36 protein-coding genes (1 of these 36 running past the window's edge) are annotated in these 57,671 nt (G+C 71.3%); 7 read left to right on the forward strand and 29 right to left on the reverse strand.

Features of this window, described 5'->3' with window-relative positions:
• Window positions 1-183 precede the first annotated feature (183 nt).
• Together VET29_RS04730 and VET29_RS04735 are read left to right on the forward strand one after the other, a co-directional pair.
• A complete protein-coding gene (locus VET29_RS04730; protein WP_324915085.1) occupies window positions 184-4,563 on the forward strand; it encodes a hypothetical protein in 4,380 nt (1,459 codons plus the stop codon).
• Window positions 4,564-4,577: 14 nt separating this feature from the next.
• Window positions 4,578-5,963 (forward strand): hypothetical protein, encoded by a 1,386-nt coding sequence (locus VET29_RS04735; protein ID WP_324915087.1) that lies wholly within the window; start codon window positions 4,578-4,580, stop codon window positions 5,961-5,963.
• A 90-nt stretch (window positions 5,964-6,053) separates the two neighbouring features.
• On the opposite strand, the gene VET29_RS04740 is transcribed toward VET29_RS04735, so the two are convergent.
• Both VET29_RS04740 and VET29_RS04745 read right to left on the reverse strand, forming a co-directional pair.
• Window positions 6,054-6,440, reverse strand: coding sequence for a hypothetical protein (locus tag VET29_RS04740; RefSeq protein ID WP_324915089.1), 387 nt, complete (start codon window positions 6,438-6,440; stop codon window positions 6,054-6,056).
• Between the two features lie 633 nt (window positions 6,441-7,073).
• Window positions 7,074-8,624 (reverse strand): PucR family transcriptional regulator, encoded by a 1,551-nt coding sequence (locus VET29_RS04745; protein WP_324915091.1) that lies wholly within the window; start codon window positions 8,622-8,624, stop codon window positions 7,074-7,076.
• A gap of 174 nt (window positions 8,625-8,798) precedes the next feature.
• On the opposite strand from VET29_RS04745, the gene VET29_RS04750 reads away from it, so the two are divergent.
• Entirely contained in the window at window positions 8,799-10,058 is a 1,260-nt protein-coding gene (locus VET29_RS04750; protein ID WP_324915092.1) for an FAD-dependent oxidoreductase, read from the forward strand.
• 193 nt (window positions 10,059-10,251) lie between these two features.
• Window positions 10,252-10,770: a GreA/GreB family elongation factor gene (locus tag VET29_RS04755; RefSeq protein WP_324915094.1), complete on the forward strand. Its 519-nt coding sequence runs from the start codon at window positions 10,252-10,254 to the stop codon at window positions 10,768-10,770.
• Here the strand turns inward: VET29_RS04755 and VET29_RS04760 are convergent.
• The 16 genes from VET29_RS04760 to VET29_RS04835 all read right to left on the reverse strand — a co-directional run bounded on the left by VET29_RS04760 (window position 10,764) and on the right by VET29_RS04835 (window position 29,188).
• Window positions 10,764-14,078, reverse strand: coding sequence for a polymorphic toxin type 4 domain-containing protein (locus tag VET29_RS04760; RefSeq protein WP_324915096.1), 3,315 nt, complete (start codon window positions 14,076-14,078; stop codon window positions 10,764-10,766). The genes VET29_RS04755 and VET29_RS04760 overlap by 7 nt on opposite strands.
• Window positions 14,079-14,091: 13 nt before the next feature.
• Window positions 14,092-16,074, reverse strand: coding sequence for a hypothetical protein (locus tag VET29_RS04765; protein ID WP_324915098.1), 1,983 nt, complete (start codon window positions 16,072-16,074; stop codon window positions 14,092-14,094).
• A 21-nt stretch (window positions 16,075-16,095) separates the two neighbouring features.
• Entirely contained in the window at window positions 16,096-17,412 is a 1,317-nt protein-coding gene (locus VET29_RS04770; protein ID WP_324915101.1) for a hypothetical protein, read from the reverse strand.
• Window positions 17,413-17,430: 18 nt separating this feature from the next.
• Window positions 17,431-18,102: a hypothetical protein gene (locus VET29_RS04775; RefSeq protein WP_324915104.1), complete on the reverse strand. Its 672-nt coding sequence runs from the start codon at window positions 18,100-18,102 to the stop codon at window positions 17,431-17,433.
• Window positions 18,103-18,119: 17 nt separating this feature from the next.
• Window positions 18,120-18,722, reverse strand: coding sequence for a hypothetical protein (locus VET29_RS04780; RefSeq protein WP_324915106.1), 603 nt, complete (start codon window positions 18,720-18,722; stop codon window positions 18,120-18,122).
• Window positions 18,715-21,837, reverse strand: a complete 3,123-nt coding sequence (locus tag VET29_RS04785; protein WP_324915109.1) for a LamG domain-containing protein — start codon at window positions 21,835-21,837, stop codon at window positions 18,715-18,717. Before VET29_RS04785 ends, VET29_RS04780 begins: the two co-directional genes overlap by 8 nt.
• On the reverse strand, window positions 21,834-23,138 hold the full coding sequence (locus VET29_RS04790; RefSeq protein WP_324915111.1) for a baseplate J/gp47 family protein: 1,305 nt from the start codon (window positions 23,136-23,138) through the stop codon (window positions 21,834-21,836). The genes VET29_RS04785 and VET29_RS04790 overlap by 4 nt, the downstream gene beginning before the upstream one ends.
• Complete coding sequence (locus VET29_RS04795) at window positions 23,135-23,569, reverse strand: hypothetical protein (RefSeq protein ID WP_324915113.1); 435 nt, start codon at window positions 23,567-23,569, stop codon at window positions 23,135-23,137. The genes VET29_RS04790 and VET29_RS04795 overlap by 4 nt, the downstream gene beginning before the upstream one ends.
• 141 nt (window positions 23,570-23,710) lie before the next feature.
• The gene (locus tag VET29_RS04800) at window positions 23,711-24,025 is read right to left on the reverse strand and encodes a hypothetical protein (RefSeq protein ID WP_324915115.1); all 315 of its coding nucleotides are present in this window, start codon (window positions 24,023-24,025) and stop codon (window positions 23,711-23,713) included.
• Window positions 24,025-25,644 carry a hypothetical protein gene (locus VET29_RS04805; RefSeq protein ID WP_324915116.1) on the reverse strand — a complete coding sequence of 540 codons (1,620 nt, stop codon included), beginning with the start codon at window positions 25,642-25,644 and terminating at the stop codon, window positions 24,025-24,027. Before VET29_RS04805 ends, VET29_RS04800 begins: the two co-directional genes overlap by 1 nt.
• 16 nt (window positions 25,645-25,660) lie before the next feature.
• On the reverse strand, window positions 25,661-26,017 hold the full coding sequence (locus VET29_RS04810) for a hypothetical protein (protein WP_324915118.1): 357 nt from the start codon (window positions 26,015-26,017) through the stop codon (window positions 25,661-25,663).
• Entirely contained in the window at window positions 26,014-26,517 is a 504-nt protein-coding gene (locus VET29_RS04815; RefSeq protein ID WP_324915120.1) for a phage baseplate protein, read from the reverse strand. The genes VET29_RS04810 and VET29_RS04815 overlap by 4 nt, the downstream gene beginning before the upstream one ends.
• A 13-nt stretch (window positions 26,518-26,530) precedes the next feature.
• On the reverse strand, window positions 26,531-26,845 hold the full coding sequence (locus tag VET29_RS04820; protein ID WP_324915122.1) for a hypothetical protein: 315 nt from the start codon (window positions 26,843-26,845) through the stop codon (window positions 26,531-26,533).
• 3 nt (window positions 26,846-26,848) lie between these two features.
• Window positions 26,849-27,241, reverse strand: coding sequence for a hypothetical protein (locus VET29_RS04825; RefSeq protein ID WP_324915124.1), 393 nt, complete (start codon window positions 27,239-27,241; stop codon window positions 26,849-26,851).
• Window positions 27,242-27,252: 11 nt separating this feature from the next.
• A complete protein-coding gene (locus VET29_RS04830) occupies window positions 27,253-28,353 on the reverse strand; it encodes a hypothetical protein (protein ID WP_324915125.1) in 1,101 nt (366 codons plus the stop codon).
• A 13-nt stretch (window positions 28,354-28,366) separates the two neighbouring features.
• Window positions 28,367-29,188, reverse strand: a complete 822-nt coding sequence (locus tag VET29_RS04835; protein WP_324915128.1) for a hypothetical protein — start codon at window positions 29,186-29,188, stop codon at window positions 28,367-28,369.
• A 465-nt stretch (window positions 29,189-29,653) separates the two neighbouring features.
• Here VET29_RS04835 and VET29_RS04840 point away from each other — a divergent pair, with 465 nt between their 5' ends.
• The 3 genes from VET29_RS04840 (at window position 29,654) to VET29_RS04850 (ending at window position 32,776) form a co-directional block, all read left to right on the forward strand.
• Complete coding sequence (locus VET29_RS04840) at window positions 29,654-29,908, forward strand: hypothetical protein (protein WP_324915130.1); 255 nt, start codon at window positions 29,654-29,656, stop codon at window positions 29,906-29,908.
• Window positions 29,909-30,222: 314 nt separating this feature from the next.
• Window positions 30,223-31,380, forward strand: a complete 1,158-nt coding sequence (locus VET29_RS04845) for a cytochrome P450 (protein WP_324915132.1) — start codon at window positions 30,223-30,225, stop codon at window positions 31,378-31,380.
• A 367-nt stretch (window positions 31,381-31,747) separates the two neighbouring features.
• Complete coding sequence (locus VET29_RS04850; protein WP_414636447.1) at window positions 31,748-32,776, forward strand: cytochrome P450; 1,029 nt, start codon at window positions 31,748-31,750, stop codon at window positions 32,774-32,776.
• Window positions 32,777-32,823: 47 nt separating this feature from the next.
• On the opposite strand, the gene VET29_RS04855 is transcribed toward VET29_RS04850, so the two are convergent.
• From VET29_RS04855 to VET29_RS04905, 11 genes are all read right to left on the reverse strand, one after another.
• A complete protein-coding gene (locus VET29_RS04855) occupies window positions 32,824-33,552 on the reverse strand; it encodes a hypothetical protein (RefSeq protein WP_324915136.1) in 729 nt (242 codons plus the stop codon).
• 96 nt (window positions 33,553-33,648) lie between these two features.
• Entirely contained in the window at window positions 33,649-34,596 is a 948-nt protein-coding gene (locus VET29_RS04860) for a PDR/VanB family oxidoreductase (RefSeq protein ID WP_324915137.1), read from the reverse strand.
• Window positions 34,593-35,351, reverse strand: coding sequence for a helix-turn-helix domain-containing protein (locus VET29_RS04865; RefSeq protein WP_324915140.1), 759 nt, complete (start codon window positions 35,349-35,351; stop codon window positions 34,593-34,595). The genes VET29_RS04860 and VET29_RS04865 overlap by 4 nt, the downstream gene beginning before the upstream one ends.
• A 47-nt stretch (window positions 35,352-35,398) precedes the next feature.
• Complete coding sequence (locus VET29_RS04870) at window positions 35,399-36,724, reverse strand: PepSY domain-containing protein (protein ID WP_324915143.1); 1,326 nt, start codon at window positions 36,722-36,724, stop codon at window positions 35,399-35,401.
• On the reverse strand, window positions 36,699-37,148 hold the full coding sequence (locus tag VET29_RS04875; RefSeq protein ID WP_324915146.1) for a hypothetical protein: 450 nt from the start codon (window positions 37,146-37,148) through the stop codon (window positions 36,699-36,701). Before VET29_RS04875 ends, VET29_RS04870 begins: the two co-directional genes overlap by 26 nt.
• 253 nt (window positions 37,149-37,401) lie before the next feature.
• A complete protein-coding gene (locus tag VET29_RS04880; RefSeq protein ID WP_324915148.1) occupies window positions 37,402-38,433 on the reverse strand; it encodes a ferritin-like protein in 1,032 nt (343 codons plus the stop codon).
• A complete protein-coding gene (locus VET29_RS04885; protein WP_324915150.1) occupies window positions 38,430-40,247 on the reverse strand; it encodes a hypothetical protein in 1,818 nt (605 codons plus the stop codon). Before VET29_RS04885 ends, VET29_RS04880 begins: the two co-directional genes overlap by 4 nt.
• A 181-nt stretch (window positions 40,248-40,428) precedes the next feature.
• Complete coding sequence (locus VET29_RS04890; protein ID WP_324915152.1) at window positions 40,429-41,697, reverse strand: MFS transporter; 1,269 nt, start codon at window positions 41,695-41,697, stop codon at window positions 40,429-40,431.
• A gap of 5 nt (window positions 41,698-41,702) precedes the next feature.
• On the reverse strand, window positions 41,703-43,010 hold the full coding sequence (locus VET29_RS04895; protein ID WP_324915154.1) for a serine hydrolase domain-containing protein: 1,308 nt from the start codon (window positions 43,008-43,010) through the stop codon (window positions 41,703-41,705).
• Window positions 43,007-55,327 carry a non-ribosomal peptide synthetase gene (locus VET29_RS04900; protein ID WP_324915156.1) on the reverse strand — a complete coding sequence of 4,107 codons (12,321 nt, stop codon included), beginning with the start codon at window positions 55,325-55,327 and terminating at the stop codon, window positions 43,007-43,009. The genes VET29_RS04895 and VET29_RS04900 overlap by 4 nt, the downstream gene beginning before the upstream one ends.
• Window positions 55,328-55,377: 50 nt before the next feature.
• Window positions 55,378-57,671 carry the 3' portion of a non-ribosomal peptide synthetase gene (locus tag VET29_RS04905; protein ID WP_324915158.1) on the reverse strand. Its footprint extends 7,120 nt past the window's final position, so the window shows 2,294 of its 9,414 coding nt (coding positions 7,121-9,414); its start codon lies beyond the right edge, outside the window — the gene reads right to left on this strand; its stop codon occupies window positions 55,378-55,380.

Here is a 57,671-nt window from a genome sequence, read left to right on the forward strand (position 1 = left end):
GACGAGGTCGAACCCGCGTCGGAACCGCCGGCACCAGAGCGCACGGAGCCCGTCGCGCCGACGGTGGGGATCAACCCTCCGGCACCGGTCCCCACCGAGCCGGAACCCGCGAGCCCCGAAACCGAGGACACCGAGGCCCCCAGCGACCCCGAACACATCGGCGACGTGGCGGAATGTCAGCCGGTGAGCGAGCCGGAGCCGGTGGCCGCCGACGAGCTGAAGTTCGCCTTCCCCTGGGAACAGGGCACCCCGCCGCTCGCGGCCGAGCTGGTCGCCGGTGGACGGCTCGCCGAGGCGTACTGGGTCACCGCACTGTCCGGCGAGCCGGACCGCAGGGCCGCCGCGTTGCGGTTCGCGGTGGCGGCCTTCGGCACCCGCGACGTCGGTGAGGCCACCACCATCCAGGCTGCACTGGACCTCGACAGCCAGTCGTTGCATGGCGACAACGACACAGCCACGGTCGTGGCGGTCGCGCTGCTGCGGGTCGCGCTCGTGGCCGGCTGGGCGCACCCCCTGCTCAACCAGATGCCCGCCGACCTGACCCGCGACGAGCGCTGGGACGCGTTGCTGGCGGTCTGCGTGCGCGCGGCCGAGTCCGGCCACCGCGTGGACCGGTCGGTGGCTCCCGGGGTGGCGGGCGACGACACCGGTCCCACGGCACCGGCCGAACTCAGCAGGCGTGCGACGGCGCTGCTGAACGACCTGCCCCGCAGGAAGAACACCTTCGAGCGCGCGAGCCGGGTGCTGCGCCGACTGTCCAGGAACGGCCAGCCACTCGACACCGCGTTGCGTGCCGTGGTCACCTGGGCGGAGACGGACGACGCCGAGGCGCTCACGACCGTCGTCGAGCAGCTGAACGAACCCGGCTGCGACGACGCCATGATCGAGGCGGCCGACGCCGCGATCCGCACGCCGAAACAGGCGAAGGACGACATCGTCGCCACCGCGCTGCGGTGGCTCCAACGGGCGATCGACGAGGTCAGGGTCATCGTCCGGGAGGCGGACGCGGTGCACCGCGGTCTCGGCGCCGCGGCCGTGACCAGCGAGGCGATCGCGCACCAGCTGGCCAGGGCGGTCGAGGACACGGCCGGGGTCGAGGTCCCGGCGGGGATGACCGGAGCGGCGGTGACGCTGCTGCAGGCGTGGTTGCGCGACCCGGCAGGCGGCCGCCGGCCCGCGCTCGACGTGGCCGAGGACGGTGAGCCGAGCGCGGACGTGTTGCTGTCGCTGGCCGACCTCCCCCGCGACGCGGCGGGCAGGCCCGATCGGGACCACCCGAGAGTTTCCGGCGTCCTCGCCTCGCTGGCGAAGCCGGTCGACCTCGTCGCGGCGGTCCGGGCCTACTGCGAGCGGGGCGACCTGTTCCGTGCCGGCCGCGTGGTCGAGCTCGCCGACGACGGCCTGTGGCCAGGTGCCGGGCGCACCTCTGAGCTGCGTGACATCGTCACCGAGGCGACGGTGCGATGGGCAGGCACCCACCGCACCGAGTTGCAGCGGACCGGCGACCTCTTCGCGCGCATCCGCGGCCAGAACCTCCTCGACCAGCAGTCCGAGTCGGACTTCGCGCAGCGCCTCGAAGGCCTGTCCTCGGTCCCCCACGGCCGGTTTGACCAGGCGATCACGCTCCTCGCCGAGCTGACGACCGAGCTGCGGGCGAGCCAGGACCAGCACGTCAACTCCCTGCGTGCCCGCCTCCACGAGCTGGCCCCGGAACGCGGCTCCGACCACGACCGGATCGCGACGCTGCTCGACGAGGGCGACGCCGTCACGGCGGCCGAGTTCCTGTCGTTCCTCCGCGCCGACCAGCCGCTGCCGCAACACACGCCGTCGGTCACCCGGGACGTCGCCGCCTTCGCCCAGCTCTTGTCGGCCGGTGAGCGGCACGGCCTCACCAAGGCCCCGGCCACGGCACGACAGTGGGCGGACCTGGCCGCGGAGCTCGCGGACGACGCACGCGAGCTGGCACAGTCGGCGTCGCAGGGCGTCGAGGACTGGGACTCACTCGCCGACCCGAGGCGGCACCACGGCGAGCGGATGGCGAACGCCGTCCGCACAGTCCTCACCACACTCGGCCTCCAGAGCAGTGGCAAGGCAAGGGAGCTCGACCCGGGGGCGCGCCGGGGTTTCCGGAGGTTCCGCGTGCAGGGCCGGCCCGCCGACGGTTCCTACGTGTCGCTGCTGGGTTCTGCGACGACGGACTACATGGTCACGCTCATCACCGGGGAGCTGCGTGGCCGGTCGGTGCTCGACGTGCTCGGCCACGAGGACGTCGGTCGAGCCAACCTTGTCCTGTACCTGCACCCGCTGGACCTGGCCGCCCGGCGGGCGCTGGCGGCCGACGCGCCGAACAGCCCAGTCCAAGCCGTGGTCATCGACACCGCCGTGCTCGGCTGGGTGGCGGCGACCCGGCCGGGTTCCTGGCGCGCCACCCAGCGGGTCACGCTGCCGTGGACCGCGATGAACCCGTACACGCCGTTCGTGGCGGGGCTCGTGCCGCCCGAGGTCTTCGTCGGCCGCGAGGAGGAGCTGGCGGCCGTCACGAACCCGTCGGGTGGCCTGTTCCTGTACGGGGGACGCCAGCTCGGCAAGTCCGCGCTGCTGCGCAGGGTGGAGGCGACGTTCGACGACGAGCTGCGGCACGCGGTGTACCTGGACCTCAAGGGCCGGGGCATCGGAGAGGCAGAACCCGCGAGCCGTATCTGGCGGGAGCTGGCGCGAGAGCTGACACAGCGGGGCATCCTCCCCTTCAGGGGAGCCACCGACGCGCCGGACGTCGTCGTCAGCCGGATCCGGGACTGGCTGAACGTCAACGAGGGGCGCAGGTTGCTCCTGCTCGCCGACGAGGCGGACGCGTTCCTGACCGCCGACTCGCGTGCCATGCCCGGCAGCGGCGGCGCCGGGCACTTCCCCAACGTGCTGCGGCTCAAGGAGCTGATGGAGTCGACGGGACGGCGTTTCAAGGTCGTGTTCGCCGGCCTGCACCAGGTGCAGCGGTTCGGCGACATGTCGAACGTGCCGCTGGTACACGGCGGCCCGGACATCCCCATCGGGCCGCTCGACCAGCGCAACGCCCGCAAGCTGGTCGAGGAACCGATGGCCGCGCTCGGGTACGTGTTCGAGAAGCCGGAGCTGGTGTGGCGCCTTCTCTCGGCCACGAACTACCAGGCCGGGCTGATCCAGATCTTCTGCGACGAGCTCGTCACCACGCTGCACAAGCGCACCGCGCCGACCATCGCGATCCCCGTGCCCATCACCGACGAGGATGTCGAGAACGTCCGCGCGAGCGACCGGGTCCGCAGCCGGATCGCCGAGCGGATGCGGATCACGATCAACCTGGAGGACCGCTACCGGGTCCTCACGCTCGTGATCGCCTGGCTGAGCCTGAGCGACTCGTTCGGCACCAGCTACGAGCCCAAGGAGCTGCTCGAGTACGCCAAGGGCTACTGGCGCGAGGGTTTCATCGACCTCGGCGTCACCGAGGTGAGCATCTACCTCGCGGAGATGGTGGGACTGGGCCTGTTGATGCGGCTGCCCGGCGAGAACCGGTACGTCGTGCGCAGCCCGAACGTGGTCAACATGCTCGGCAGCATGGAGGCCCTGGAGCGAGAGCTCGAGGAGACCGACTTCGTGCTCCCGTACGAGTACAACCCACGCGAGGCCCGCAGGCTGCTGTACGTCGATGAGGACGGCAGGCAGTCCCGCAGCCCGCTGACCGACGGCCAACTCGCGGACCTGATGAAGGCGACCGAGGTCTCCATCGTCACCGGTACCGTCGCGCTCGGGGTCGACCGCGCCGCCCAGGCGATCACGGAGTACGCCAGGACACGGGACAACAACGTCGACGTCTGCGTGTCGGCGGCCGACGTGGCCAAGTCGGTCGCCAACTCACACCGTCGCGCGCGGCCGACGGTGCTCGTCGCCAACCTCCTCGACCGGACGGACGTCGAGATCGAGGACATGGTCGGCAGGCTCCACAAGATCGACAAACTCGACCACAAGCAGGTCACCAGAATGGTGATCGTCGACCCGGCCCACCTCGACCATTTCCGTGCCCTGTCGAAGGGCTGCGGCGAGCCGGTGCGGCCCAACCGGTGGACGACGAACGCGATCCGCAGCTGGCCGGAGAGCCCGTTCGACTCCGTCGAGAGCAGGCGCATGCTGATCGACGGGACCGGCGGGTGGCCGGAGCTCGTAGAGATGGCAATCCAGCAGGTCACCCACGGCTCGACCCAGGCCCAGGCACTGGACCGGGTGCTCGCGATCTGCACCGACCCGGACGCGGCCGCGGCGATGCTGGCGTCCGCCGGGCTCGGCGAGGACCTGGTCCGGCGGCTCGAACCATGGGTGGAGTTCATGCCCCCGGCCGACCTGATGCCGCTGATTCCGGCCGACGTCGCCGAGATCCTGGGCACGGACCTCACCACCACCAACGAGCTGCTGGCCGAGCTGGCGGCGCTCGACGTGCTCGACGTGTCCGAGGGCGCGACATCGGAGAAGGAAGGCGGTGTGGCGCTGAACAAGGTGATCCACCGGTGCGTCGCGACCGTCCTCGACGCGCGATGAGGTTCGCACCGTCGATGGTGTCGCTCCCCGGGGCGCAGCACCGGATCGCGGCCATCGTGGCAGACCTGAAGGCGGGCAGGAACTGTGTTGTCGTCCTGCCGGACGTGCTGGTCGACAGCGAGGTGGCCGACGACATCGTCTATGAGATCGCCGCCAGGGTCGACACACTGCGGGTGCCGCTGCCCGATGTCGACGAGACCGACGAGCCGCCCCGACGGCCGAGGGCCACCGTGCCGAGCCGGTCCACCGGGCCGCGACCGTCGTGGGCGGTGAACCGGTTCGGGGCGCTGGGTTCCGGCTCGGTCGTCACGGCGACCGCGACGACGGGCCAGTACCGCAGGGCCACCGCCACGCTCGCGGAGCGGATGGCCACGCTGCTCAAGAACCCGCCCGCCGGCTCGGACCCCCTCGCCGACGTGGTGGCGGCCGAGGAGTTGCGTGGCAAGGTGCTGACCGTGCGGGCCTGGGAGGAGCGGGATCCCGAGGCGGTCGGCGCGCTGGCGGTCCGGTTCGCCGCGATGACGAAGGACTCGCGGGTCCCGCCGGAGGAACGCGTGCGGCTGTTGATCATCACCAGGGACAGGAATATCCCTGAGGCCGCGCTGGAGCGCCTCGACCCGGTCACCTCGGGCGTGCGCTGGTGGTGGGGCGTCCTGGGCCGCCTCGACACGACGGTCGTGGTGGCGACGGCCGAGGCCGCGGCGGGACGCGGCGAACCCGTCGGGCTGCGCTCGACGCTCGTCGCCGACTACCTGTTCCGCGACCTCGTCACCGAGGTCGCCGGCCCGGACCTGGCGCTGGCCACCTACCTGACCTACTTCTGGGACAGGACGATGTCCGCGCTGCCCGGGCTCGTCGCGGAGTACGCGTCCTCGGACAGGTCCGACATTCCGGTGCCTGCCACGCCGAGGCACGGCCGTCCGACCAGGCCGCCGGTGGCACTGCGCGACGCGTGGAACCAAGGTCTCGCCGACCTGTGGGACGGGGAGATCCGCGTGAGCCCGCCGGCCGAGGACCCCTCAGCGGTCATCGAACGGCTCGACCAGCACCTGTGGCGCGGGCAGAACCGCGCCCTCACCCCGGTGATCGACCAGCTGCGGGCGGCCATGGAGGACCGGGTCCGCTCGACCGTCGGCGCGGCGGGTGTCGACGCCCTCCTCGCCGGGGATGGCGAGAGTGACCGTCCCGCCGCCTACCGGGTCACCCGTCCAGTGCTGGAGGTCGGGCGGATGGCGGCGGCGGTGAAGGCCGGCGAGCTCCGGGTGACCGAGGGCGAGCGGAAGCTCATCTACTGTCTCCGGGACGTCCGCAACTCCCTCGCGCACCTGGTCGTGCTCGACGACAGCACGTTGAGCAGGCTCGCGCAAGCCATCGCGAACAGTCCGGGCCGGGGGCGGTGACTTCGAGCGGCACACGTATGGCTGCGCGCCGCGCAGGAGTCGCAGCGCGGCCTGTGCGTAGGAAGAGGTCAAGAGACGGCTCGGCCGACCTCAACTGGTCCAGCGACGGCCCCGTGAGTCGATCAACACCACGTCCGGTGGAATGTCGAAGGCGACGAGTGACCCCAGGATCGCCGGCTTCACTCCGGACAACGTGATGTCCACGTTGTTTCCGATGGCGTGTCGCAGCAGGGTGACGAGGAGGATCAGTTGTGCGCCCGGCACGGTGGGCGCACCCGACAGGTCGATCGTGATCCTGTCCGTCTCGTCGGGACTCGGTGTCCGACGGCGGTCCTCGAACTCGGCGCGGACCTTGGCCACGATGGGTGAGAGGTAGCGCCCCAGCTCCGCGGCGACGTCCGGGGTGAGCCGCAGCCGGTAGGGCTCCCCCACCTCGGTGCGTTCTTGTACTACGGGTGCGGCACGGGTGGTGGTCATCGGTACTCCAGTCTCGCGACGTTGTCGCGCTGTCTGCCCGGGCTCGGCACCCGAGCGTCACCAGTTCTGCGGCGGATCACTTGCCGGGAAGGACTGCATTCCCCATTCGTCCGTCATATCCATGATCTGGTCGTCCTCCCGGCGAGAGCGGACATCGTCAACGGAAGGGGACGGGACGATCATCGATTCAGTCATGGTCTTCTCTTCTCCGTCGGCAGGCGTTCTGGTGAACGATCAGGTCAGCGTGAAACCGGGGTGCCCGCGAATATGGAGCTGCCGACCGGGACGGACGCGCCCGTCGAAATCCGCGTCGTCGACCAGTTCTGAACGACGCGAAATGTCGTCTTTTCCTGTTCTCCGCGCATGTTTCCACACCTCCCACGAAGTCGCGAAAGCAGAACGCCGGCCGGAATGTTCTTTTGCGCGGCGGACTACCTCGGAGCGCGCCGTGGGTCCAACGGTCGCGAAGCGTCCCGTGTCGTCTGTCCCGATGCCGGCAGATGTGCGGGCCGCTGTGACAGAGAAAACGTCACCGGGCTCCTGACATCCATTATGCCCCCAGGAACTCGCCGGTCGTTGTCGAGTTTCGATAATCTCGGCACGACTGTTTGTTCCAGTCCGACAGGGACGGTGTCAGTGTTCGTCCGGCCGCGACGGTGACGGTGCGTCGTGCAGGGCGGCCAGCTCGATGGTCATGGCGACGCGTTTGTCGCCGTCGTCGAGGCCGAGTGCGGTGAGCTCGTTCATCTTGCGGAGCCGGTAGCGGATGGTGTTCTCGTGGACGCCGAGCAGCTGCCCCGCTTCGGCGGGGTCGCCCTGGGCCTGGAGCCATGCACGCAGTGTCGCGACGTACTGGGTGCCGTGCTCGACGTCGTGCCGGCGCAGTCGCACGACCGGGCCGCGGGCCGGGGCGCGTCCCGAGCGCGCGGCGGTGCGGAGGCGTTGCAGCAGGATGTCGTCCCACGAGTCCTCGTACGCGGGCGGGGCGCTGTCGCGGTGCCGGGTCTCATGAAGCGCCAGGCACTCGTCGGCTTCCTGCCGTGCCGCCGGCAGATCCTCGGACGCCGCCAGGGCGCTGATGCCCGCCGACAGCGTCAGGTGGGCCGGTAGCGCGGCCCGCAACGCGACGATCCAGGCGCGGGCCGTGGCCACGTCGTTCGCCGGCAGCACGGTGTAGAGGGTGTTTCCCGCCAGTGCGCTACGCCCGGGCCGGGACCAGCCGAAGCCGACGGTGGCCCGGTCGAAGGCCAGCAACAGCGCCGCGTGCGGTTCCTCCTCCGCGATGTGGGGCCGGCCGGCGATGACGCGGAGCCGGCCATGCGGCAGCCCCAGCTTGCTCACCACGGTGGCCGCGTCCGCGGTGCCCTCCAGCAGCCGCATGACCAGGTCGGTCTCGACCTGGCGTTCGAGGTCGGCGCTGGCGCGGGACCGCAGCAGGTGCAGTGCCACCGTGCGCGCGCCGTCGCCCAGCGCGCGCAGCGGTGCCCCGTCGAGGGGCTCGCGGCACGCCACCCACACGGACCCGAGCAGCTCCCGCCCGGCACGCGCGGCCACCACCATCCGGCCGGTGAGCCCGTGCTCGGGGGCATCGGCCACGAACAGCGGCTCATCCGACGACTCGAGGTGCGTGACCACGCCCCGCTCCGCGAACAACGCCCGCAACGACGCCGGGGCCCGCCGGCCCAGGATCGTCTCGACCCGCGCCTGGTCGGCGTGCTGCTGCAGGCTGGAGTAGGCCATCACGCGGGCGAGCCGGTCCTCGATGGTCACCGCACCACCGACCGCCTCGGCGAGGCTGTCGGCCAGCGCGAACAGGTCGGTCGGGCCGCGGCCGGACTCGGTCTCGCGCCCTTCGAGCACCAGCCCGTACACGACCGCGGCCACCTCGCTCCACGCGACGGCCCGGTCGACGACGATCACCGCGACCGGCCCCACGACGTCGCTCCCCGGTTCGTCCTCCCCGTGGACGAGGACCACCGCGGCGCGCGCGGCGACCGCCCACGCCACCGCCTCCTCGACCGACTCGGCTCCGACCGCGAGCAACACGTCGCCCACCACGGTCCGCCCGCCCGCCTGCTCGGGCAGCACCACGCCGCGGAGTTCGGTCGACCGGGGGACCGGGCAGCGGACCAGTCGCAGCCCGTAGCCGCCGAGCACGTTGACCAACCGGTCCAACCTGACCATGCCCACTCCCACCGCCAGAACCCTGACCACCCCACCCTAGCGCCGGTCACTGTCGGATCCCGACATTGTCCGCACTCGGTTTTGTCCGCACGCGACAACGATCGAGGGTCGGGCACACTCCATCCTGGGGTCGAGACCAACAGTCGAGAACGAGCACGGATGTGGAGGTGCGGCATGGCCGGCTTCGAGCGCCTGGACGGCGGGCCCCGGTCCGCGGTCGTGATCGGCGCCGGGATCGTCGGGTTGTCGACCGCGTGGTTCCTGCAGGAACGCGGCGTGGCGGTGACGGTGGTCGACCGCGCCGGCGTCGCCGCGGGCGCCTCGTGGGGCAACGCCGGCTGGATCGCGCCGGGACTGGCGATCCCGCTCAACGAACCCGCCGTCCTGCGCTACGGGCTGCGTTCGCTGTTCAACCCCGCCGCGCCGCTGCACGTGCCCGCCTCCGCCGACCCGGGCCTGTGGTCGTTCCTCGCCCGGTTCGCCGCGAACTGCCGGTGGTCGAGCTGGACCCGCGCGGTGCGAGCGAACCTGCCGCTCAACGACGACTGCCTCGACGCGTTCGACGTGCTCACCAGGAGCGGCGTGACCGTTCCCACCGTCGCGGCCCCCATCACCGCGGGCTTCGCCTCCCCTCGACAGGCGCGGGGCCTCCTCCGTGAGCTGCGCAGGCTCGCCGCCGCCGGGCAGGCCGTCGAGCACACCGAGCTGACCGGCGCCGAGCTGCGCGAGCTGGTGCCGCTGGCGTCCTCCGCCGTCACCGCCGGGGTGCGGATCGACGGGCAACGCCACGTCGACCCGGGCGGTTTCGTCCAGGCGCTGGGCCGCGCGGTCGTCGCCCGCGGCGCGACCATCCAGACCTTCGACGTCGTCGACATCGACAGTGACACCGACGGGGTGCTGGTGCGCCGCGCCGTGGGCAAGGGACTCCGCGCCGACGTCGCGGTCCTGGCCACCGGCGCCTGGCTGTCCGACCTGGCCGGGAGATGGGGCGTCCGCGTGCCGGTGCGTGCCGGCCGCGGCTACTCGTTCACCGTGCCCGTCGACCGGCCGGTGCCCGGACCGATCTACCTGCCGGCGATCCGCGTCGCGTGCACCCCGTACCAGGACGGACTGCGCGTCGCGGGCACCATGGAGTTCCGCGATCCCGACGCCCCCGCCGTCCCGGCCCGGCTCGCCGCCATCATCGCCTCCGCCCGGCCCTACCTCGACGGCGTGCGCTGGGAGGAACGTCGGGACCTCTGGGTCGGCCCGCGGCCGGTCACCCCCGACGGCCGTCCGCTCGTCGGCGCGCTGCGCGCACCCAACACCTACGTCGCGGGCGGGCACGGCATGTGGGGCCTCGCCCACGGCCCGGTCACCGGCCGGCTGCTGGCCGAACAGATCACCACCGGCAAACAGCCCGACGCCCTCCGCGCACTCGACCCAATCCGCTGATCGCGCGCGCCACGGCGCGTCGAGAAGCTGAGCAAACCGCCACGCCATTTCCCATAGCCGTGCGAGCCGGCGTCCACCAAAACCCGACCCGCACGGACCCCGCACCGTCAGGGCGGCCCCCAGCTCCTGGCCGCCCTGACGGCAGCCATCACGTCACGCACACTCGATCCTCTGAGGACGGTGAACACGAACCATGACCAGCACCCAACGCGTCTGGCTGACACCCGAAGCGCACGACCGGCTCCAGGCCGAACTGGCCGCCCTGCTCGCCCCCCGCGCGAGCACCACGCCGGTCGACCCGGCGAGCACCGACGCCGTCGTCGCAGACCAGCGCGGACGGGCCGCCCGCGTACGCGAGCTCCGGGAACTGCTGGCCAAGGCCGCGGTCGGCGATGACCCGCCCAACGACGGGGTCGCGGAACCCGGCATGGTCCTCACCGTCCGCTACGACGACACCGGCGAGGAGGAGACGTTCCTGCTCGGTCTGCGCGACGTCGAACAGTCCGACCTCGACGAGACCCTCGGGAACGACCACGACGACCCCGAGGTCTACTCCCCCACCTCACCGCTGGGCATGGCCGTGACCGGCGCCCGGCCTGGCGACCACCGCTCCTACCGGGTGCCCAACGGCACCACCGTGCGCGTCACCCTCCTCGACACCGTCCCGTACGGCCACCACCGGACCCAGCGCGCGGACCGCGACAGTCAGTAGGCGTGCCGTGCGGGTCTCGTCAGTTGGGGTGGGATCGGGAAGCGGGTGGCCACGGACCGGGCGGTGGCGGTCGGGGCGAAGCGCAGGGACGTCGCGGTGACGACCGGATGCTCGGCCGAGCGGCTGACGGCGATGGAGTACGACGCGATCTCCTCGACACCGCCGGTTCTGTTGACCAGCACCAGGGTGTAGTCGATGGTGGCGAGCCGCAGGGTGCCCGGATGGGGTCTGGTCGTGGCGAGGACCCGGAACGTCTCGTCCGTGCGGGCACCGGACACCACACCGCGCAGGAACGTCTCGATGCCGTCGTTCTGCAGCGTCTGGTTCACGAACTCCGGCGCGTAGAGGATCCCGTACGGGCTCTCGAAACCGGTCCCCTGGCCGGCCGTGTGCGCACGTTGGTACTTCGGGCCCGCCGGTAGGTTGCCGTGCTCGCCCGCCGAGTACATGGCGCGTTCGGTGTCCGCGCGACCAAGTGACCTGCCCAGCGTCGCCTCGTGTTCGAGCGGGCCGCCCGGGGTGGCTCGCCAGACCCGGGAACCGTCGGGGAACTCCAGCACCACCGGCGGATCCGGCACGGTCGGGGCCACCCTGCGGTAGAAGTTCGGCGCGCTCGCGTCCAAGGACACCTCGACGATCCGCGCGTCCCGGGGCGCCGTGCTGATCGCGTCGATCTGCCGCAGCCGCGACAGGCGCGCGGCCAACCGTTCCATGCGTGCCGGGTCGAGCCGTCCTGTCGCGGCGAGCGCCTGTTCCAGTGTGGACAGTTCACCCTCCAGCACCGGGCGAGCGGCGAGCACCGAGCGGAACGTCGCGCGGGTGTTGCCCGCCGCCACGGCACGCAGCTCCTGCTCGACGTCGGCCAGCCGCCACGTCGGGTTGGCGCCCCAGGACTCGACGACCGCGCCCAGTTGCTCGTCGGTGAGCCCGAGTTCGCCGGCGAGCGTGCGCAGCCTGCTGTTGGCGGCGCCCGCCTCCTCGAACGCCGCCCGCAACCGGATCAGCTGCTCGGCGTCCAACTCGCCCTCGGCGATGAGGCGGGCCGCCCGCAGCCGCGTCACGAACCGCTCCAGCGACACGATGCCCTGCCGTGCCGCGTAGTACATCGCTCTGACCATCGCGCCAAGGGCCTCGACGCCCCCGATGGCCATGTTCAGCCTGCCGGCCGCCCTGGCGAGGGCCTGGAACGCCCTGTTCAGGCCGAGCGCGCCGCGGGCCTCGGTCAGGATGCCGGCGGCCAGTCGCTGCTCGATCCCGGCGGCGCGAAGCCCGGCACCCAGCTCGGCCAGGTCGCCGGTGGCCTTGAACGTCGTCAGCGCCGCCTCGGCGGGACGGACCGCCGCGGCCAACCCGGCCAGGTCGATGCCGGCGCCGACGGCGGCCACCACCACCCAGCCGAACCACGGGTCCTCGTCCAGCAGCCCGGCCTCGTGGGCGGCGTGCTCGCGGGTGTAGTCCCGGTACGCCTCGATCGCCTGCCACGCACCGAGTCCGAACACCGCCAGCGCGCCGAGTGCCGCCGGCGTGCCGGTACCGGCCGTGGCCACGCTGATCGCGATGGCGACCACGGCCAGCAGGATCCCGGTCACGATCTTGCGGGCCCGCAACGAGTCCAGCTTGTCGGTGATGATCTCGTGGTAGATCGTGCCCGGCTGGATGTCCTGCTGTTTCAACGACGCGGCCAGCAGCGGCGGCAGTGCGTAGACGAACGTCTGGTCGCCGTCGAGGCGGGCGCGGGTGGCGGCGATGCCGTCCCGGTGCGCCTTCACGTAGTCCTGGACCACGCGCAGCACCTCGGCCACGGTCGTGGCCCTGGCCAACGCGGCCCGGTCGAAGCCCTCCTCGGCGACCAACGGGCCGGTGGCCACCGCGGTGACCAGCTTGTCGGCGGCCGCCTTCGCCTGGCTGGCCTCGCCTTCCAGTCGCACCTTCCGCAGGTACTCCTCGCGGAGGTAGCGGTGCAGCTCCGGATCGGGGCCGATGCCGCGCGCGGCATCGGCCTTGTCCTCGGCCTCGGCGTACAGCGTCCGCGCCTGCGTGCCCCCCAGCGCCGCGAGGAGCCGGTCGGCGAAGCCGGGTGCCTGGAACCGTTGCTGTTCCACGACGAGCAGGCTGTCGTAGCGCGCGAGCAGGTCCAGTCCGATGAGGACGGTCCGGTGCTCGAACGCCGACAGGTACGCGGCGATGAGCGCCTCGAACGCGGCCGGTGACGCGAGGCGTTGCGCCGCCAGCTCGGCGTGGAACTCGATGTCGACCCGGTCCTTCGCCGGATCGTGCACGCCGAACCGGGCGGCGGCCGGCGACCTGGGTGCCTGCCACGCCTTGTACAGCGCATAGAGCCGGTCCATCCCGTACAGCGCGGTCCGCGCGTGCTCGACGGTGGCGCCGGCCGCCGCGGACCGCGCGACCTCGGCCAGGTGGCGGTTCACGGAGGCCTCGAACTCGGCCCAGTCGGTGGTCCGCGTGGTGACCTTCGCCTTGTAGCCGGCCAGTTCGGCGTCGGAGAGCAGGGCGAGCTTGCTGGCCAGCCGGAGGATGACGGCGTAGTCGGCGGGCCCGGCCACGCGCGTCTCCCCGGCGGTGAACAGGAAGTCCCGGATCCGGGCCGGCAACGCGTCGATCTCGCGCCGTTCCCGCAGCAGATCGTCCCGGACGGCGAGCCAGTACGCGGCCAGCTCGCGGTCCTCCGCCGAGTCGTCGAGCCTGCCGGTCCTGCCGGTGGCGGCCCGGAACCGGCGGTCCGCCTCGGCGTTCAGCGCGTCGCGCCGCACGGCGTCCAGTGCCGCCACGGCCTGGTCGTCGGCCGCCCGCCTGCCCGCGTCGGCGAGGTGCAGGCTGTGGTCGGTGACGGTCAGGACCTTGTACCCGCGTGCGACGTCGGCGGCGGTGACCTCGGGCGGGGTGCCGGTCCACCGCCAGTGTTCCGTGCCGAGCAACCGGTCGGCCTGCGCGGCGCCGGCCGCGTTCCGGTACTGCCGGACGAACTCCCGCAGCAGCTCGTCGCTGTCCAGCCTGCGGTCCAGCCGCACCCGGAACGGGAACGACGGCCGCAGCGGCACCTTCACCGGACGTCCGCCGCTGTCGTAGCTCGGCGTCGCGTACGAGTCGCCGGCCATTCGCCGCTGGGCGAACACCTCCCGGGCCGGCGGCCGGTCCTGCGTGGCGACGGTCGCGTGGTCGGCGGACGCGGCCGCGTGGACCGCGCGGGCCACGGCGTCCAGCACGACGGCGGTGAGCCGCTGCCGCTCGGCAGGCGCCAGGTCGTCGTCGACGGTGACCGCCGAGGGCAGGTGGTAGCACGCTCGCACAGCTCTGGACCCCTCAGTTCGTCTTCTTCGGCAGCACGCCGGGCGGAAGAATGCGTCTGACGCCTTCCTGCAGCTCGAAATGCATCGGGTCGGCGCCGCCGAACTGCCAGGTCGCCCCCGGCAAGAACCCGCTGTGCGCCATCTCCGCGAAGAAGTCGAGGTCGAACGCGCCCTTCGGGTTGAAGAAGCCCACCTCCAGCAGGCGCAGCAGCGGCGGGTTGTCGGCGGGTGCGACGGAGCCAAGGTTGCCGGTCGTCAACGCCTCGAACGTCGCGAGGCCCGCGGGGGTCGACAGGTCCGGGCTCGCCAGTTCGGCCCGCAGTTGGCCGACCTTGGCGATCCACTCCCAGGCAGTGCGCAGGGCGGGAGTGTCGGACCTGGCGAGCTCCGCCTTCAACCCGTCGCGGTTGGCGACATCCTTGTCCAGCAGCCGCTTGGCGTACGTCTCGTCGCGCAGGGCGTCCTCGGCCGCCTGCCGTGCGGCGGCCAGCTCCCGGACGGCCGCCGCCGGTGTCGGCGCCCAGTCGCGCCCGGTCGGCCGCACCTTCGCGATCGCGGCGTCCCGGCGGCGCACCGCGGCGGCGGTCGCGGTCCTCGCGCGTTGCTCTTCCTGTTGTGCCAGGCGGACGTTCTTCTCGGCGTGCACCAGGTCGAGCCGGATCACGTCGGGAGCACGCAGCCTGTCCATGCCGTCGTGCTTGGCGAGTGACTTGGCGACCTCCGCGTCGAGGGCGCTGATCCACTCGGTGACGAGCGGCGGGATCTCACGCAGCACACCGATCCGCCGCGCACGGAGGTCCGCGGCCGTCTTCGGGTCGATCGGACGTTTCTGGGCGGCGATGTCCCGCAGTACGGTGAAATACCGCTGCCGCACGTCCAGGAGCTTCGTGCGGTGGTCGGCCGAGAGCGTGCCGATGAAGCCGAGCGAACCGGCCGCCATCGCGCGGAACCGCTGTTCGAAGACCGCGAAGATCCGCTTGGCGACGGGATCCTGGTCCTCCACGGCGGACGTGTGGTCGTCGGCCGCCGTCCGTTTGCCCATCGCCTCGACGATCGCCGGCCAGCCGGGGCCCATGTCCATGTGGGCGCCGGACGGGTCGATGGCCGCCGCGATCTGGTACGGGTCGAAACGGCTCGCGTCCGTCCGCAGGTAGCCGATCTTGGGGTTCGTCGCGGCGGCGATGTCGATCGCGAAGCCGAGCGCGTGGACCATGTAGGTGGGGGTCTGGATGTCGCCTTCCTCGAAGTGGCGCAGCTGGAAGCCGCCGTAGATCGTGGGGAACGGGTGGTGGTGGTTCGCGAGGACGGTCAGCACCCGTTCCAGCCGCACGGCGGCGTCGTGGTGCAGCACGATGTCGACCTCGCCGCTCGTCGCGGTGCCTTGCCGGTGCACCCGGTCGAAGTTCCTGAAGTGGTCGAGAAGTGCCTGCCACGACGGGAAGTACAGGCGCATGCGGACGAAGAACTGCAGGCGGTGGTCACCGCGCTCGTCCGCCGTCTCCTTCTTGTGCTGGCGGTCGACCTCCTGCTGCACCCACGGTGACAGCGTCGTGAACATGGCCTCGACCGCCGCCATGGACCCGAAGATCTCGAGTGCCATCGACGCCACGGCGGCCTCGTTCTGCACGGCCGCCCGCGTCGGATCGACCAGCTTCCCGCCGGAGGAATGCGCGGCCATCGCCGTGGCCTCGTTGGCGTCCAGGTCCGGCAGCGGCGGTGGTGCGGCGGGTGCGGTCGGCAGCACGACCGGGCTGCCGGCGGCCTGGTAGGACGGGACGGCGTACCCGCCGGGGAACACCCGCCCCGCGTCGTACTGTTCCCGCACCTCCGTCTGTTCCCGCACCTCCGTGGCCGTCGCGCCGGTATAGCCGTGCCGGTCGACCAGCACCCGTTCGGCCTCGGCGAGCCGGGCGGCCACCGCGCGGGTCAACGCCGTGCCGATCATGGCCAACTGCTCGTCGGTCGGCACGCCGACGATCCGCAGGGTGATCGGCACATGGCAGTTGATCCGCATGGGTCAGGCCGAGGTGAAGGCGAACTGGATGGTGGCGACGCTGACCGCGCCGGGCGTCTGGATGAGTTCGGCCGCACCCAGGACGTAGTAGCGGAACGCACCGGTGTCGACCAACGCGAAGCGGTCGAGGACGGGCACCGTGACGTCGTACGGGTTCGTGGTGCCCGACCCCGCGAGGGTGATCCGGGTCAGCTCGTCGGTCTTGGTCGCGTCCGTCAGCGAGGCCCTCGACAGGATCAGGGTGAACCGGACCGGCGACCCGGGATACAGGCCCAGAGCACGGAACGAGCCGAGCCTGACCTGGTCGGGGAGCGTCAGGTCCATGACCGCCGTGCCGCCGCCGGTGCCGCCCGCCGGGTGCACCGCGCCCGCGTTGTCGTAGGTCCAGTCGCCGCCACTGCCCTGGGACACCGTCACGAAGTCGAGGCCGGGGGTGATCACCTGCTGACCGGAGCCGGTGCCCGGCGAGTTGAGCGCGGTGTTGATCTGACCGACCACTGTGGACATCTGGTGCAGGTCGCTGTCGATCGCGTCGTACCGCACGTTGAACCCGTTGGGGCCGCCCGCCTCGATGCGGTCGACGTTGTTGATCCAGTTGGTGTGGCGGAACGTCGGCGTGAAGCCGATCTCGACCGGCGTGCCGGTCGGTGGCGGCGGTGGTGGCGGGGTCGTGGGGTCGTTGAGCCGCACGGTCATGGTCGCCGACGCCCTGCCCTCGTTGCCGAGCCCGTCGAGGGCGATCACCTCGATGGTGTGCTGGCCCACCCCGAAGTCGAGGTTGACCTTCGTCCACTCGGTCGTCGTCGCCCCGGCCGAGATCCCGTCCATGTTCAGGCGCGGGCCACCGTCGAGCGTGTACTGCACGCTGGTGACGCCGGAGCTGTCGAGCGCCCGGCCGGACAGCACCGGGAGCCGGAACGGCAGCTGCTCGACGGTCCGGTCATCGAGGAACGGGTCGATGATGACCTGCGGCGGCGTCTGTTCCGCCACCAGGTGCAGCGTGTCGATCACCTCGTAGCCGCTGGGCTGGTCACCGCTGCTGCTCGTCGCGAGCACGTCCGCGGTGAAGGTGATGTCGACGGGGTTGCCGTGCTGGATGGTGGACGGCACGGTCCCGGTGGCCGACCAGGTGCCGTCCTGGTTGACCGTCGCCTTGACCTGCTGGGGTCCCGGCGCGAACCGGACCAGGATCTGCAGCAGCTGGAACTGGTCGTGGCCCTGGTTGTCCACCTGGCCGTCGTTCTCCGTGAACCCGGTGACGGTCAGGGTCCTGCCGACGCCGGTGCCGGGGGCGGGCGTCGAGAAGCCCACATTGATCATGACTGTCTCCTGGTCGGGTCAGACGGGGAGGAACGCGAGCTGGATCGTCTCGACCGTCATCGACGTCGAGGGGAAGATGTCGGCGGGCGTCTGGAACGTGCCGGTGACGAAGTAGCGATACGTGCTCGGATCGATCAGGGCGGGCTGGCCGGTGGCCTGCGACAGGATGTCGAAGTTGCGGAATCCACTGCCGGTGTCGGCCTTGACGATCATGTCGACGGCCGCTGGGCCGGCCGTGAGCCGGATCAGGGTGCGCCACAAGGTGACCGTGCCGCTGGCCTGCAGGGTGTCGTCCGGGATGAGGTTGCCGAGGACACGCATGGTGTTCAGCCGGACCCCGCTGGGCAGGGTCAGGTTCATGAGGCCGAAGAAGGAGAGGTTGGCGGCGTTGCCCAGGGTGTCCGCGATGGCCGTGCCGTCCGGCAGGGTGGTCCACGGGCTGCCCTCGGACGGGACGCCGCGGAACACCGGGGTGAAGCTCATCAGCTGGGGTGGCGGATCCGGCGGCGCCTGGAAGTCCTCGAGGGCCGTGTCGATCTGCGTGACCACTGTGGACAGTTGGCGCAGGTCGGCGCCGATGGCGTTGAAGCGGGTGTTGAAGCCGTTGGGGCCGTCGGCCTCGACCCGGTCGATCTTGTCCACCCAGTTGGTGTGGTGGAACGTCGGGGTGTAGCTCACGTGTGCTGCCACGGGACTCCTCCTTCGGCTCAGTCGACGACGTAGGTGATCTGGACGGCGGCGAGCCGCACCACGGCGGTCGCCGGGGTGGTCGGCACCGTCGCCTTGACGAAGTAGCGGGTGGTGGCCGTCGTGGTCCTGGCCACGTCCGGATCGAGCTGCACGGCCCGGTCGAACGGGTCCGTGTCACCGGTGACCGAGACGAGTTGCTGCGGCGTGGCGCTGCCGAGGGCCACACTGGACAGGGCGACCGTCACCGCCGCGCCCGATGCCTCCCCGATGGCGCGGAAGGTCGTCAGCGTGACGTTGTTCGGCAGCGACAGGTTCAGCAGTCCGGTGGCACTGGACCCCGGGGTCACCGACGCCGCGCCGCTGCTGCCGATCACCCACGGGGTGACCCCCTCCACCTTCGCCAGCACGGGTGGGAGGGTGAGCCGCCGCTGCTTGCTGCCGGTGGGGCCCGCGCTCAGCACCTCGTCGACCTCGGCGACCACCGCGGACAGCTGTTGCAGGTCCGCCTCGATCGCGTTGAACCGGGCGTTGAAGCCATTCGGCTCGGCGGCACGAACCCGGTCGACGTCGTCCACCCAGTCGGTGTGGTGGAAGGTTTGCGTGAAGCTGACGTCAGCCATTGGCGGGCCCTCTCGCCTGGCGCGGCAGTGGGCCGCGGACACGGAACTTGGGATAGGTGTAGTCGGGGTTGGCCTGCGACAGGTTCCCTTGCAGCTCAACGACATGCGCGCGGATCGCGGCGGTGTTGACCTCGACGCCGACCGGGTGCAGCACGTTGAGGATGTTCATGATCAGGTCGTGCTGGTCCTTGGTGATCACGATCGCAGGGGTGTCGAGATCGGCCCTCGGCCGCACCTGGAACGTGTACGGCGTCGGCTCGCCGCCGACGAGGTAGCTCGCCTGCACCCAGGCCGTCCCGGCCGAGTCGGCATGCAGCGTGACGGCCGGCTGGGTGCTGGACCCGAGCGTGATCGCGGCGTTGTCGAAGGTTCCCGACGACCAGCCCAGCCGCGGCCCCTCCCCCGGCACCTGACCGGTCAGTCCGGCCGCCGCCAGTTCGGTGGGCGTGGGGGTCGCGGTGATCGACAGGTCGGCGCCCTCGTCGACCTCGATGACCGCGCCCTGGTCGAGCAGGCCGGGTCCGCGGACCTGGACGAGCTGACCGGGTGCCTGGCTGACGACCAGGCCTTCGCCTGCGTGTGCGAGGTGGCCGAAGCCGACCGCGAACGCGACGCGTGCCAGTGCGCCGGGCGCCAGCACGCTGTGGCGCAGGACGAGCCTGCGGCCCGTGGCGGCGGCGGGCGGCGCGTCGTCACCGTCGTCGAACGCGGCCACCACGGTGACCCGGCCGCCGGTTCCCTGGCGGGCCAGCTCGGCGAGCATCGCGTCGAGCAGTTCGGCGACCGCGGGCTGCATCCGGTGCGCGTCCTCGCTGCCGTAGTCGACCCGGGCATCGTCGTGGTGTGCGAGGAATGCCGGATGGAAGAAGGTGTCTGATATGTCCACAATGGACGATGGGGCAGCAGTCGTGCCGTCCGCGGTGATCGTCTGTCCGTCCGGTAGGTCGGTCAGGCCGATGCGCAGCACGCGGGTCGCCGACACGGTGTGCCGGCCCCGGGTCACGTCGACCTTGACGATCAGCCGGCCGGCCGCGGTGGCCGCCAGCTCCGCCGTCCGGTGCTGCGAGCCCGGGTTGCCGGCGGGCGTCAGTGTGCCCCGCCCGCCACCGCCGGCCGGCACGACGAGCCACCGCAGGAACGCTTCCGGGGGTGGCGCGGGCCGCGGCGACAGTGTGACGGTCGTGCCCACGTCGAGATCGATCGGGCCGTCGAGCACCGTGTCGAGGTCGATCGCGAAGTAGTCCGCCAGGGCGGTGGCCGCGTAGACCCGCCCGGCCGCGGCCCGGTAGCTCACGAAGTCGAACCCGGCCCGGTGGGCGAGCGCGGCGAGCCTGCCCAGCGGTACCGAGCTGTGGCCGAGCAGCACCGCCCGGCCGGTGGCCCGCAGGTCGTTCGCGCGGGGGTCGTACGCGGCGTCGACCAGCAGCCGGCCTGGTGGGTCCGTCTCGGCACCGGCCAGCGTGACGAGCCGGTCGAGGCGCTCCGCGACCGCGAGCTGGACGAGGCGCGGGTCGGGTGCGTGCTCGCCCGGCTCCAGCGTCCGCGCGGGCGGCAGGCCGAAGTCCACGTTCGTGTTGTCGTAGCGCGGCAGGAAGGCCGGGTCGAAGGCGTCCTCGTCGGCCGCCGTGCCCACCACGGCCGCCTCGGGGATGCCGCGCCGGCCCGCCGCGTCGATGCTCTCGCCGGGCAGCAGGGCGACCGGCCGGACGTGCACCAGCCGGGTGCCGCGGACGAGCGTCGCGTTCGTGTCGTCGACCACGAGTGTGTCCGTGTCGGCCGGGTCGCCGATCGAGCCGACCAGCTGGTTCAGCACGGCGGCGAGGTTGGCCGGGGTCGGCAGCGTCCAGCGGCGGAAGAGCGCCAGCCTGCGGCGGTAGTGCTCGTCGTCCTCACCGAGCGCCGGGGCGAAGTTCGTGCGGGCGGCCGCGCTGACCCGCACCTCGTCGACCACCCCGCGGAAACCGCCGCCGGCGGCGCCGATCAGCAGGTCGGCCGTGTTCACGACCGGGCCGAGCGGGAACAGGAACCGGAAGTCCCGCGCCTGCCCGTCGACGTACAGGGTGAGCCTTCGGTTGTCGCGCACGGCCGCCAGGTGGGTGAACCGGTCGGTCGGCAGGCTGACATCCGCGGTCAGCTCGAGGGTGGTCTCGCCGTCGCTCATGCTGAACCGCACGTCGCGGTCCAGCTCAGCGTCGAACCGGCCCATCCGCAACACCCAGCCGGGACCGTCCGCGTCCGGGTCCGGGTGCCGGCTCAGCACCGGCCCGTCGGCGTCCGCGTCGGGCCGGACGAAGCACTCGACGGTGACCTCGTCCGCGATGTCGAACGCCGCGTTGGTCGTGACCCGGACCGTCGCGTTCGCCGCCCGGAAGCCCATTGCCTGGCCGTACCGGCCCGCGACCCCCAGCTGCACGGGACCGTCGAGCGTGCCGGGGTAACCGCTGCGGCCCGGGTAGGCGGCGGTCAGGTCGGCCACCGGGGGGACGGCCCCCACCACGTCGTCCAGGTGGTACAGCGCGACCGTGTCGGTGTCGAAACCGTAGGGCTGCGGCGGAAAGCGGGGCACACCGAGGTCGTGGCCGATCAGGTCGAGGCTCAGCCCGACGGCGGTCGGCAGGTGGCGTTGCGCCAGGGTCCGTTCCGCGTGCCGGCGCAGCTCGTCCCGTTCGGCGCCCACCACCCACAGCAGCTTCGCCGTGTTGCCGAGCAACGCGGTCAGCGTCCAGCACAGCTCCGGCTGGTTGTCCTCGGGCGTCGGCGTCATCGTCAGCATGAGCACCCTGGCGGTCGCCGTCACCGGCGCCGGGAGCACGAGCGACGTGCCAGCCACCGCGCCCGCCGGCAGCGCGACCGTCGTGTCGGTCGACGGCCCGCCCGGCTCGGCGTGCGTCACCACCACGGTCGTGTCGACCGCGAGGTCGCGGGTCGTGGCGAGCACGTACCTCGGCTCGGGTGTGCGGTCGAAGCGCGCCCTGTGGTCGGTGAAGTCGTAGGCGTCCACAGTGGTCTGCGAGCTGCCGAAGGGCAGCAGCCGCAAGGACAGCGTGTCGGCGCCGCGCCTGAACGGGACGGTCAGGCGGGCACCCATCCTGCTCGCGGCGATCGGCGCGGTCATCTGACCACCATCGTCACGTCGAGGGTGTCGCCGTCGGCGGTGAACGTCGCCAGCTCGGTCGGGCCCATGGCCAGGTTCTCGCCGACCGCGGCCTCGGCCAGCACCCGCTGGAACGGGACGTCGCCGAAGGTGATCCGGCCGAACGCGGCTGGCGAGCGGCGCAGGTGCAGCCCACGCACGTCCAGCACACCCGGCTCCTCGACGAACGCGCGGACCACCTGGGAGTACAGGACGTCCCCGCCGAGGCGCAGCGCGCCGATGTCGGTGGCGAGGCGCCTGCGGACCGACGAGAGCAGGGCCGTGCCGTCCGAACCGGACGCGATGACCGCGGTCGCCCGCACGCCGACCTCGATGTGGTCGGCCTCCACGATGTTCGCGTGGATGCCGATCGGCCGCACGGCGTCCACCGCGGCGGTGACCCGTTCGAAGATGCCCGGCACCGGCCCGATCGTGCGCCACGGCTGGCGGAAGTCGTGTGCCACCACGACGGTGAAGAAGTACGGCTCACCCGCGCGCCGCTCGCTGCTGAACGCCCGCTGGTCGAAGTTGAACAGGTCGAAGTAGCTCTGCGACACGTCGACCCCGCCCAGCGGGTCGGACAGCACCACGTCCACCACGCCGTCGACCTGCAACGCCGCCTGCGCGACCGCGTCGACGGTCCACAGGTTGCGGGCGAGCCCCAGCAGCCTGCCCCGGTAGGACGCGTCCGGCTCGTCCTTCGCACCGCCGGTCAGCGCGGCCCGGTTGGTCACGGTGAACCGCGCCGTGCCGGCGTCGGCGAGGGCCTGCGACCGGTAGGTCGGGTCGACGGCCACGATCTCGCCCGCGTCGACGTCCCCGCCGGGCCCGCGCTCGAACGCCACCACGCCGACGTCGGCCGTGCGGGTGGCGGCGTCGAGCCGGACCGCCGCCACCGTGCCGAACGCCCGCACGGGGTCGCCGGTCACGACGATCGTGCCCTCCGGCAGCACGTACTGCCGGCCCGCCGCCGCGTTGTCCAGCGTGATCCGGACCGTGCCGGTGCTGGGCAGCGCCCGCCGCGCCAGCCCGACGTCCTCGCCGAGCAGGTCGAGCGTGTCACCGATCGCGGTGGACACGAAGTTCCCGTAGTACAGGTCCTCCAGCCGCTTCCACAGCTCGCCGTCCTCTGCCGCGGTCGTCTCCAGGATCTTGCGCAACGCGGTCGCGTTGGTCAGGTCCACGTTCGGAAAGACGGCCCTGGCGCGGTCGAACGACTCGCCGAGAATCACGTCGACGGGCTTGAGCACGAACCCGCTCTGGGTCACCCCGAAATCGGTCACGATCGTCCTACCTCCACGTTCGCGCGCAGCGTCGCCGCGGCGCCGGCCACCGTGTCCAGCTCGACCACGACCGCCCACCGGCGACTGATCCGCGCGCGGTGGCCCCCGCCCGGGTCGGTGGCCAGCCGGTCCGGGTCGTCGTCGAAGGTGACCCGCCGGACCTCGCTGACCCTCGGGTCGGCGGTCAGCGTGCTCACCAGGTTCAGTTTCAGCAGTTCCTTCACGACGCGGACGCTGTTCGGCGTGGTGAACGCCTCCCGGACGTCCAGCCCGTACGTCGTGGCGAAGCGGTCCGAGCCCAGCGGCGTCAGGATCCGCAAGGTCAGCGCCTGCACGAGGTTCTTGATGCCCGTGACCTCGGCCAGGTCCCCACCCTCGAACACGAGGTCCCCGTCCTCGACCAGCAGGCCACGCCCGAACGGCTCAGTCATGCCGCCGCCTCGCCCCCGCCGCCCGACGATCTCCACATGGCAACGATCGAGCTGCCCGTCTTGCTCCCTGGGCCTTCACGAAAGTCCCATTCATGCGCCACGACTTTCCACGAAAGTCCCATTCGTGCGTTCGGGCCCTGCTCATGCCGCCTCCATCTTCAGCTGGCCTGCGGACTGGACACGCCATCCCACCAACGCGTTGGTGGCTCCCGTGGCCGTGTCCAGCACCACCTGGTCCTCGCCGATCTCGAACGTCGTGGACAGGCCCACGGTGACCGACGTGATGTTCTTGCACGGCACCTGAACCGTGCAGGACGTGATCGGCGCGTTGGTCAGGTCCCCACCCACGAGCACGAACTGTCCGTCCACGGTGAACAGTTGCTGGCTCGGCAGCACGGTGAAGGGGAACCCGTGTGGGCACTGCAGAATCGACGCGGCGGTGAGCACGGCGGCCATCACTTCACCGCCACCTTCGTGCCGTCGAGCTTGACGCTCACACCACCGTTGGTCAGCGTGATCGGCTTGTGGTTCGTGGCGATGGTGACGCCGCCGTCCGAGTCGACCTTGATCGTGGTGCCGCTCTCGTGCTCGATCGTGACCGAGCCGTCGGCCGGCAGCTCCGGTCGCGTGCCCACCTCGGGCAGCACACCCTTGCCGACCTGGATGCGCAGTCCCGTCGCCTGGATCACCCGGTGCCCGGTCGCGTCGGTGAGATCGTTGACGCCGGGGCCGGTCGGCAGCCCGTCCTGACCGAGGCCGGTGGGTAGCGCCAGCCAGTAGTCCCCCGGCCGGTTGGCGGGGCGCCGCATGGCAGGCTCGTCCGGCCAGAGGAACCCGGCCAGCACCGCGTCGTTGACGAGCCCGCGGTTGTGCGCCAGCAACGCACGCATCCCCGGGTACACGGGCACGACCAGCCCCGTCCGGTCGAACGCGAACGCCGACGCGATCGGCTTGTCGTGCAGGTCAAGGGTTCCGTCGACCGGGCTGGCCACACTCGGCGCGGTCACGGCAGGTTCCGGGCGTTGCGCGTAGTGCAGCGACGCCACGTGCCCGGCCGTCGCGTACTCGGTGACCTCGCCGACGTCGATCGCCGGCCGGTCGTCCTGGGCCCGGTCGACCAGCTCCCGCCACCGGTCCACCACGACCTGCACCCCGGTGGTCACCTGCGCCCGCGTGCCGGCCTCGGCCGCGATCAGATCGAGCCGCGCGGTGTACCCGCCGCCGGTGGTGAAATGGTGCACCACTCGCGACAGCCGCAGCGTCCCCGACGGCACGCCGGACAGGCCGGTGACCTTCGCGATCTGGCCGACCCGCAGGCGCGGGTGGCCGAGCACGGTCAGGCACACGGTCGCGTGCACCGGCGGCGTCAGCGCCCCCGCGGTGTCCTCCCCGTCGACACTGTGCAGCGACACGATGTTGGTGTCCGGGTCGAAGTCCACCGGTGCGGTGTCGGTCGCCGCGCCGACCGCGGCACCGAGGTAGACGTTCCCGTCCCGCACCACGAGTGGCGTGTCGGCACGGGTGGCCAGCGCCCGCAGCGCGTCCAGAGTGGACCCGGTACGCAGCGTGAAACCCTTGAGGTCGCCGGGAAGCGTCGAGCTGGCCGCCAGCTGCACGCCCGCCCGGCGCGCCAGGTCGCCGGCGAACGACACCGCGCTCGTGTCGGTCGTCACGCCCGAGGCGGGCGTGTTGCGCAGCAGGTAGCCGGCCCGCTCCTGTCCATAGAGGACAGTTCGGCCGTAGCCGTCCTCGCCGACGCATCCCGTCACCCTGGTGAGCCGCCCGGCGAGCACGAGGCCGCCGTCGCCGTTCCTCGTTGCCGCGTCGTCGAAGTAGCCGAGGTGCACCGACACGGTCACCGGCTCGGTGGCCTGCGCGGCACGGATCGCCTCGGCCGTCTCCGTCGGCAGGTTGATCAGCGTGACCTCGAAGGTGTCCGTGGCGGCGCCCTCGGTCATGGTCACGGTGATCTCGGCGTCCAACGCGAGCGAACCGGCGAGCACGTCGTTGGACACGGTCACCGCGAGACCGCTCCGCGCGGCGATGCCCACCTTGTACCAGATGGCGAAGCTCATGGTCTCCACTCCAGTCTCACCGCGGGGCCACCCCGCCGATCACACGCGAGCCGAACTCGCCGACACCGTTGAGGTTGCGGGGATCCAGCAGCATCGTGGGGAACGTCAACGCCAGTTCCGCGGCCTGGTAGGTGATCCCGGGCACCAGCTTGCGGCGCAGGATCGTGGTCAGCCCGGCCGGCTCCTCGCGGTCCACCGACAGCACGAGGAACGCCCCGCGCGCGGGCAGTTCCAGCGGACCGGTCGCGGTGTCGAGCAGTTCCTCCGCCACGTTGGCGTACAGCTGGAACCGGTACGTCCGGCCGGCCACGGCCAGCCGGAACGCCTGCGGAAACCCGTCCGCGGCGTTGATCGGCAGTCGCAGGAAGGTCATAGGGGATCACCCGGGACGCGTGCGACGGGGTTGGGCGCTGGTGCGGTCGGCACGGCCGCGGTGGCGCCGGCGAGCCGGCCCCCGGTCGCGTCGCTCGGCGTCGCGGCCTGCCCGGCGGGCAGGACCTGTTCGAGCCGGATCGACACGTCGAGGGCGTCGCGCTTGGCCACGCTCTGGGTGAACCGCAGGCTGGTCACCTGCATGTTCACGTTGGTCGTCATGCCGGCCACGACGGAGATCCCCACCGCGGCCTGCCCCGCGGGCGCGGCCGCCACCAGTTGCCGCGACGTGAGCGCCACCCGCTCCAGCTCCTTCTTCTGGTCCAGCCGGTCGTCCCCGAGCAGCACGGCCTCGATCGCGATCACCTGGTTGGTCGGTTGCGTCGCCTGGACGAACCGGCTGCCCATGATCCGCTCGACGCGGTACCCCTCGGTCACGGTCAGGCTCTGCACGTGTCGCAGCTGGACAGTGCCGACCAGGACGGGTGTGTTGGCCGCCATGGCTTTCCTCCGGTCAGATCCGGGTGTTCAGTTCCCGGTCCAGTTCGCTGAACACGTGGTCGGCCACCCGCGCCACCTCGGCCGCCGGCAGCGACCCGACCACCTCGATCTGGACGGGGAAGTAGTAGTTGACCACTCCCCCGCCGTCGGGCGAGATCACCGCCTCGCTGCCGGGCTGCGGCACGATGTACTCTCCCTCGTGCACCAGCGCGATCCCGGTGCGCTCCACCCGCCCACCCACCGCGAACCCGGGCACCACAACGCTTTCCACGCCGCCCATGTCGTTGCCCAGGTCGCTGCCCAGGTCGCTGCCCAGGTCGTCGGGCACGGCTCACCCCTCCACGCCGACGGACAGCGCCAGGCAGGTGAAGGACGCCTGCGGCACACCGTCGATCACCACGTTGCTCGGGTTCGCCGACGTGACGACGCAGCGGGCGAACTTCAGCGAGTTGAAGGCCCAGTCGGTGCCCTTCTTCTCGGCCACCACCACCTGGAACTCCGTGCCGTTCGCGGCGAGCTCGGTGAGGTCCGCGACGGCGGACGCCACCGCCGGCACGCCCATGGTGAAGGTGAACGTGAACGGCTGCCGGACGAAGCCGGTGTTGTCCGCCTCGATGCTGTGCAACACCGTGTGCGGCACGTTGAACGTCGGCGTGAACGTCGAGATCGGCGTGATCGTCGCGTCGCCGAGCTTGACCTCGAGCCGGGTGTTCCAGTCGGCCATGGGTTGTCCTCCTAGTCGAACTTCAGGGTGATCGAGATGCGGTGCACGGCGCCCGCGTACTCGAGGGCGGCGAGCACCTGCACGAGCCGCGCCACCTCCGCGTCGTGGATCTGCTGCTGCTCGGTGGCCGTCCGCGCCGCCGGGTCCTTGTCCAGCAACGTGAGCACCGGGATGACCAGCTCGAAGCTGTTCAGCACGTCCGCGTCGAGCAGCGGCGTGAGGACCGCCTCCATCTGGGCGATCAGCGCACGCAGGCCCGACCTGGTGATCCGCACGTTCCCGATGGAGCTGATCAGCTGGGCCTTGAGCCGGAAGGAGACGTCGTCGACGAACCGGACGACGTCGATGTACTTCTTGCCGGTGCCAGCACTTCCCGTGTAGCCCTCGCCCAGGTACACGCCGTTGCCGGGAATGAGCGCCGGCGTGGTCAGCCAGTTCACGCCCAGCCCGTGCGGGCCGGACTTGCTGGTCTCCGCGCCGTTCAGCTCCTCGATGTCCGCCGGCTTGAACGGCGCGCTGGTGATGTTCACCGGCTTGAGGAGCATGGAGACCGACGGCTCGTAGCCCGCGATGGTGCCGGCCACCGCGACGGCCGCGTCCTGGTCGCTGTTGTGGGCGATGTAGACCATCCGCTCGTTGGCCAGGATGACGGTGGGATCGTGCTCGCCCTTCTCCAGCATCGCGACGCCCATGCGTTCCATGCCGTCGGGGCCGGTGTTCGACACCGAGCTGACGTGCTGGGAGAGCAGGTGTATCGGCCCGTCCTCGACGTTGTTGGCCTCGTTCACGAACGTGTTCGACAGCACGACGAACTGCACGTTCAGCGTGCCGACGGCGTCGAGCGCGGCGGCCAGGTCCGGGTTCTCGGCGGCCACCGGCACGCCGTAGACCAGTGTCGGGCCGGGGGTCTGCGAGAACGCGAGCGCGAGCGCGGTGCTCAGCTCGCCAGGCACGGCGTCGCGCGCGTCATCGGGGTTGGTGAACGCGATCGGCTCGGCGAGCGTGGCGGTCGTCGACGACGTCGGCCCCACGATCGCGATGTTGCCGAACGCGCGAACGGTTGGCGCGAACAGGTTGACGAGTGGGTCGACCCGGACATACCGAACGGCCATCGGATCCTCCTTCTCAGGTTGTTGGCAGGAAAATGCTGACGACGCCCTCGCCGGCGCAGAGCCGCTCGACGTCCGTGGTGGTGAGCCCGTCCGGCAACCCGTCGGCCGCGACGACCACGGCCGTCGCGTACGCCTCGGTGCCCTCCGCCGGCACACTGGCCGGTACCGGGCCCACCAGGTTCTTCGCGGCCTCCCGCACGAGCCGCGTGGCCCGCAACCCGCCCGCGAGATCGAAGGGATCGACGATCACGGCCGCCAGCGTGACCGGCAGCGTGTGCGTGTTCGCCGGGTCCTCCCGGTCGAACGGGGTCGGCCTGCGCAGCTGGATCTCGGTGACCACGTAGTCGAACCGGTCCCGCAGCTCCTCGACCGTGCTGATGTGATGGGTGGCGAGAAACGCGTCGAGATCGAAGAACGCGAACCGCGCCCGAAACTCCTCGAGCGTGGCGAAGTCGTCGAACCCCTTGGACAACACGGCTTCCGCCCCACTCGGATCCACCTCGGCGACCACCGTGACATCGATCCCGGCCAACACGTCGATCCACACCGGATCGGCGGGCGCCGGCAACGTGAGCGTCACCTCGGTACGCGTGAACGACGGCACGAGCTGCGACCACGACCCCTCCTGCCGCCCGACCGGGAACAACGGCCGCTGCAGCGCCACACTCCGCACGTGCACGCCGGTCACGTGGTCGATCCGCGCCACCGAGAGGTCGTACGTGGTCCCGAGCATCGTCCGCACCCGCCCGTCGGCGTCCCCGGACGGCAGCAGCAACGAGCCGAGCGCCACCGGGTCACTGAGCTCACGCAGCGCCCGATCGCCGAACACCGTCATGTGTTCATCCCCAGATCCATGAATCCACCAGCAAGATCTCGAACACGGAATACGACTCCGTGCGTGTCCCTCCCCCGAACCACGCACACCATCGCAGGCCCGGTCGACAATCCGTCCACAATCCAGCGACAGGAACCGTCAGTGATCAGCCCATCGCGGTAAGGGAACGACGCCGAGGCCGGCGCGGCATCCACAACTTCCTCGCGCGCCTACTCCTGGTTGATGTCGCGCAAGGACGCGAACCGCGCGAAGAACGACCCGCCGTAGCCCTCGATGTCAGCCAGCACCCGCGCCACCACAGCGGGTACCTGTCCACGGTTTGATGAAGGTGTTTGCTGTCTGGATGAACCGCGCGACGCGGCGGGGTTCATGTGACCGGATCGGGTACCAGGACAGGGACGTCAACGTGAGGTCCTCGCCACCGTTCCTGTCGACCAGAACGACCGTGCGGGAGGGGAGAACTGAATGCCCTGGGACTATCTTGACACTGGCCACGTCAATCCAAAGACGGCGTTCCGCCCTGCACCCCATTCCGCGTTGTCGGACGTGGTCTCGGTCCACCAGGACACCGGAACGCCACGAGACGAACCCGACCAGCACACCGACCACGACGAAGACGACTGCGACGACCATCGCACCCGACTCACCCACGGCGAAGCCGCTGATCCCCACGAGCATCATCACGACGCCGATGGCAATGCCGACCCAGCGCCACGGTGATCGGAAGGTGCGGGGCAGGCCGGTCTCCTCGGTGTTCATGTCGTCAGTGCCGCTTCTCGTGGGTGATCTGCCGTCGGGACCACTCAAGCACTCGCTGTCCGATGGCCGGGTCAACCGAGCCCTGCCGAAAGTACCGGTACAACCTGGTCACCGACAGAGGTTCGAACGGGCACATTCTCCGCTCTCATCAGCGAAAGTGAGGCAGAGTCGAACATTGCACGGCCCCGCGAAGGTGCTGACGTTCCTGAGCCCAGCCAGCCGTGGCCTCGGTTGATCCCTTCATAGATTCAGCGGAGGAAGGACGTGAGCGGATCGTGGTGACCGTTGCGCCGGCGTGGCGGTATCGGCGGGATCCGCTCGGCTATGTCGAGCATGCGGTCCGCAGCCAGGGACCACTCTTTCGGTTGCCCGACGACGGGACGCTGTGCGTGGCCGACCCCGACGTGGCCACCCGGGTGCTGCGTGACGAAGACGGCTGCTACGACCAGATATCCGACTTCTTCCATACCCGCGGCGGCCGGCTGGAACCTCGGGCGGCACAGATGCGAGTAGGGCGCGCGGCACGCCATCTGCTGTGGACACACGTCACCCGGAACGGGGATCGCCTGCCCGAACTGGTGGCCGGCCTGGGAGCGCACAGCGTGTGGCCGGCCGCAGGGCGGGTGGTGGTGCACCGGTTCCTGGCCGAGATCCTGCTGCGTGCGGACAGTTCTCCCCGGACGCGGGAGGCGATGGCGCAGGTGGTACGCCACAACGTGCTGATCCGCAGCCATCACCGGACGGCGCGGATAGCGCAACGAATGCTGCGGGCACGGGTGGTGGCCGAGGTGGCGGAGGAGGTCCGGATCCGTCGCGGCAACTCGGAAACCGGGGTGCCCTCGCACGACTTGCTCGATGCGGTGATCGGCGCCGTCTCACCGGAGACGACCGAAACCGACATCGCCGAGGTCTATCTCCTGCTGTTCCGCACGGCGGTGGCTCCGGTTGGGCACGTGGTGGGGTGGACGTTGCTGCTGGCCGAGGCCGAGGGAGTCGAGCTGGCCGAGGTGTCGGCTGAGTGGGCGGTGCGGGAATCGCTGCGGCTGTGGCCGGTGGCGTGGTTGTTCGTTCGCCCCGTGCACCGCGCCCACGACCTCGGTGGCGTGTGGGTGGAGCCGGGAGACAGTGTGGCCGTCTGCGCCTACCTGCTCCACCGGGACGAGCGGTACTGGCCGCGGGCCACGCGGTTTCGACCCGAACGCTGGGCCGACCAACCCAGGCACGGCACGTATGTGCCCTTCGGCGGGGGTCCGTTCGTCTGCGCCGGCGCGTCCGTCGCCCAACGCCTCGCCGCGATGGTGCTGCGGTCCGTGGTCGATCGCGCTTGCCTGTCGGTGCGCGGCGGCAGTGGGCGTCCCGGGGTTGAGGGGATCATCACGCCGCCCCGCTTCCATCTGCACCGCACTCCCCACCCAGCCCTGGTCACGCTCTGACCGACAGGAAGGAGGTGAACCTTATGAGGAAGCTCCTGCGCCGGATAACCACCCGTCGAATCAACAAGCAGGCATGGACCGTCTGGTGAGTCCAGGTCTGGCTGCGTCGATTCCGGCGCAGCCAGCACCATGCAAACCCGCTCGAACCGAACCAGACCTGGCTCCGCGAACGTAAGAGGGGCTTCGAATGACCGCCATCGCCGGGACTCTGCGTCCACTCGAGCATCAATTCTGGCTACGCGGTGAACAGCCCGACACACCGGTCCGGTTCGAACCGCGAACCGGTGTGTGGCACGTCTACGGATACGGGGAGACTCTGCGAATCCTGACCGACCCACTCGTTTTCTCGTCGGATATCACCCGGCTGATGCCCGACACGTTGCTGAGCGGCCAGAGCAGGGACCCGCGGACCAGAGGCAACATCGTCCAACTCGACCCGCCGGAGCACAACCAGCTGCGCAAGCTGGTCAGCCGCGTGTTCACCCCCAAGATCGTCGCCGGTCTGGAACCCCGGATCGCCGAGGTGACCCGACAGCTGCTCGACGCGACGGCCGGCCGTGACCACCTCGACCTGGTCGCCGACCTCGCGAACCCACTGCCGGTGACCGTGATCGCCGAGCTGCTGGGCGTGCCCAGCAGCGACCAGAACCTGTTCAGACAATGGGCCGACGGGATCCTGTCCCGCGCCCAGCCGATCTCCCTGGCCGAGCACGATGAGGAACGGGCTCGGTTGCAGCAGCGGATCGTGGAGAACCGCGGGCACCTCATCGACTACCTCGCCGAGCAGGTCGCCGAGCGCCAGCGGCACCCCAGGGCGGACCTGCTGACCGACCTCGTCCAAGCCTCCGTCGACGGCAGACGGCTGAGTGCCGGCCAAGTGGTCGACTTCGCTCATATCCTGTTGCTCGCCGGACACGTCACGACGACCCTCCTGCTGGGCAACACGATGCTGTGTCTTGGGGTTCACCCGGAGCACCTCGCGGCTGCCCGTGCGGACCGTTCGAGGCTGCCGGGCATGATCGAGGAGTCGATGCGCTACCTGAGCCCGAGCGCCGCGATCGCACGGGTCACCACCATCGACGCCGAGGTGGACGACGTCCGGATCCCGGCCGACCAACTGGTCATGGTGTGGTTGGCGGCAGCCAACCGGGACGCCCGCCAGTTCGTCGACCCGGACGTCTTCGACCCCGCACGAGATCCCAACCCGCACCTTGGTCTCGGCCGCGGCGTCCACTTCTGCCTCGGCGCTCCGTTGGCTCGGTTGGAAGGCAGGGTCGCACTGAGCATCCTGCTCGACCGCTTCCGCCGACTGCGGCTCGATCCCGATCGACCGCCGCGACTCCTGCCCCACCCCCATCAGACCGGTCTTCACTCGCTGCCCCTGCTCACCGCCTGAACCAGCGAAACGCACAGCGATCAAACGCCTTCGATGGCGGTCCGGAGTCAGACGAGACCCAGGACGGCGCCAGTCCAGCCCGTCCTAACCCACTGGCCCGCCGAGACGTCCGGCCGTTCGCCCCGCTCGCCAAGCGAACGGCCAGCCTCGAACTCCGGCCGACGCGCCGGATTCTCAGCCAGCCAGCGCCGCACCAGTCGCGCCGCCGCGTCGTGGCTCCCTCGGCAGACGAGCCACTCGGCAAGGTCGACGACATACATGTCGATGGTTACCAACGGCAGCTCTGTCGCGGCCCGGTCCGGTTCCGCCGACCCGCCGAACCATGGCAGTGCCTCCGCGCGCAGCAGCCGCAGGAAACCCTCGAGCTGGGCGCTGCGCGCAGCGGGAACAGTGAGGTCGACCTGCCCCCGGTGCCAGGCACCGGTGAGGACGCCCAACGGATGCCCGCACAGCCAGTCGTCATTCACGCCGGAGTAAGCGGTGAGAGCCGGGTTGGCGCGGCGCCACCTCCTCAAGGTGCTGTCGCGGACGTTGAGCACCGCGCCGAACTCGATCAGCTCGCCCGTCCGGTTCCACTTCGGGCTCCGCAAGTGAATCTGCTCGCGGCGCCCGCCGATGCGCCGCTCCAGCTTCGCCAGCGATCTGACCCAGTTGAACCCGTCGTCACCCAGCTGGGACGCAAGCCACCGGCCAGCCACGCCCACCACCTCCGCGGGCCGCCCGACCGCAGCCAACTCGATCAACAAACTTTCGTCATCCGGCCGACCCTCATCCACGAACCCATCTTCACATCCCGCCGACCCCGTCCTCGACACCACCAACCGCGGCAGGAGTAGTGCAGGAATGCCTGCTCGACCACGGACGTGCGCGCACTACAAGTCAAGGACCAACCGGCGCCCCCGGGCTCGGGACACGCAGATCAGGATGGTGTCCCCGGCGGCACGTTCCTCCTGTGAGAGCAGGGAGTCGCGGTGGTCGGGGATGCCGTCGAGGACGGGGGTCTCGCAGGTCCCGCACGTGCCCTCCCGGCACGAGGACAGCACCGGCACCCCCGCCTGCTCGACCGCGCGGAGAATCGACTTGCCCGGCGGGACAGCCAGTCTCCGCCGTGACCGGGCCAGTTCCACCTCGAACGCCGTCTCCTCGCGGTCCCGGCCGGTCACGGCACGCGGGCCGAACCGTTCCACGTGGAGGCTGCCCGGCGGCCAGGCACGACAGTGCTCCTCCACCGCGGCGAGCAACGACTCCGGACCACAGCAGTAGACCGCCGTGCCGGGGCGTGGTCTGCCGAGCAGCCGGTCGAGCTTGAGCCGGCCGGTCTCATCCTGCGGCCGCAGCATCACCCGCTCGCCGTACCACTCGGCGAGGTGCCCGGCGAACGCCATCGACGACCTCGTGCGCGCACCGTAGGCGAGGCACCAGTCCGCGCCGAGGGCGTCGACCTCCGCGATCATCGGGAGGATCGGGGTGATGCCGATGCCGCCGGCGATGAACAGGTACCTGCGCGCGGGGACGAGCGGGAAGTTGTTGCGTGGACCGCGAACGCCGAGCAGGTCGCCCGGCCGCAGTCCGTCGTGCACGAACCGGGAGCCGCCTCGGCCGCGTGGGTTCCGGTGGACGGCCACCTGCAGCACCGACCGGTCCGCCGGGTCGCCGCAGAGTGAGTACGGCCGCACCAAACCGTTGGTCAGCACCAGGTCCACGTGCGCGCCCGGGCGCCACGGCGGCATCTGGTGGCCGTCCGCGTGGCGCAGGGTGAGCCGGACGGCGCCGGTGGCCAGCGGCTCCTTGCGGGCCAGCAGGACCTCGAAGTCGGTCATCGTGTCACCCCGAAACCGAGGTGGACGGCGACCTTGCGCGGGTGGTTGCGTGGCAACGTCTCGCCGTGGCGTGGCGGCCAGCTGTGCACGACCACGTTGAGGCCGCGGGCCAGCTGCGCCATCAACCGCTCCAGGAACTCGCTTACCTCGTCCGTCGTGAACGGTCCTCTGCGGGCCTGGAAGAACACGACGCCCCGCGCCGACACCGCGAACAGCACGTTGACGTCCCCCGCGCCGGGGGCCCAGGCCAGCGACACCGCGTCCGCGTTGCGCAGCCAGGCGGCCGGCGTGTGCGCGACCGGCACCGTCATCGTGATCCGGCCGCGCATGACCTCGAGCAGCCGCGGCTCCGTGATCAGTCCCCAGCGGACCAGGTACTTCCACACGGTCGCCGGGCTGAGCAGCACCCGGAACTCCCGGTTCACCAGCTCGGCGACCGCCTGCCGGGTCCACAGCCAGTGCGGCATGCCGTGCTTGTCCGGCGTGCCGTCGACGATCGTCCGCATGGTCGTGTCCTGCCGCGCCGGCGACAGCGCGAGCTGCTCCCCCGGCCGGCGGCCCCGGCGTTTCGGCCGCAGGGCGTCGTCGCCGAGGCGCTGGTAGGCGGCCACCCACGCGCCGACGGTCTTTCGTGACACGCCGAAGAGCCGCGCGACCTCCGACCGGGACACTCCGGACTCGACGGCCGCGACGGCACGCCGCCGCAGGTCTTCCAACGCCTCGGCGGAGAGGCTACGTGCGTCGCGTGTGGACATATCCAAGCCTTGAACGTTGCTTGATGCGAGGGTCACGTCGGCTATCCCTACGTAAAAGGTTGGTCACGGCCAGTTGAACCGCGCCCGCGGACCGCGTTGATCCCCGCGTCGACGGCCACGAACACGAACAGGCTCGCGCCGAACACCGGCACCACGCGGACGAGGACGGCGAGCGCGGCCAGCACGAGCAGCACCCGGTGCCTGGGCAGCTGCCGCCAGGCCGGCGGCGGCAGCGCGGCCCATTTGCCCTGGTACGGGTTCTTCACCCACCACATGCGGTAGCCGAGCAGGATCAGCACGAGCAGCCCGGCCGCCAGCACCGCGACCACGATCTGGTTCGCGAGCCCGAACAGCGTGCCGGTGTGGAACTCGACGGCCAGCGTCCGCAGCTTCGCGGCGAGCGGGTAGTCCGCCCAGCCGATCCGCTCCGTCACCCGCGCGGTGTACGGGTCGACGGCGACGGCGTCGCGGCCAGGCGTGCGCTCGACCACGGTGTACACGTCGCCGGGGCCCGATGGCGGGGTCACGATCAGCTCGCCGGACAGGCCCGACGCGCTGATCACGCGGTCGATGCCGACGTCCGGGGCGTTCGGGCCCGGCACCGGCACGGGCCTCTCGACGAGGGTGGGCGCATGCAGCGGATCCGTGCTCCGGTCGGCCCGGCCACCCGCGAACTGCGACATGGCGAGCCCGCCGACGGCGACGGCCAGCAGCCCGATCGCCAGCCACAACCCGAGCGGGCCGTGCAGGCCCCGCAGCCGGCTCCAGCCGCGCCCGCGGAACGAGGGCACGAGCAGCTCGCGCACCGTGGGTCGCCGGCGGCGGGACCGGCCGGCGAACAGGAGCACGAGCCCGGCCACGACGATCGCCGGCAGCCAGGACGCGGCCAGCTCGGCGTAGAGCCGGCCGGGCTCGCCGAGGTGGAGGTCGCTGTGCAGTTCGCGAAGCCACGAGTTGGCGGGCAGGAGGTGGCGGGTCGTGGTCAGCTCGCCGCAGAGGTAGTTGGTGTACGGGTCGACGAACACCGACCGGGACTGGCCGGCGCCGAGTCCCGGCACGGACAGGTCCACCCGGGCCGTCCGGTCCACGCCGGCCGGCGTGATCACCGACTCGAGCCGCCCCTCGGGATGCGCGGTGAGTGCCGCCCGGACCTGCTCGGCGACCGGCCGGCGCGCACCGCCGGGGTCGGCGGCGTACAGCTGCGAGTGGTAGAGGTCGTCGTGGATCTGCGGGCTGAACACGTAGACGAGCCCGGTCAGGCACAGCACCAGGAGGAACGGCGCGACCACGAGCCCGGCGACGAAGTGCACCCGTCTCGCCAGCGACCGCAGTGCCGCACCGGCCGGTTCAGTCCGCAACGTCGACGACGCCATAGATCGTCTCCTCAGCGCCATCGGCGGGCCGGACGGTGAGCGCCAGCTCCCACTCCCCGGTGCGCGGGATCATTACCTGGCCGTCGCGTACCGACACCGGCTTTCCCTTGCCACCAGGCGAGTTGAGCACGGCGGTGTAGGAGACCCCGCGTGCCGGCGAGTCGTCACGGGCGAGCACCGTGACGTACACGTGGTTCGCACCGGCGCTGGCCGGCGCGACGGCGAGGTCCACGAACGCCTGCCCGCCGGCGAACGGGATGCGGGCGGGGGCGGACTGCGCCGCCGGCGCGGCCGGTCGGGTCAGTACCACCGCCGCGACGAGGAGCAGGGCGACGCCCCCGGCGGCCAGCCATCGCCGGCGGAGCAGTGCGACGGCGCCCGGCAGCGCCACGAGCGCGACCGCCGCGCCGAGCAGCGCCGGCACCGGTGCCGGCAGGGCCGCGAACGTTCACGTCGCCGCGACGGCGACCGCGCAGCCCAACACCGTGTGACCGGCGAATCAGCCGACTACGACGCCACCACGCCCTCGCGAGGAACACGAGTTGTGCCAGCGCGAACCGGATGTCGTCAGGGCGCCCCAGAGATCGGACCGGCGCCGCAGGATCACGGCACCGGTCCGGTTACTCATCATTGAAAGTGATTTCGACTTCGATCGGGCGGGCGTGCCGCCGAGAACGTCAGTCCAGGGTGCCGTACCCCCAGCACGGCGTCACGCAGTTGTTCGCGTGCTCGGGCCGGGGATCCGGCGTCAGGCTCATCTCGATGGTCAGCAACCGCAGCTCGTACATGATTCCCATGGCGGCGTCGAGTGCCGACGGGTGTCCGGTGAACGTCTTCTGCAGTGCGACGAGAAGATGCCGGAACGACCGGTTGAACTGCTCGGTGAGCGTGCCCGCCTTCGTGCCCTCCGGATAGAACCCGACCTCCGGGTCGGTGATCATCGGGTGTACGCCGGACGGGTCGAACACGACCGGATCGCCGGTGTAGGAATAGCCTTCCGGCGCTGTGCGATCGGGCACCAGCCTGCGGCCGTGCCTGATCTCGGCGAACCGGTAGTAATGCGCCAGGTCGCCCTCGCCGTCACCGTCCTCCGGGCTGGTCGCGGTGCCCTCGCCCTGTTCGACGACGATCTCCAGCGCCCGCGCGGCGGACGCCACGTCGGTGACCGCGAACAGTTGCGACGACGGGTAGAACGGCGCGGTCACCTGTGGCGCGGACGGGGTGGCGAACGCCGGCTCGCCGAGATCCTTGATCTTGTCGATGATCGCGGCGTAGAAGTCGCCGATGGTGACCACGTCGGAGCCTGCGCGGTCGGCGATCGGGTCCTCCGGCTGCTCGATCGCCATGAACAGCTCGGTCTGCGGGATCGACATCGGTCCCAGGTGGACCACCAGGCCGCCCACCGTGCCCATCGGCAGCGGCGACGGGTAGTCCAGCACCGCCTCCTTGCTGTCGAGCACCGGCCGGCCGCCGACCGCGTTGAGCACGTTCGCGGCGATCGTCAGGTGCAGCATCTCCTCGATCACCACCGACCTGACCAGGGCGCCGACGTCGCCGTTCTCGCCGGGCTTGAGGCTGAAGTACGCGGTGAGGTACGGCGGAATGGTGGCCAGCTCCAGCACGACCGCGGCCTGTAGCGACTCGTGCAGCTCGTGCGGGGAGCCGGCCGCCCGCACCGCCTCGAGGTACTTCCTCTCGATCTGGATCACTGCTCGCTCCTTCGAATGGCGCGCAGGTACCTGCGGACGAACTGCGCCTTGGAGTCGGTCGGGTCGACGGCGTCGTCCTCCGGGACCGGCGCCGGTGCGGCCGGTCTGGCGGCGGGCGCGGGTGGGGGCGGGGTGCCCAGCGGCAGGTCGGGCAGCGCGAGCCAGCGCAGGATCATCCGGCGCTTGGCGCGCGACAGGTCCCTGGTGACCGGCATGTAGTTGGGGTCGCCGACGTCCCGGGAGAAGGCGAACTGCAGGATCCCGCGGTGGTGCCGCACGTCCTCGTACCGGTCGAGCCGCACGAGGCGTTTGTTCATGATCGGATACAGGTTGGCGTACTGCGTGAAGATCGGCCGGATGTCGTCGTACCAGGTCGGACAGTCCGGGATCTCGAAGTGGTCGAAGACCAGCGCGGCGATCGGTTCGAGCGGATTGTGCCGCAGCCCGGCCAGGTCGACACCGCCGATGCCCAGCTGCATCAGGTAGATCTGGCCGTCGAGGTAGCCGCGCGGGGTTTCCGGGTCCGAGCAGCGCACCTGCAGGGTGGTCTGCCCGTCCAACCCGGTCGGGCGCGGCGGCTGGATCGCGAACGCGGCCGGCGGCGTGCCGACGACCGGTTCGAAACCCGAGTCGATCGGCGGCAGCAACTCCGGCAGCACCTCGGCCCGGTGGACCGGACTGCCGTACCGCATCACGTACACCGTGGTGGACAGGGTGCCGCCCGCCTCGACACGGTGGATGTGTTCATCGGCCCGCACGTGCCAGCCGTTCAGGGTCTCCCGCACCACCACGGTGTGGCCGTTGTCGTCGCGTCGCAGCAACGCGAGCGGGCGGGACCTGATGTCGACGTGGCGGGGGACCCGGACGCTGGCGATGCCCGAGGTGTCGAGCAGCCAGCCGGCGGCGCGGTAGGGCAGCGGCTCGCCGAGGCCGACGAACCCGGTGCCCTCGGCGAGGGTGGCACCCTGGTCGGCGGCGTCGTCCAGCAACACACCGAGCCGCAGTTCGCCCTGGTCGATGACGCTGCCCTTGTCGTCGAGGATCGGCATCGCGTTGGCGAGGTCGACCACGAGGCGGTCGTCGTGGACCACGCCGTCGAAGTAGTTGATGCCCGCGGTGTTCAGGCCCTGCTCGGTCACGATCGGCGCGAACCGCCTGCCCGTCAGGAACCGGTGCGGCTCCCGGGGACGGTACGGACCGATGGCGCCGACGACACCGCCGAAGGCGAACTGCGCGGCGGACTTGTCGGCGTTGAAGAACGCGAACGTGGTCAGGCGGATCGACAGCTTGCCGGCGGTCGTCGACGCTCGCAACCGGTCTGCGAACGGGGACACTCCCGGCTTCGCCCACCGCAGGTTCTGCAGCACGGACTGGAACCGCGCGGTCGCCCTGGCGGCCTGATCGCCGATCGGTGGCGGGAACCAGAGGTCGCGGAACGAGGCCGGTTCGAAATCGCCCGCCACGATCGTCGTGTCACCCGCGCGGAGTTCGATCCGCAGGCCCCACAATGCGGAGGAGAGCTGCCACTGAGTGTCGAGATCGACGATCTTGGCGCCCACCCGGTCGGTCGAGCCGCCGATCACCGCGGTCAGGACCGGGTCGTCGTCGTGGTCCGATCCCCCGGCGTCGGCTATGCCCCGCACCTTGCAGTTCAGCAGCCGGAACGCGCCGCTGCCGTCCGGGTTCCACGACAGCGGCGACGTGTCCGCGTCGAATGTCTCGATGTCATAGTTCGCCACGATGTTGTTGACCGTCGACACGTCCGCCTGGAATTCTCCGTCGAAGATCAATCGTGGTAGATCCAGATAGCTCACGCTACCGTCCCCCAATTCTCGGATGCCCCCGACCCGATGTTCTACCAACGCTACGCGGTTTTCCGGCGTAGCGGACGCGCGATTGTTATTCCCGCATCTGAACGGAACGTGACCGAACGAACGCGAATTGTCGAAAAGGTGGGCACCTATTTCGGCGCCCGGACAAAAGGGTCCGCGGAGGTTACCCCGCCACTTCACCCCGCACCGACGGGAACCGGCGCAGGGTCGGGCTGCACAGCGAGCCGAGTGCGACGGCACCCAGACACGCGGCGCACAGCAGGAGGCTGGTCGGACCGCTGCCGCTGTCGGCCATCAGCAGGCCACCGATCGTCGGGCCGAGCGCGCCGGCGCCACCCGTGACGAGACCGACGATGCCGCTGAGCCGGCCGCGAAGCTCGTCGGGAGTGACCATCATCTGGTATGTCATGATCGCGGTGACGGTCACCGGGACGAAGAACGACGTCGCACCGAGCACGACACCGAACGGGATACCGGCGGGCACGGCCGCCATCAACGCGGTCAGACCGGCCGCCACGAACGAGAACCCGATGACGATGACCCGGGAGGGCACCGCCTCGTAGAGCCGGGACGCGACGGAGGCGCCCAGGATCCCGCCCGCGCCGAAGAACGCCATCATGAAGCCGATCTCCGTGGAACTCACGTCGGACTGGCTCGACCCGGAGATGATGACGACGATCAACGCGCTGAACACCAACTGGGTGAACACCAGCCACGCCAGGGTGCTTCTGATGACCTTGTGTCCCAGCACCCAGCGGAAGCCGCCGCGCACGTCCTCTCCGATGGCGCCGGACGGGGTGTCCGCGCGGGACGGCCGGGGCAGTCGCAGGAACACCAGTGCGAGGCACGACCCCGCCTGCGCGACCGCGATGATCGCGAACGGCAGCATCGGGTGCACCGCGAACACGACACCGGCCGCGGCCGGCCCGAGCAGGTGCGCGATGTAGGGGCGGGCCGTGTTGCGGGCGACCGCCTCCGACAGCTGTTCGGCCGGGACGATCCCCGGCAGCGCGGCGTCTTCCGCCGGTTCGAACGCCGAGACGAGCACGCCCTCGAGCGCGGCGACGATCAGTACGTGCGGGAGGGAGAACTCGCCGGCGAGCGCGGCGGCCATCAGGCTCGTGATCGCCAGGGCTCGCAACGCCTGACAGGTGAGCATGATCCGGCGGCGGTCCAGCCGGTCCGCGACCACACCGGCCGGCACGTTGGCGACCATGCGGGCGACCGCGATCACCGAGGCCGCCACCCCGACCTGCAGGGCGGAACCGGTGTTCGCGAGAATCAGCAGTGGAATGGCGATGGAGATCATCGAACTGGCCAGCTGCGAGATCAGCTGGCTGGTCCAGAGGATGTTGTAGTTCCGGTTGCGGGAAAGCGGCACCGGCGCCGTCTTCTCGTCGTCCACACCGGACCCGAGATCCGCTGTCGTCATGAGGTTCACCTGCTCCTACGGGCCAGCCGGCCGGAGACCTGAAGCAGGTCCACACGGCCGGAACTCGAGTCACGGACAAAGCGCCCGACATACGCCATCCGACCGCCGTCGCATTCCCGCATCGTGAAACGCAGGTCGTCGAAACAGGTCAGCTTCGAATGCGCGACGCCGTCGACCATCAGGTACAGCTCGCCGTCGGGTTCGACCGCGATGTCGAACTCGGTGGTGCCGTTGCGGTATTTCCCCGCGCAGTCCGCGGAACCGGTCGACGGCGGTCCGGCGTCGGGGACCGACGTCAGCGAACAGCTGCCGACGTCGATGCCCTCGGCACGCAGCCGGGTGACCAGGTCGTCCCACATCGCCAGACCGGTGTTCGCGTTGGTGGTCAGGGCGAGCACCGTGCCGCTGTCCGGTTCGAACCGCAGGTGACACGACGTGCCGGTCCCGGTGCCGTCATGCCCGAACCACGTTCGCGCGCCGTGCCGGTAGGCCGACCAGCCGGGGGTCCAGTCGTCGGCGATTCCGGCCGGACCGACGGCCAGGCCGACGGTCCGACGCATCTCCGACGCGGTCTCGGAGGCCAGCAGGTCCGGCAACGCGGAGTCGCCGACATGCAGGCGACCGAACGTCACCAGGTCGGCGGCGCTGAGTGCCAGCGCGCCGGCCGGTTCCTCCACCTCGGGCAGGTTCTGCTCGTCGATGACCCGCACCGTCGTCGCGACGGTGTGGCCGGGGACGGCCGGACGAGGGGACTCGCCGACCACGAACGCGGGCGTGATTCCCAGGGGACGCAACAGGATCGTCTCGACGGCCTCCGCCCATCGCATGCCGGTGACGGCCTCGACGAGGTGGCCCGCCAGCACGTAACCCGCGTTGGAGTAGGAGAACACCGCCCCCGGCGGGTGCACCAGGTCGGCTTCGCGGCAGTGCCGCGACACCCAGCGGGCGCGGCTGACCGGACGATCGGTGTCCACTGTGGACATCAGGCCACCGGCGTGGCTCAGCACGTGCCGCAGGGTCAGCCGGGGATCGGCCGCGGCGCCCAGCTCGGGCAGGTACCGGGCAAGCGGCGCGTCCAGCTCGACGTCGCCGTCCGCGACCAGCATCATCGCCATCGTCGCCGTGAACGGCTTGGTGAGGGAGCCGAGCGGGAAGGCCGACCCGGGGGTGACCGGTCCGCCCATGCCGTGGGCCTGCTCCCCCACCTCGGCGGTGACGGTGCTGTTCTCCCTGCGCAGAGCCAACTGCGCGCCCGGCACCCGGTGCTCGGCAGCCAGCTCGGCCAGCAGCGCGTCGATCCGGTCGGCGTTCACGGACGATCACCACCGACGTGGCGGGTGATCGCCCTCAGCCCGGCGAGGAAGTCCTCGGCCAGCCGGGTGATCGTCGCGCGGTCGTGCACGTCGGCCGAGTAGTTGCAGTCCAGCTCCAGCCTGCCGGCCCGCACGCCGCCGACGACCGACAGCAGGTGCGACGAGCGTTCCCCGGGCGCCTGCGACCGGCCGATCGGGTCGTGGAACCGTTGGTACAGCACGGAGTCCGTGACGTTCATGGCCTGGTCGACCTGGCCGTGGTAGTTGAACACGATGTCCGGCATCGGCTGCCCCGCCAGCGCCGCGCCCGGCGTCCCCGCCGGGCTGAGGTGGCGCAGCGCGCCGTAGCCGAGACCGTTGCCGGGGATGGCAGCGAGTTGGCGGCGCACCGACCTGGCCAGCGTGCGCCAGTCGTCCTCGCCGGCGGGCACGGTCAGCGCGACCGGGTAGACGGTGGTGAACCAGCCGGTGGTGCGGGTCAGGTCGACGTCGTCGAACAGTGCCTCCCGGCCGTGGCCCTCCACGTCGATCAGCACCTGGTCGCGCCCGGTCCACCGGGTCAACGCCCACGCCAGGCCGCTGAGCAGCAGGTCGTTGACCCTGGTGCGAAACACCGACGGCGCCTGGCGCAGCAGCAGGTCGGTCTCGTCCTCGCCGAGCGAGATCGACACTCTCTCGGTCGAGCCGATCAGCGCCGGGCCGGCGCCGTCGACCGGCAGCGGTTCGGCGGGCGGCAGCCCGGTCCAGTACGCCACCTCCTCGTCGAGCGCGCCGGACGCGACGTGCTCGACCAGCCGGTGCGACCACTGCCGCAGCGACGAGGTCTTCGTGCTGAGACTCGCCGGCACACCGTCGATCGCGTGACCGTAGGCGGTCGCCAGGTCGTCGATCAGGATCTGCCAGGAGACGCCGTCGACCACCAGGTGGTGCACGGTGACGAACAGGAACGGCGACTGCCCGGCGCCGACGTCGAACAGCAGAGCCTTGACGAGCGGTCCGGTCGCCAGGTCGAACCCGGCGTCCGCCTCGGCGGCCAGTCTGTCCATCGCCGACCGCTGGTCCCGCTCGGGCACGGTGGACAGGTCGTGCACGGTCAGGATCTCGGCCGGTGCGAACGGCGCGTTGTACTGGCGCCAGACGCCGTCGCGGTGCTCGAACCGCATGCGCAGCGCGTCGTGGTGGCCCAGCAGCGTGTCGAACGCCGTTCGCAGTGCCTTGTCGTCGAGGTCCGGGGTCAGCTCGACCAGGACGGACTGGGTGAAGTGGTGCGGCGAGGCCGGTTCCCCGTAGAGGAACTCGTGCTGAACGGGGGTCAGCGGGACCTCGCCGGTCACCTCGTCCTGCTCGGCGGCGTTCTCCTCCCCGGCCCGCACGACCGTCGCCAACTGCTCGACGGTCTGGTGCAGGAACAGGTCCTTCGCCGTGACGTGCAGCCCGGCCTGCCTGAGCTTGAAGACCAGGTGGAGGCTCAGTACGGAGTCGCCGCCCAGGTCGAAGAAGTTGTCGCGGATCCCCACCCGGCCGCTGTCCAGCCCGAGCACCTCGGCCCACAGCGCCACGAGTCGCCGTTCGACCTCGCTGCCCGGCGCGACGTGCTCGCCGAGGCCGAGGTCGGCATGGCTTGGCGCGGGCAGCGCGCGGCGGTCGACCGTGCCGCTCGGCGTCATCGGCAGTTCGGTGAGCGGCACTATCGCCGACGGCACGGCGTAGCCGGGCAGCCGTTCGGCCAGGAATGCCCGCAGCTCACCGGCATCCGTCGTGGCGCCGGGGATCGGCACCACGTAGCCGGCCAGCCGGACACGGTTCGCATCATCGCGCCACGTGCTCGCCGCGGCCAGCGCGACCCGCGGATGGGCCACCAGCGCGGCCTCGATCTGGGCCGGCTCGACCCGGAACCCGCGGATCTGCAACTGGTCGTCGTCGCGGGCCAGGAACTCCAGCGTGCCGTCGGCACGCCAGCGCCCCAGGTCGCCGGTCCGGTACATCCGGCCGCCGGGCGCCGCGAACGGGTCGTCCACGAACCGTTCCGCTGTCAGGTCGGGGCGGTGCCAGTACCCGCGGGCCACACAGTCACCGCCGACGTACAGCTCTCCCGTGACGCCGACCGGCACCAGCCGCCGGTGCTCGTCGAGCACGTAGACCGCGGTGTTGTCCAGCGGTTCGCCGATCGGCACCAGCGCCGTGTCGCCGACCGACCCGGCACGCGCGTGGAACGCGGTGGCGTCGACTGTCGTCTCGGTCGCGCCGTAGGCGTTGTAGACGCCGGTGTCCGGGCCGAGCCGCCGGATGATCTCCGCGCAGTCCGACGATCGCCAGCCCTCGGAACCGACCAGCAGCAACCGGAGCGTCGCCAGACCCCCTCGGTGTTCGTGTTCGCGGGCCAGGGCCTTCGCCAGGCCCGGCACGGTGACCATCAGCTGCGCCCGGGACGCGGCGGCGAGGTCCAACAGGGCCGTCGGATCCGTCAGCGTCTCCGGCGGGCAGATCACCATCGCGCCGCCGAACATCGCGGACAGCAGGAAGTCGCCGAAGAAGAGGTCGACGCCGAACGGCGACACGGACAGGCAGCGCGGGCGGAGCTCGGTCAGCCCGTACCTGCTGTCCCAGGCCCGCATGATGTGGTGCACGTTGCGGTGCTCGATCATCACGCCCTTCGGGCGGCCGGTCGAACCCGACGTGTAGACCACGTAGGCCAGGTCGCCGGGCGTCACCGCGGTCCGCGGTGGCGTGACGGGACCGCCGTTCGCGTTGCCCCGCAGGCTTTCCAGGTCGATGACGGTCGCGTCGGTGGCGGGCACCCGGTCCCACAGCCGCGCCGAGGTGATCACCAGCGGCACGCCCGCCTCGTCGACCAGCTCGCTCAGCGTCCGCGCCGGGTACTCCGGGTCGAGCGGCAGGAACGCGCCGCCCGCCGTCAGCACCGCCAGCAACGTGGTCATCGCGTCGGCGTCGCGCTCGAGGCAGACACCGACGAGCGTGCCGGGGCCGACGCCCAGGTCCACCAGCCGGTGCGCGAGCCGGTTGGCGCGGGCCTCCAGTTCCGCGAACGTGAGTTCGGTCCGGCCGTCGCGCACCGCGACCGCGTCCGGCGTGGCGCGAACACGGTCCGCGAACAGCTCGTGCACGCACCGGACGTCGTCGTGCTCGACCTTCGAACCGTTCCAGCCGAGCAGCAGGGCGCGCTCGTCGGCGTGGAGCAGCGTCGCCACCGGCGCCGCCGGGTCGGTCGCGACCGCGTCGAGCAGGGTGGCCAGGTACCGGGCCATCCGTTCCGCGGTGCCCTTCTCGAACAGGGCGGTGCTGTAGCTGACCGCGGCCACCAGCCTGCCGTCGTGCTCGGCGAAGTCGAAGCCGAGGTCGTAGGCGGCGTCCGCGCCACCCAGCGACAGCTCCTCGGTGGACAGTCCGGCGAACTCGACGCTCCCCGGCCGGTCGATGCCCATCGACACCATGACCTCGGCCAGCGGGTTACGGCTCGGCTCGCGTTCCGGGCGCAGCTCGTCGACCAGGCGGTCGAACGGCACGCTGTCGTGCTCGAACGCGCCGAGCACCGTCGACCGGACCTCGGCCAGCAACTCCGTGAACGGCCGGGCGATGTCCACCGTGGTGCGAAGGACGACCGTGTTGACGAAGAAGCCGACCAGTCGTTCCAACTCGGCGCGGTCGCGGCCGGAGGTCACGGTGCCGACCGCGATGTCCGCCTGCCCGCAGTAGCGTGCGAGCAGCACCTTGACGGCCGCGACGAGCACCATGTAGAGCGAGGCGTTGTGCCTGCCGGCCAACGCTTTCAGACCGTCGAGCACGGTGGGCGGGATGTCGGACACGATGCCGTCGGCCCGCGCCACCCGGACCGACGGACGCGGCCGGTCGGTCGGCAGGTTCAGCGGCGAGATACCGTCGAGCCGGTCCTGCCAGTACGCGAGGTCGTCGTTCGACGCGGCACTCGAACGCCTTTCGCGCTGCCACACCGCGTAGTCCGCGTAGCGCACCGGCAGCGGCGGCAGATCGGCCGGCCGGCCGCGCACCGCGGCGGTGTAGCAGGCGGCCAGGTCGGTCGCCAGCACGCCGGACGACCAGCCGTCGGTGACGATGTGGTGCATCACCAGTGCCAGCACGTGGTCCTGCTCGTCGAGCCGGACCAGCAGCGGCCGCAGCGCGGGCGCCGTCCGCAGGTCGAACGGCCGGTCCGCCTCCCGGCGCACTTCATTGTGTAGCGCGGCCTCCCGCTCGTTCACGGCCGGTAGGGACAGGTCGACGAACCGGGCTCGTACGTCGGCAGGCGGCAGGATCCGCTGTGCGCCGGCGCCCGCCACGGTGTCGAACGTCGTGCGCAGTGCCTCGTGGCGGGTGACCAGCCCGGTCAGCGCCGTGTTCAGCGCGTCGACGTCCAGCGCACCACGCAGGCGCAGCCCGAACACCGTGTTGTACTCGGCGCTCGCGGCGAACTCGTGGTGGAACCACAGGCGCTGCTGGGCGAACGACAGCGGCAGCGGCCCGTCGCCCGCCACGCGCGGGATCGTCTCCTCCGTGGACCGGTTGGCCGGTCCGGCTTCGCCGGCGGTCAGCGCCCGGGCGAGGTCGTGGATCGTCGGTGTCTCGAACAGCACGCGGGGCGACACGGACACGCCGAGACGTGCCCGCACGCGGGAGATCACCAGGATTCCGACGATCGAGTCACCGCCTAGCTCGAAGAAGCTGTCCTCGACGCCGACGCGGTCCACCTCGAGGTCGAGCACCTCGGCCCAGATCTCGGCCAGCACGCGCTCGACCGGTGTGCTCGGCGCACGCCGGTCGACCACCGGCGCCGCCACCGAACCGGGATCGGGCAGGGCCTGCCGGTCCACCTTTCCGTTGGCGTTCAGCGGCATCGTGCCCAACGTGACGAACTCCGACGGCACCAGGTAGCCGGGCACCCGCTCGATGAGGAACGCACGCAGCTCCGCGCCGCTCGGGGCGCCGACCACGTACGCCACCAGCCGCCGGTCGCCGGGACGGTCCTCGCGGACGATCACGCTGACCTGCTCGACCCCGGGGCACCTCGAGAGCACGCTCTCGATCTCGCCGAGCTCGACCCGGAACCCGCGGACCTTGACCTGGTGGTCGGTGCGGCCCAGGTACCGCAGCTCGCCCTCCGCGGTCCAGCTCGCGCGATCGCCGGTGCGGTACATCCGGCGCCCGGTGTCGAACGGGTCGGCGACGAATCGCGCGGCCGTCAGGTCCACCCGGTCGTGGTATCCGCGCGCCAGCTGGACTCCCGCGAGGTACAGCTCCCCGGGCACCCCGGCCGGGACCGGCCGCAGGTACTCGTCGAGCACGTAGGCGCGGGTGTTCCACACCGGCACGCCGATCGGTGCCGGCCCAGCGCCGGGCCGGACCCTGTGGTGCGTCACGTCCACCGCGGTCTCGGTGGGGCCGTAGATGTTCGACAGCTCGACGTCGAGCAGCCCGAACAGCTTGTCCCGCAACGGCTCCGGCAACGGCTCGCCGCCGGAGAAGACCTGCCGCAGCGCCGTGCACCCGGCGGCGGCCGGCTGGTCGAGGAACGCCCGCAGCAGCGGCGGCACGAAGTGAACGGTCGTGACGCGCTCGTCGCGGACCAGCCCGGCCAGGTACTCCGGGTCCTGCTGGCCGTCGGGCCTGGCGACCACGAGCGCAGCGCCGGCGATGAGCGGACCGAAGATCTCCCACACGGACACGTCGAAGGTGTACGGCGTCTTGTGCAGCACCCGGTCACCCGGGCCGACCGGGTAGTCGGCCTGCATCCACAGCAACCGGTTCACGATGGCCTCGTGCTCGACGAGCACCGCCTTGGGCAGGCCGGTCGACCCCGACGTGTACATCGCGTACGCCAGGTTCTTCGGGTGCACGACGACTTCCGGCGGCGTCACGGGCTGGGCCGACACGTCGACGTCGACGTCGACCAGTCGCACCGGGCTGTCCGGCAGGCGTTCGCGAAGGTGGTCCTGAACCAGCACCAGCGGGCAGCCGGCGTCGCGGACCACGAACCCGAGCCGCTGCTCGGGGAGGGCGGGATCGAGCGGCAGGTAGGCGGCGCCCGCCTTGAGAACCGCCAGCAGTGCCACCATCATCTCGATGCCACGCTCGACGCAGACACCCACCAGCACGTCCGGTCCGGCGCCGGACGACACGAGGTGGTGCGCGAGCCGGTTGGCCCGCGCGTCCAGTTCGGCGTAGCTGACGTCGCTGCCGTCGATCACCAGGGCGGTGGCGTCCGGCGTGCGGTTCACCTGCGCGGTGAACAGGTCCGCGACCGACCGTCCGGCCGGGTGGTCCACGGTGGTGTCGTTCCACTCGACCAGCACCCGTTCCCGCTCGGCGCCGGTGAGCAGCGGCAGGTCCGCGACCGTCTCGGCGGCGCCGGTGGACAGGGCGCCCAGCAGCGTCGTCAGCAGGCCGGCCAGCCCGTCGATGGTGTCGTCGTCGAACAGGCCCGGGTCGTAGCCCAGCGTCAGGTGCAGCGCGTCCTCGGTGTAGGCGTTGAGGATCAGCGGGTAGTTGGTGTGCTCGTCGCCGACGAACTCCCCCAGCGCCAACCCGTGGCGCCGCGCGGCGTCCGGGTCGTACGGGTAGTTCTTGAACACCACGATGCTGTCGAACAGGTTGCTGCCGCCGGGGACGTCGCTCCAGCCCTGCACCTGCGCCAGCGACACGAACCCGTACTGCTGGGCGTCGACCTGGGTTCGCTGGATCTCCCGCAACCACGGCGCCAGACGGTGTTCGCCGGCGACGTCGACGCGGACCGGCAGGGTGTTGACGAACAGGCCGACGATGCCGGCGGAGCCGGGCAGGTCCTCGGGGCGGCCGAACACGGTCGCGCCGAGGCACACGTCGCGTTCGCCGCTGTACTGCCCGAGCAGCACCGACCAGGCGCCGAGCACCAGCGTGTTCACCGTGACATGGGCGTTCCTGGCGTAGGCGGACAGGTCGCGGGACTGCTCGACGGACAGCCTCAGGTCGAGCTTGCGGGAGGACTGGGCCTCGTGCGCGCCGCGCCCGGCGGGTTCGGTCGGCAGCGGGGTCGGCGCCGGGAAACCCGCCAGGGCACCGCGCCAGTGGGCTTTCGCGGCCTCGCGGTCCTGACCGGCGAGCCACTCGACGTAGTCACGGTACGGGCGGCGGGCCGCGGGGGTGCTCGTCGCGATGCCGCGCAGCCGCGCGTGGTGCTCGAAGACCTCCTGCAGCACCGCGGAGAAGCTCCACCCGTCCAGCATCATGTGGTGCGAGCTGATCATCAGCTGGACGCTGGTGTCGGTCAGCCGCACCACGCCCAGCCGCAGCAGTGGCGCCGTGGTGAGGTCCAGGTTCTCCTTCCGGTACGTCTCCCACAGCCGGCGGGTCTCCTCCTGCCTGGCCGGTTCGGACAGGCCACGGAGGTCGTGGCGGGTGACGGGCACGCGGACGTCGCGGTGCACGACCTGCAGCGGTGCCGAGACGTTCTCCCACACCACGGCGCTGCGCAGGATCGGCGTGCGGTCCACCGTGAGCCGCCACGCCTCGACCAGCGCGTCCAGGTCGGTGACGCCGTCGAGGGTGAGCCCGAAGTGGCTGACGTAGGTGTCGCGGTCGTTCTCGGCCAGGGAGTGGAACAGCAGTCCGCTCTGCATGGGGGTGAGCGGGTAGATGTCCTCGACGTCCCGGCCGTCCCCGACCAGTCGATCCACAGTGGACTGATCGAGGTCGGCGAGCGGGAAGTCCGATGGGGTGGCGCCGCCCGAACCCGGTTCGGCGCAGTGCTCGACGATCCGGTCCAGTGCGGTGACGAGCCGGTCGGCGAGCCCGGCGACGGTTTCCTCGCGGTGCAGGTTCGCCGAGTAGGCGAGCTGGAACTCCAGTTCGTCGTCCCGGACCATCGCGTTGATCTCGATCAGCGCCGGACGCCGCTGCGCGGGAGCGCGGTCGGTGCCGGGGTTGGCGCACCAGCCGGCGTACAGGCCACCCGCCTGCGCGGAGCTGGTCTCGATCCGGCCGAGGTAGTTGAACACCACCTGCGGGCGTGCGTGCCCCGGGTCGTCCGGGCGACGCAGGGCGCCGTGGCTCAAACCATTGCGGGGCACCGCACGCAGCTGTTCCTTGACCGACTTCAGGATGGTTCCCCAATCCTCGGCCGGGTCGACGTCGAGCACGACGGGGTAGTGCGTGGTGAACCAGCCGACCGTGCGGCTCAGGTCGAGGTCGGCGAACAGCTCCTCGCGACCGTGGCCCTCCATCTCGACGGCGACCCGGTCCCCGCCGGTCCAGTCGGCCAACACGGCGCTCAGTGCGCTGAGCAACACGTCGTTGATCTTCGTGCGGTACAGCTCGGGTACCCGCTGCGACAGGGCCTTCGTGCGGTGCGCGTCCATCCGGACCGACACGGTCCGCATTGTCTCGACGGTGTTCTCCCCCGCCCCGTCGACGGGCAGCGCGGGCGCCAGTGCCGCGGCCTGCTCGACGCGGCGCCAGTGGTCGAGGTCGTCGTCGAGGTTGCCCGCCGCCACGTGCTCGTCGAGGCGGCGGGCCCAGGTCTGGAAGGAGCTCGTCCGCGGGCCGAGGTCGATCTCCTGTCCCTGGCTCGCCTGGCAGTGGGCCGTGTCCAGATCGGACAGCAGGATGCGCCAGGACACTCCGTCGACCACCAGGTGGTGGACGGTGAGGAACAGCCGGGGCGCCCGGCCAGCACCGAGGGTGAAGAGCCGGGCCCGCAGCAGCGGGCCGGTGTCGAGCCGGAAGTCCGACTGCGCCTCGTGGATTGCCTGGCGCATCAGGGTGTCCTGCTCGTCCGCCGGGGCTGTGGTCAGGTCGACGTGGCGCAACACGTCGCCCGCCGCGGCGCCCGGGTGGTGCTGGCGCCAGCGGCCGTCGACCTGCGCGAACCGCAGGCCGAGCGCGTCGTGGCGGGCCAGCACCGCGGTGAGCGCGGCCCGCAGTGCGCCCACGTCGGGCTCGCCGGTCAGCTCGAGGAAGACCGACTGGTTGAACGTGCTCAGGCTGTCGGTCAGCTCGGCGAAGCACCACCGCTGGATCGGGGTCAGCGGTACGTCGCCGCCGGTCTGCTCGTGCTCCTCGCCCGGCTCGTCGGCCACCATGATCTCGGCCGCCAGCGCGCCGATGGTCTGCACCCGGAACAGCTGCTTGGAGGTCATCTTCAGGCCGGCGCGTCCGGCCTGCCACACCACGAGGATCGACTGGATCGAGTCGCCGCCGAGCTCGAAGAAGTTGTCGTCGACGCCGAGCCGGTCGACGTCGACGGCCAGCACGTCCGCCCAGATGGCGGCGAGCGTGCGTTCGATGTCGGTGCGGGGCGCCACCCGGGCGCCGTCGGTGCCGCCCTGGTAGGACGGCGCGGGCAGGGCCGCCCGGTCGACCTTTCCGCTGGCGGCCAGCGGAAGCGTGGTCATCGGCACGAACGCGGCGGGCACCATGTACTCCGGCGTCCGCCGCCCCACGTGGTCGCGCAGGTCGTCCTCGGTCGGCGCGGCGCCGTCCTCGGCGACCACATACGCCACGAGGCGCCGGTCACCCGGGCGGTCCTCGCGGACGGTCACCGCGACCTGCGCGACCGCCGGGTGCGCGGCCACCGCGGCCTCGACCTCGCCGAGCTCGATGCGGTAGCCCCGGATCTTGACCTGGTCGTCGCCGCGGCCCAGGTACTCCAGGTTTCCGTCCCGGCCCCAGCGGACGAGGTCACCGGTGCGGTACATGCGTTCGCCGGGCACACCGAACGGGGAGGCGACGAACCGCTGCGCGGTCAGCTCGGGGCGGTGGTGATAGCCCCGCGCGAGCTGCGGGCCGAACAGGTACAGCTCGCCGACCGCGCCCCTCGGCACCCGCCGCAGATAGCGGTCCAGCACGGCGATCCTGTTCCCGCCCATGGCCTTGCCGATCGACACCGCGCCCTGGGCGAGCGGCGCTCCCGGCTCGGCGCGGAACGCCACGCAGCCGACGGTGGCCTCGGTCGGACCGTACTCGTTGGTCACCCCGACGTCCGGGTGGCGGTCGCGCCACGACCGGAGGCCGTCGGAGAACAGGGCCTCGCCGCCGATCACGAGGTCCGTCGCGGGTGAGAGCTCGTCCGGCAGGGTCAGCAGGATGGCCAGGTGCGCGGGTGTCACCTTCGCGAACGACGGTCGCCGCCAGCCCGCCGGCAGTGTGGTCGTGCCGCCGTCCAGGTCGCCGACGACGATCCGGCCGCCCGCGACCAGCGGGCCCCACAGGGTGGTGACGGTCAGGTCGAAGGAGATCGATGAGTGCAGCAGCGAGACACCGGCCAGGCCCGGATAGTCGCGAACGCAGTTCGCGAGGTACGCGGCGAGCTGACGGCGCTCGATCATGACGCCCTTGGGCACGCCGGTCGAGCCGGACGTGTAGATCGCGTACGTGAGGTTCGCCGGACCGGTCCGGCGGGCCGGCGCGGTGGTGGGGTGGGTGGCGATCTCGGGCCGGTCCCCGTCGACGGACACGACGTGCGCCGAGGTGAGGGGAAGTTCGGTGCGGAGGGCTTCCTGGGTCAGCAACACCGTGACACCGGCGTCGGCCAGCACGAACCGCAGCCGGTCGGCCGGGTCGCTCGGCGCGAGCGGCACGTAGCAGCCACCGGCCTTCAGCACGCCCAGCATCGCGACGAGCAGGTCGATCCCGCGGTCGGCGAGCACGGCCACCATCGCGTCCGGTCCGACACCGTGCTCGGCGAGATGGTGGGCGAGCTGGTTGGCACGGTTGTCCAGCTGCCGGTAGGTGATCACGTCCGTGCCGGCCTCGACGGCCACCGCGTCCGGTGCGTGCCGGACCCGCTCGGCGAACAGGTCCAGCACGTCCGGCGCCGCGGGCGGCGGAGCCGCTGCCCAGCCGTCGGCCAGCGATGCCGGTTCGGCCTGGACCTGGAGTGTCGACAGTGGACGGACCGGGTTCGACACGACGTCGCCCAGCAGGTGGGCGAGGTCGCGGCCCATCCGCTCGATGGTGTCGACCGTGAACAGGTCGGTGCTGTACTCGAAGTAGCCGACCAGGCCGCCGGCCCGCTCCTCGAAGTCGAGCGTGACGTCCATCTTCGCGATCACCGCGGGCGGGCGGAGCTCCTCGACCCGCAGGCCCGGCAGGTCGAACCCGCCCTCGTCGGCGTTGTGCAGGTTGACCATCACCTGCACGAGCGGCGGGCGGCTCGGGTCCCGCTCCGGGTGCAGCGCCTCGACCAGCCGCAGGAACGGCACCTCGTCGTTGGCGAACGCGTCGAGCGCGGTCGACCGGACGGTGCCGAGGTGCTCGGCGAACGACCGGGACTCGTCCACGTCGCACCGCATCACGACGGTGTTGACGAAGAAGCCGATCAGGTTCTCCAACTCCGGCCGGTGCCGCCCGGAGGTCGACGTGCCGACCGCGATGTCGCGCTGACCGGAGTAGCGGGCGAACAGGATCTGCGCGGCGGCGACCAGCACCATGTAGAGCGTGGTCCCGTGCTCGCGGCCGATCAGCCTGAGGCGCGAGCACACCGTCTCGGGGATCGTGAACGTGTGCACCGCGCCGGCCGAGGTACGCACGGGCGGGCGCGGCGAGTCGGTCGGGAGCTCCAGCGGCGACAGGCGGTCCAGCCGCGTGCGCCAGTAGGCGAGCTGCGTGTCCAGATCGCCGTTCGCGAGCCGGTCACGTTGCCAGCACGCGAAGTCCGCGTACTGCACGGACAGTTCCGGCAGCCCGGCGTCGTGCCCGGCCACCGCGGCGGCGTACAGGGCGTTGATCTCGCCGGTGAGCACACCCATCGACCAGCCGTCGCAGACGATGTGGTGCAAGCTGAGCACCAGCACGTGCTCCTGCCGGTCCAGGCGCACCACCTTTGCGCGGAACAGGGGGCCTCGCCGCAGGTCGAACGGACGTTCCACCTCCGCCGCGAGCACGCGGTCCACCGCGGCCGGGCGTTCGGTCGCCGGCAGGCCGGACAGGTCCTCGACGGCCACCTCGACCGGCTCGTCCGCCACGTGCACCACCTGCACGCCGCGTCCGTCGACCGAGTCGAACGTCGTGCGCAGCGACTCGTGCCGCGCGACCAGCCCGGCGACCGCGTGCCGCAGCGCGGCAAGGTCCAGCCTTCCGCGCAGCCGCACGGCCTGCACGACGTTGTAGTCCACGCCATCCGGCTCGAAGTCGTAGGCGAACCACAGCCGCTGCTGCGCCGGCGACAGCGGCATCGCCCCGTCGCGGGGGGCTCGGGGGATGCCGCTGTCGCCCTCGGCCTCGGCCGCGGCACCCGCCAGCCGCTGCCGAAGCAGGTCCTGAAGGTGTTGGGGCAGAGCCGTCGTACGGTCGTCCCGCGAGAATGTGCTCATCGCTCTCTTCCACTCGGATTCGGCGGGTGGTGTCGACTCAGGAGTTCCCGTCACGAGGTCATGCCTTCGTGCATGGCCTCGATCTCCGCCAGGATCCGTTCCTGGACGAGAACGGCGAGCCCTTCGACGGTCGGCTTCTCGAAGAGGTCTCGGGGCGTGACGTCCACCCCGAACGCCTGCCGCACTCTCGACGTCAGCCGCAGGCTGGTGAGCGAGTCCCCGCCGAGCGCGAAGAACTCGTCGGCGATCCCGATCCGCTCGATGCCCAGCACGGCCGACCAGATCCGGGCCATCGCCTCCTCGGTCGGATCGCGTGGCGCGACGTACGCGGTCTCGGTGCTGTCCTGCCTGGTGGGTGCCGGCAGCGCGGCGGAGTCGATCTTTCCGTTGGGGCTGAACGGAAGCCGGTCCAGCACCACGAACGCCGAGGGCACCATGTACTCCGGCAGCCGCGCGGCGACATGCTCGCGCAGCCGGGCGCTCACCGACGTCTGCCCGTCCGTGACCACATAGGCGACAAGTCGCTTGCCGGCGTGCCCGTCGTCGCGGGCGACGACCGCCGCCTGGGTGACCAGGTCGCAGCCGAGCAGCACGCCCCGAACCTCCTCCGGCTCGACCCGGAAACCGCGGATCTTGACCTGGTCGTCGGCCCGCCCGACGAACTCGATCAGCCCGTTCTCGTTCCACCGCACCAGGTCGCCGGTGCGGTACAGCCGCCCGCCGGCGGCGAACGGGTCGGCGACGAAGCGGGCCGCGCTCAGCGCCGGGCGGCGGTGGTAGCCGCGACCGACCCCGGCACCACCGATGTACAGCTCACCCGTGACACCGACCGGCACCACCGACAGCCTGTCGTTCAACACGTAGAGCCGGGTCTCGGTGAGCGGCCGGCCCAGCGGCACGGTCTCGTACTCCGCGTCCGGCTCGACCAGGAAGACCGTGGCGGTGATCGTGGCCTCGCTCGGCCCGTAGTTGTTGAGCAGCCGCCGACCCCGCGACCAGACCCTGGCCACCTCGGGGGCGAGCACGCTGCCGCCGGTCGCCACCGTCGCCAGCGACCCGCACCGCTCCGGGTCCACCGTGGACAGGATGACCGGCGGTGCGGCCAGGTTGGTGATGCCGTCGGCACTCAGTTGCTCGGTGAGCGCACCGGCGCCGCTGAGTGCCTCGCGGTGCGCCACCACCAGCGTCGCGCCGGTGACGAGGGTGCTGAACAGGTCCTGAACGCCCGCGTCGAAACCCATCGAGCAGAACTGCAGGACCCGGTTGTCCGGCCGCATCGGGAACGCACGGCACACCGCGGCGATCGTGTTGGCCAGCGAACCGTGTTCGACCATGACACCCTTGGGCCGCCCGGTCGAGCCGGACGTGTACACGACGTACGCGAGGTCCCTCCGCCCCACCGCGACCTCCGGCGCGACGGAGGGGCAGGTGGCCAGCACAGGACCCAGCCGGTCCGGGCACACGACGGTCGCGGTGTGGCCGGGCAGCCGGTCGAGCAGGTGGTCCTGGGTCAGCACCACCGCGGGTTCGGCGTCGGCCAGCATCATGCCCAGCCGCTCCGCCGGGTAGTCCGGGTCGAGCGGCAGGTAGGCGCCACCCGCCTTCAGCACCGCGAGCACACTGACCACGAGGTCGATACCGCGCGCCATGGCCACGCCGGCCAGGACGCCGCGACCGACACCGCTCGCGACGAGGTGGTGCGCGAGCTGGTTCGCCCGGACGTCGAGTTCGGCGTAGGTCACCGTTTCGGTGCCGTGTACGACGGCGGGCGCGTCCGGTCGCAGGCGCGCGTGGTCGGCGACCACCTCGTGCACGCACCGCTCGACCGGGTCCTGCCCGGCCGTGTCGTTCCACGTCCGCACCACCGTGCGGTACTCGCTGTCGCTGAGCACGGGCAGCTCGCCGACCGGCCGGTCCGCGTCGTCGGCCACCGCGGTCAGCAGCACCCGCAGTTGGCCGGCGAGCCGGTCGACCGTGCCGGCGGCGAGCCGCTCCGGGTCGTGGTTCAGCAGCACCGACAGTCGGTCACGCTGGTAGACGATCACGTTCAGCGGGTAGTTCGTGCCGCCGCCCGCGTCGATGTCGAGCACCTCGACGCCGTGCACGGCGGCCGCGTCCTCGTCGACCGGGAAGTTCTCGAACACCACGATGCTGTCGAACAGGTTGGTGCCGCGGGGCACCTGGCTCCACCCCTGCACCTGCGCCAGTGACACGTGCTCGAACCCACGCGACCGCGACTGCTCGGCCTGCAGCGCGCGCAGCCAGGTCGCGAGGTCCTCGTCGGGGTCGACGGCGACCCGCACCGGCAGCGTGTTGATGAACAGGCCGATCATCGACTCGACGC

It is taken from the genome of Actinophytocola sp., from assembly GCF_035634895.1.
Classification (GTDB): Bacteria; Actinomycetota; Actinomycetes; order Mycobacteriales; family Pseudonocardiaceae; genus Actinophytocola.

Excerpts from the sequence above, each read along its gene's own strand:
- VET29_RS04740 (WP_324915089.1), bottom strand. The coding sequence starts at position 6,440 with ATGACCACCACCCGTGCCGCACCCGTAGTACAAGAACGCACCGAGGTG.
- VET29_RS04890 (WP_324915152.1), bottom strand. The coding sequence starts at position 41,697 with ATGACGACAGCGGATCTCGGGTCCGGTGTGGACGACGAGAAGACGGCG.
- VET29_RS04900 (WP_324915156.1), bottom strand. The coding sequence starts at position 55,327 with ATGAGCACATTCTCGCGGGACGACCGTACGACGGCTCTGCCCCAACAC.
- VET29_RS04755 (WP_324915094.1), top strand. The coding sequence starts at position 10,252 with ATGACCAGCACCCAACGCGTCTGGCTGACACCCGAAGCGCACGACCGG.
- VET29_RS04750 (WP_324915092.1), top strand. The coding sequence starts at position 8,799 with ATGGCCGGCTTCGAGCGCCTGGACGGCGGGCCCCGGTCCGCGGTCGTG.
- VET29_RS04810 (WP_324915118.1), bottom strand. The coding sequence starts at position 26,017 with ATGACCTTCCTGCGACTGCCGATCAACGCCGCGGACGGGTTTCCGCAG.
- VET29_RS04800 (WP_324915115.1), bottom strand. The coding sequence starts at position 24,025 with ATGGCCGCCGTGCTCACCGCCGCGTCGATTCTGCAGTGCCCACACGGG.
- VET29_RS04825 (WP_324915124.1), bottom strand. The coding sequence starts at position 27,241 with ATGGCCGACTGGAACACCCGGCTCGAGGTCAAGCTCGGCGACGCGACG.
- VET29_RS04770 (WP_324915101.1), bottom strand. The coding sequence starts at position 17,412 with ATGATCAATGTGGGCTTCTCGACGCCCGCCCCCGGCACCGGCGTCGGC.
- VET29_RS04835 (WP_324915128.1), bottom strand. The coding sequence starts at position 29,188 with ATGACGGTGTTCGGCGATCGGGCGCTGCGTGAGCTCAGTGACCCGGTG.
- VET29_RS04780 (WP_324915106.1), bottom strand. The coding sequence starts at position 18,722 with ATGGCTGACGTCAGCTTCACGCAAACCTTCCACCACACCGACTGGGTG.
- VET29_RS04860 (WP_324915137.1), bottom strand. The coding sequence starts at position 34,596 with ATGACCGACTTCGAGGTCCTGCTGGCCCGCAAGGAGCCGCTGGCCACC.
- VET29_RS04745 (WP_324915091.1), bottom strand. The coding sequence starts at position 8,624 with ATGGTCAGGTTGGACCGGTTGGTCAACGTGCTCGGCGGCTACGGGCTG.
- VET29_RS04840 (WP_324915130.1), top strand. The coding sequence starts at position 29,654 with ATGCCCTGGGACTATCTTGACACTGGCCACGTCAATCCAAAGACGGCG.
- VET29_RS04870 (WP_324915143.1), bottom strand. The coding sequence starts at position 36,724 with ATGGCGTCGTCGACGTTGCGGACTGAACCGGCCGGTGCGGCACTGCGG.
- VET29_RS04795 (WP_324915113.1), bottom strand. The coding sequence starts at position 23,569 with ATGACTGAGCCGTTCGGGCGTGGCCTGCTGGTCGAGGACGGGGACCTC.
- VET29_RS04865 (WP_324915140.1), bottom strand. The coding sequence starts at position 35,351 with ATGTCCACACGCGACGCACGTAGCCTCTCCGCCGAGGCGTTGGAAGAC.
- VET29_RS04735 (WP_324915087.1), top strand. The coding sequence starts at position 4,578 with ATGGTGTCGCTCCCCGGGGCGCAGCACCGGATCGCGGCCATCGTGGCA.
- VET29_RS04815 (WP_324915120.1), bottom strand. The coding sequence starts at position 26,517 with ATGGCGGCCAACACACCCGTCCTGGTCGGCACTGTCCAGCTGCGACAC.
- VET29_RS04785 (WP_324915109.1), bottom strand. The coding sequence starts at position 21,837 with ATGACCGCGCCGATCGCCGCGAGCAGGATGGGTGCCCGCCTGACCGTC.
- VET29_RS04850 (WP_414636447.1), top strand. The coding sequence starts at position 31,748 with ATGCCCGACACGTTGCTGAGCGGCCAGAGCAGGGACCCGCGGACCAGA.
- VET29_RS04830 (WP_324915125.1), bottom strand. The coding sequence starts at position 28,353 with ATGGCCGTTCGGTATGTCCGGGTCGACCCACTCGTCAACCTGTTCGCG.
- VET29_RS04805 (WP_324915116.1), bottom strand. The coding sequence starts at position 25,644 with ATGAGCTTCGCCATCTGGTACAAGGTGGGCATCGCCGCGCGGAGCGGT.